53 protein-coding genes and 4 tRNA genes (1 of these 57 only partly in view) are annotated in these 57,671 nt (G+C 48.1%); 34 read left to right on the top strand and 23 right to left on the bottom strand.

Features of this window, described 5'->3' with window-relative positions:
* Together BUB18_RS27350 and BUB18_RS27355 are read left to right on the top strand one after the other, a co-directional pair.
* Positions 1–360, top strand: the end of a protein-coding gene (locus BUB18_RS27350) for an efflux RND transporter permease subunit (protein ID WP_073087310.1). It extends 2,835 nt beyond the left edge of the window; the window shows 360 of its 3,195 coding nt (coding positions 2,836–3,195); its start codon lies beyond the left edge, outside the window; it ends in the stop codon at positions 358–360.
* Between the two features lie 12 nt (positions 361–372).
* Positions 373–1,809: a TolC family protein gene (locus BUB18_RS27355; protein WP_073087311.1), complete on the top strand. Its 1,437-nt coding sequence runs from the start codon at positions 373–375 to the stop codon at positions 1,807–1,809.
* Positions 1,810–1,893: 84 nt separating this feature from the next.
* Here BUB18_RS27355 and BUB18_RS27360 read toward each other — a convergent pair whose 3' ends face one another.
* A complete protein-coding gene (locus tag BUB18_RS27360) occupies positions 1,894–2,106 on the bottom strand; it encodes a cysteine-rich CWC family protein (RefSeq protein WP_073087312.1) in 213 nt (70 codons plus the stop codon).
* Between the two features lie 73 nt (positions 2,107–2,179).
* Between BUB18_RS27360 and pepT the strand changes: the two genes are divergently transcribed.
* Genes pepT through BUB18_RS27375 form a run of 3 tightly spaced genes read left to right on the top strand, consistent with a single transcriptional unit; the run spans position 2,180 to position 4,601 of the window.
* Positions 2,180–3,427, top strand: coding sequence for a peptidase T (pepT, locus tag BUB18_RS27365; protein WP_073087313.1), 1,248 nt, complete (start codon positions 2,180–2,182; stop codon positions 3,425–3,427).
* Positions 3,428–3,475: 48 nt separating this feature from the next.
* The gene (locus BUB18_RS27370) at positions 3,476–4,195 is read left to right on the top strand and encodes a MotA/TolQ/ExbB proton channel family protein (RefSeq protein WP_073087315.1); all 720 of its coding nucleotides are present in this window, start codon (positions 3,476–3,478) and stop codon (positions 4,193–4,195) included.
* 10 nt (positions 4,196–4,205) lie between these two features.
* Positions 4,206–4,601, top strand: coding sequence for an ExbD/TolR family protein (locus BUB18_RS27375; protein ID WP_073087317.1), 396 nt, complete (start codon positions 4,206–4,208; stop codon positions 4,599–4,601).
* An 18-nt stretch (positions 4,602–4,619) separates the two neighbouring features.
* Here the strand turns inward: BUB18_RS27375 and prmC are convergent, their stop codons facing one another.
* The gene (prmC, locus tag BUB18_RS27380; RefSeq protein WP_178372224.1) at positions 4,620–5,477 is read right to left on the bottom strand and encodes a peptide chain release factor N(5)-glutamine methyltransferase; all 858 of its coding nucleotides are present in this window, start codon (positions 5,475–5,477) and stop codon (positions 4,620–4,622) included.
* A 46-nt stretch (positions 5,478–5,523) separates the two neighbouring features.
* Between prmC and ribD the strand changes: the two genes are divergently transcribed.
* Together ribD and BUB18_RS27390 are read left to right on the top strand one after the other, a co-directional pair.
* Positions 5,524–6,579: a bifunctional diaminohydroxyphosphoribosylaminopyrimidine deaminase/5-amino-6-(5-phosphoribosylamino)uracil reductase RibD gene (gene ribD / locus BUB18_RS27385; protein WP_073087319.1), complete on the top strand. Its 1,056-nt coding sequence runs from the start codon at positions 5,524–5,526 to the stop codon at positions 6,577–6,579.
* A 40-nt stretch (positions 6,580–6,619) separates the two neighbouring features.
* Entirely contained in the window at positions 6,620–7,219 is a 600-nt protein-coding gene (locus tag BUB18_RS27390; protein ID WP_073087321.1) for an IMPACT family protein, read from the top strand.
* Between the two features lies 1 nt (position 7,220).
* On the opposite strand, the gene BUB18_RS27395 is transcribed toward BUB18_RS27390, so the two are convergent.
* The 3 genes from BUB18_RS27395 to BUB18_RS27405 all read right to left on the bottom strand — a co-directional run bounded on the left by BUB18_RS27395 (position 7,221) and on the right by BUB18_RS27405 (position 11,350).
* The gene (locus BUB18_RS27395; protein WP_073087323.1) at positions 7,221–9,593 is read right to left on the bottom strand and encodes an ABC transporter permease; all 2,373 of its coding nucleotides are present in this window, start codon (positions 9,591–9,593) and stop codon (positions 7,221–7,223) included.
* Positions 9,594–9,736: 143 nt separating this feature from the next.
* Entirely contained in the window at positions 9,737–10,627 is an 891-nt protein-coding gene (locus BUB18_RS27400) for a 3-hydroxybutyryl-CoA dehydrogenase (RefSeq protein WP_073087325.1), read from the bottom strand.
* A gap of 69 nt (positions 10,628–10,696) precedes the next feature.
* Entirely contained in the window at positions 10,697–11,350 is a 654-nt protein-coding gene (locus tag BUB18_RS27405; protein WP_073087327.1) for a carboxypeptidase-like regulatory domain-containing protein, read from the bottom strand.
* Positions 11,351–11,487: 137 nt separating this feature from the next.
* Here BUB18_RS27405 and BUB18_RS27410 point away from each other — a divergent pair, with 137 nt between their 5' ends.
* The 3 genes from BUB18_RS27410 (at position 11,488) to pyrF (ending at position 14,279) form a co-directional block, all read left to right on the top strand.
* Positions 11,488–12,582, top strand: coding sequence for an Mrp/NBP35 family ATP-binding protein (locus BUB18_RS27410; RefSeq protein WP_073087329.1), 1,095 nt, complete (start codon positions 11,488–11,490; stop codon positions 12,580–12,582).
* 146 nt (positions 12,583–12,728) lie between these two features.
* The gene (locus tag BUB18_RS27415; RefSeq protein ID WP_073087331.1) at positions 12,729–13,358 is read left to right on the top strand and encodes an FMN-binding negative transcriptional regulator; all 630 of its coding nucleotides are present in this window, start codon (positions 12,729–12,731) and stop codon (positions 13,356–13,358) included.
* 96 nt (positions 13,359–13,454) lie between these two features.
* A complete protein-coding gene (pyrF, locus tag BUB18_RS27420; RefSeq protein WP_073087333.1) occupies positions 13,455–14,279 on the top strand; it encodes an orotidine-5'-phosphate decarboxylase in 825 nt (274 codons plus the stop codon).
* A gap of 158 nt (positions 14,280–14,437) precedes the next feature.
* On the opposite strand, the gene BUB18_RS27425 is transcribed toward pyrF, so the two are convergent.
* The gene (locus tag BUB18_RS27425) at positions 14,438–14,878 is read right to left on the bottom strand and encodes a YciI family protein (protein ID WP_073087335.1); all 441 of its coding nucleotides are present in this window, start codon (positions 14,876–14,878) and stop codon (positions 14,438–14,440) included.
* A gap of 124 nt (positions 14,879–15,002) precedes the next feature.
* Here BUB18_RS27425 and BUB18_RS27430 point away from each other — a divergent pair, with 124 nt between their 5' ends.
* Positions 15,003–16,181 carry an acyl-CoA dehydrogenase family protein gene (locus BUB18_RS27430; protein WP_073087337.1) on the top strand — a complete coding sequence of 393 codons (1,179 nt, stop codon included), beginning with the start codon at positions 15,003–15,005 and terminating at the stop codon, positions 16,179–16,181.
* Positions 16,182–16,186: 5 nt separating this feature from the next.
* On the top strand, positions 16,187–17,230 hold the full coding sequence (locus tag BUB18_RS27435; RefSeq protein ID WP_083550912.1) for an FAD:protein FMN transferase: 1,044 nt from the start codon (positions 16,187–16,189) through the stop codon (positions 17,228–17,230).
* Between the two features lie 75 nt (positions 17,231–17,305).
* Here BUB18_RS27435 and BUB18_RS27440 read toward each other — a convergent pair whose 3' ends face one another.
* The 4 genes from BUB18_RS27440 to BUB18_RS27455 all read right to left on the bottom strand — a co-directional run bounded on the left by BUB18_RS27440 (position 17,306) and on the right by BUB18_RS27455 (position 20,783).
* Positions 17,306–17,926: a porin family protein gene (locus tag BUB18_RS27440; RefSeq protein WP_073087339.1), complete on the bottom strand. Its 621-nt coding sequence runs from the start codon at positions 17,924–17,926 to the stop codon at positions 17,306–17,308.
* A 34-nt stretch (positions 17,927–17,960) separates the two neighbouring features.
* A complete protein-coding gene (locus BUB18_RS27445; RefSeq protein ID WP_073087341.1) occupies positions 17,961–18,596 on the bottom strand; it encodes a DUF4136 domain-containing protein in 636 nt (211 codons plus the stop codon).
* A 198-nt stretch (positions 18,597–18,794) separates the two neighbouring features.
* Positions 18,795–19,421, bottom strand: a complete 627-nt coding sequence (locus BUB18_RS27450; protein WP_073087343.1) for an HAD family hydrolase — start codon at positions 19,419–19,421, stop codon at positions 18,795–18,797.
* A 69-nt stretch (positions 19,422–19,490) separates the two neighbouring features.
* Positions 19,491–20,783: a DUF2130 domain-containing protein gene (locus BUB18_RS27455; protein ID WP_073087345.1), complete on the bottom strand. Its 1,293-nt coding sequence runs from the start codon at positions 20,781–20,783 to the stop codon at positions 19,491–19,493.
* 137 nt (positions 20,784–20,920) lie between these two features.
* Here BUB18_RS27455 and BUB18_RS27460 point away from each other — a divergent pair, with 137 nt between their 5' ends.
* Positions 20,921–21,442: a hypothetical protein gene (locus BUB18_RS27460; RefSeq protein WP_073087347.1), complete on the top strand. Its 522-nt coding sequence runs from the start codon at positions 20,921–20,923 to the stop codon at positions 21,440–21,442.
* Between the two features lie 54 nt (positions 21,443–21,496).
* The gene (locus tag BUB18_RS27465; protein WP_073087349.1) at positions 21,497–22,834 is read left to right on the top strand and encodes an amidohydrolase family protein; all 1,338 of its coding nucleotides are present in this window, start codon (positions 21,497–21,499) and stop codon (positions 22,832–22,834) included.
* On the opposite strand, the gene BUB18_RS27470 is transcribed toward BUB18_RS27465, so the two are convergent.
* Positions 22,831–24,105 carry a retropepsin-like aspartic protease gene (locus BUB18_RS27470; RefSeq protein ID WP_073087351.1) on the bottom strand — a complete coding sequence of 425 codons (1,275 nt, stop codon included), beginning with the start codon at positions 24,103–24,105 and terminating at the stop codon, positions 22,831–22,833. The two genes, BUB18_RS27465 and BUB18_RS27470, sit on opposite strands and share 4 nt — an antisense overlap.
* Positions 24,106–24,261: 156 nt before the next feature.
* On the opposite strand from BUB18_RS27470, the gene BUB18_RS27475 reads away from it, so the two are divergent.
* Entirely contained in the window at positions 24,262–24,450 is a 189-nt protein-coding gene (locus BUB18_RS27475; RefSeq protein WP_073087353.1) for a hypothetical protein, read from the top strand.
* Positions 24,451–24,645: 195 nt separating this feature from the next.
* Here BUB18_RS27475 and BUB18_RS27480 read toward each other — a convergent pair.
* Positions 24,646–24,729: transfer RNA gene (locus tag BUB18_RS27480), tRNA-Leu, on the bottom strand.
* Between the two features lie 93 nt (positions 24,730–24,822).
* On the bottom strand, positions 24,823–25,971 hold the full coding sequence (locus tag BUB18_RS27485; RefSeq protein WP_073087355.1) for a sensor histidine kinase: 1,149 nt from the start codon (positions 25,969–25,971) through the stop codon (positions 24,823–24,825).
* A gap of 120 nt (positions 25,972–26,091) precedes the next feature.
* Between BUB18_RS27485 and BUB18_RS27490 the strand changes: the two genes are divergently transcribed.
* The 7 genes from BUB18_RS27490 to BUB18_RS27520 all read left to right on the top strand — a co-directional run bounded on the left by BUB18_RS27490 (position 26,092) and on the right by BUB18_RS27520 (position 30,024).
* On the top strand, positions 26,092–27,138 hold the full coding sequence (locus BUB18_RS27490) for a glycosyltransferase family 2 protein (protein WP_073087357.1): 1,047 nt from the start codon (positions 26,092–26,094) through the stop codon (positions 27,136–27,138).
* A gap of 57 nt (positions 27,139–27,195) precedes the next feature.
* Complete coding sequence (locus BUB18_RS27495; protein ID WP_073087359.1) at positions 27,196–27,396, top strand: hypothetical protein; 201 nt, start codon at positions 27,196–27,198, stop codon at positions 27,394–27,396.
* A gap of 167 nt (positions 27,397–27,563) precedes the next feature.
* Entirely contained in the window at positions 27,564–28,793 is a 1,230-nt protein-coding gene (locus tag BUB18_RS27500) for a PepSY-associated TM helix domain-containing protein (protein ID WP_073087361.1), read from the top strand.
* 216 nt (positions 28,794–29,009) lie between these two features.
* Positions 29,010–29,085, top strand: a tRNA-Gly gene (locus tag BUB18_RS27505).
* 48 nt (positions 29,086–29,133) lie between these two features.
* Positions 29,134–29,209, top strand: a tRNA-Gly gene (locus BUB18_RS27510).
* A 49-nt stretch (positions 29,210–29,258) separates the two neighbouring features.
* Positions 29,259–29,331: transfer RNA gene (locus BUB18_RS27515), tRNA-Gly, on the top strand.
* Positions 29,332–29,730: 399 nt separating this feature from the next.
* Positions 29,731–30,024 (top strand): GNAT family N-acetyltransferase, encoded by a 294-nt coding sequence (locus tag BUB18_RS27520; RefSeq protein WP_073087363.1) that lies wholly within the window; start codon positions 29,731–29,733, stop codon positions 30,022–30,024.
* A gap of 140 nt (positions 30,025–30,164) precedes the next feature.
* Here the strand turns inward: BUB18_RS27520 and BUB18_RS27525 are convergent, their stop codons facing one another.
* Entirely contained in the window at positions 30,165–30,662 is a 498-nt protein-coding gene (locus tag BUB18_RS27525; protein ID WP_083550914.1) for an OmpH/Skp family outer membrane protein, read from the bottom strand.
* Positions 30,663–30,875: 213 nt separating this feature from the next.
* Between BUB18_RS27525 and BUB18_RS27530 the strand changes: the two genes are divergently transcribed.
* The 7 genes from BUB18_RS27530 (at position 30,876) to BUB18_RS27560 (ending at position 41,619) form a co-directional block, all read left to right on the top strand.
* A complete protein-coding gene (locus BUB18_RS27530) occupies positions 30,876–31,511 on the top strand; it encodes an RNA polymerase sigma-70 factor (protein WP_245805747.1) in 636 nt (211 codons plus the stop codon).
* Positions 31,508–32,488 (top strand): FecR family protein, encoded by a 981-nt coding sequence (locus BUB18_RS27535; protein WP_083550916.1) that lies wholly within the window; start codon positions 31,508–31,510, stop codon positions 32,486–32,488. The genes BUB18_RS27530 and BUB18_RS27535 overlap by 4 nt, the downstream gene beginning before the upstream one ends.
* 2 nt (positions 32,489–32,490) lie before the next feature.
* Entirely contained in the window at positions 32,491–34,293 is a 1,803-nt protein-coding gene (locus tag BUB18_RS27540; protein ID WP_083550918.1) for a hypothetical protein, read from the top strand.
* Positions 34,294–34,368: 75 nt separating this feature from the next.
* The gene (locus BUB18_RS27545; RefSeq protein WP_073087367.1) at positions 34,369–35,397 is read left to right on the top strand and encodes a hypothetical protein; all 1,029 of its coding nucleotides are present in this window, start codon (positions 34,369–34,371) and stop codon (positions 35,395–35,397) included.
* A gap of 275 nt (positions 35,398–35,672) precedes the next feature.
* Positions 35,673–36,080: a hypothetical protein gene (locus tag BUB18_RS27550; RefSeq protein ID WP_143160121.1), complete on the top strand. Its 408-nt coding sequence runs from the start codon at positions 35,673–35,675 to the stop codon at positions 36,078–36,080.
* Positions 36,081–36,333: 253 nt separating this feature from the next.
* Positions 36,334–38,880, top strand: a complete 2,547-nt coding sequence (locus tag BUB18_RS27555) for a phosphocholine-specific phospholipase C (protein WP_073087370.1) — start codon at positions 36,334–36,336, stop codon at positions 38,878–38,880.
* A gap of 219 nt (positions 38,881–39,099) precedes the next feature.
* Positions 39,100–41,619, top strand: coding sequence for a CBM96 family carbohydrate-binding protein (locus BUB18_RS27560; protein ID WP_143160122.1), 2,520 nt, complete (start codon positions 39,100–39,102; stop codon positions 41,617–41,619).
* Positions 41,620–41,717: 98 nt separating this feature from the next.
* Here BUB18_RS27560 and BUB18_RS27565 read toward each other — a convergent pair whose 3' ends face one another.
* Positions 41,718–42,473, bottom strand: a complete 756-nt coding sequence (locus BUB18_RS27565; RefSeq protein ID WP_073087435.1) for a murein L,D-transpeptidase catalytic domain family protein — start codon at positions 42,471–42,473, stop codon at positions 41,718–41,720.
* A gap of 355 nt (positions 42,474–42,828) precedes the next feature.
* Between BUB18_RS27565 and BUB18_RS27570 the strand changes: the two genes are divergently transcribed.
* Together BUB18_RS27570 and BUB18_RS27575 are read left to right on the top strand one after the other, a co-directional pair.
* Positions 42,829–44,532 carry a DUF885 family protein gene (locus BUB18_RS27570; protein WP_143160123.1) on the top strand — a complete coding sequence of 568 codons (1,704 nt, stop codon included), beginning with the start codon at positions 42,829–42,831 and terminating at the stop codon, positions 44,530–44,532.
* Positions 44,533–44,710: 178 nt separating this feature from the next.
* Positions 44,711–45,487 (top strand): DNA-formamidopyrimidine glycosylase family protein, encoded by a 777-nt coding sequence (locus BUB18_RS27575; protein WP_073087374.1) that lies wholly within the window; start codon positions 44,711–44,713, stop codon positions 45,485–45,487.
* On the opposite strand, the gene BUB18_RS27580 is transcribed toward BUB18_RS27575, so the two are convergent.
* The 6 genes from BUB18_RS27580 to BUB18_RS27605 form a co-directional block, all read right to left on the bottom strand.
* Positions 45,459–46,292 (bottom strand): SDR family NAD(P)-dependent oxidoreductase, encoded by an 834-nt coding sequence (locus BUB18_RS27580; RefSeq protein ID WP_073087376.1) that lies wholly within the window; start codon positions 46,290–46,292, stop codon positions 45,459–45,461. The two genes, BUB18_RS27575 and BUB18_RS27580, sit on opposite strands and share 29 nt — an antisense overlap.
* Before the next feature lie 10 nt (positions 46,293–46,302).
* On the bottom strand, positions 46,303–47,187 hold the full coding sequence (locus BUB18_RS27585) for a phytanoyl-CoA dioxygenase family protein (RefSeq protein WP_073087378.1): 885 nt from the start codon (positions 47,185–47,187) through the stop codon (positions 46,303–46,305).
* Between the two features lie 269 nt (positions 47,188–47,456).
* Entirely contained in the window at positions 47,457–48,029 is a 573-nt protein-coding gene (locus tag BUB18_RS27590) for a nucleotidyltransferase family protein (protein WP_073087380.1), read from the bottom strand.
* 1 nt (position 48,030) lies between these two features.
* Complete coding sequence (locus BUB18_RS27595; RefSeq protein ID WP_245805748.1) at positions 48,031–49,176, bottom strand: XdhC family protein; 1,146 nt, start codon at positions 49,174–49,176, stop codon at positions 48,031–48,033.
* A 118-nt stretch (positions 49,177–49,294) separates the two neighbouring features.
* On the bottom strand, positions 49,295–50,512 hold the full coding sequence (locus BUB18_RS27600; RefSeq protein ID WP_073087381.1) for a tetratricopeptide repeat protein: 1,218 nt from the start codon (positions 50,510–50,512) through the stop codon (positions 49,295–49,297).
* A 164-nt stretch (positions 50,513–50,676) separates the two neighbouring features.
* Positions 50,677–51,651, bottom strand: a complete 975-nt coding sequence (locus BUB18_RS27605) for a sugar phosphate isomerase/epimerase family protein (RefSeq protein WP_073087383.1) — start codon at positions 51,649–51,651, stop codon at positions 50,677–50,679.
* A gap of 214 nt (positions 51,652–51,865) precedes the next feature.
* On the opposite strand from BUB18_RS27605, the gene lepB reads away from it, so the two are divergent.
* On the top strand, positions 51,866–53,032 hold the full coding sequence (gene lepB, locus BUB18_RS27610; RefSeq protein WP_073087385.1) for a signal peptidase I: 1,167 nt from the start codon (positions 51,866–51,868) through the stop codon (positions 53,030–53,032).
* A 78-nt stretch (positions 53,033–53,110) separates the two neighbouring features.
* Here the strand turns inward: lepB and BUB18_RS27615 are convergent, their stop codons facing one another.
* On the bottom strand, positions 53,111–54,529 hold the full coding sequence (locus BUB18_RS27615; RefSeq protein ID WP_073087387.1) for an amidohydrolase family protein: 1,419 nt from the start codon (positions 54,527–54,529) through the stop codon (positions 53,111–53,113).
* A 2-nt stretch (positions 54,530–54,531) separates the two neighbouring features.
* Positions 54,532–55,731 (bottom strand): MFS transporter, encoded by a 1,200-nt coding sequence (locus tag BUB18_RS27620; RefSeq protein ID WP_073087389.1) that lies wholly within the window; start codon positions 55,729–55,731, stop codon positions 54,532–54,534.
* A 159-nt stretch (positions 55,732–55,890) separates the two neighbouring features.
* Between BUB18_RS27620 and BUB18_RS27625 the strand changes: the two genes are divergently transcribed.
* Positions 55,891–56,856 carry a YheT family hydrolase gene (locus tag BUB18_RS27625; protein WP_073087391.1) on the top strand — a complete coding sequence of 322 codons (966 nt, stop codon included), beginning with the start codon at positions 55,891–55,893 and terminating at the stop codon, positions 56,854–56,856.
* Between the two features lie 158 nt (positions 56,857–57,014).
* The gene (locus tag BUB18_RS27630) at positions 57,015–57,602 is read left to right on the top strand and encodes an RNA polymerase sigma factor (RefSeq protein WP_073087393.1); all 588 of its coding nucleotides are present in this window, start codon (positions 57,015–57,017) and stop codon (positions 57,600–57,602) included.
* Positions 57,603–57,671 lie beyond the last annotated feature (69 nt).

Genomic DNA, 57,671 nt, shown 5'->3' on the forward strand with positions numbered 1-57,671 from the left:
ATTGTGGAGTTTGCCGTGCAAAAGCATCAACAGGGTGCCACTATCATGGAGGCAGCCATCGAGGGTGCCAAAGTACGTTTCCGTCCTATCCTGATGACCTCCTTCGCCTTTATTGCGGGGCTTATCCCGTTGTTGTTCGCTACAGGTCCGGGAGCGTTGGGTAACCGCACGATCGGTGCATCTTCCGCAGGTGGTATGTTGCTGGGTACCGTGTTCGGCGTGATCGTAGTGCCGGGATTGTACTACATATTCGGATCGATGGCCGAAGGGCGCCACCTGATTCGCGATGAGGACGAAGTGCCATTAACCGATGACCTGGTGATGAAGAAAAAGAAGAAGAAAAAGTTTAAAATTTTCTAACCGACGACAATTATGACGATAAGAACCAACTATAAATTATGGGGGATACCATTGCTGTTACTGGCCTACAGCGCCTGTAAAATTCCGGCGGTGGCCGCCCGTACTGAAAATAAGGAGCTGCCGGCCGGTTTCAGCAACCATACGGCAGATTCTACGAACGCTGCAACGGTGGCCTGGAAGGATTTTTTCACGGATCCATACCTGAAGAACCTGATAGATACTGCCCTGCAGCATAATCAGGAGTTAAATATTACTTTACAGGAGATAGAAATTGCCCGTAATGAAATACGCGCCCGTAAAGGAGAATACCTGCCGTTTGTACAGTTGAAGGCAGGGGCAGGACTGGATAAGGTAGGGCGGTATACCAACATCGGCGCGATGGAGGAAGCTACGGAAATCAAGCCGGGTAAGGAAATGCCGGACCCACTGCCTGACTACCTGTTGGCGGCACAGGCTACCTGGGAGGCTGATATATGGCATAAGCTGCACAACGCAAAAAAAGCAGCTGTAGCCCGGTATGTGTCCACCGTTGAAGGGCGGAATTTTGTGCTCACCAACCTGATCGCCGAAATCGCAAATTCCTACTACGAGCTGCTGGCATTGGATAAGCAGCTGGAGATAGTGCAGAAAAACGTGGAGATACAAAGCAATGTTTTACGGGTGGTGCGATTGCAGAAGGAAGCTACCAGGGTAACGGAGCTGGCTGTACGCAGATTTCAGGCGCAACTGGCGAAGACAAAGAGCCTTCAGTATAACATCCAGCAGCAGATTGCAGAAACGGAATATAACATCAACTTCCTGTTGGGGCGGTATCCGCAGCCGATAGAAAGAAGCAGTATGCCGGCAGAAAATGCCGTGCCTGCGGTGGTACAAACAGGTATTCCTTCCCAGCTGCTGGCCAACAGACCGGATATCAGAAAGGCTGAACAGGAGCTGGCAGCGGCCAAACTGGACGTAAAAGTGGCTAAGGCGAGATTTTACCCTTCCGTGGGAATCAGCGCTGCTATTGGCTATAATGCTTTCAATCCTTCGTACCTGCTGACCACACCAGCTTCCCTGATATACTCGCTGGCGGGCGAATTGTCAGCACCGCTGGTGAACCGCAATGCCATCAGGGCGGACTACCTGAATGCCAATTCCCGGCAACTGCAGGCAGTGTATAACTATGAGCGTACCGTATTGCATGCCTTTGTGGAAGTGGCCAGGCAGGTGAAAAAGATCGATAACCTGCAAAAAAGCTATGATTTACAGGCGGAGCAGGTGCAGCAGCTATCCAGCTCGGTGGATATTTCCGATAAGCTGTTCAAGGCCGCTGAAGCGGATTATATGGAAGTGTTGATGACCCAGCATGATGCGTTGGAAGCGAAGTTTGAACTGGTAGAAACACAAAAGCAGCGGTTATGTGCCGTGGTGAATATCTATGAAGCCCTCGGTGGCGGATGGCAATAATTAGGGGTAATTAAGGCCAAAACACCGGTGATGAAAGGGGTATCCATGTAAAGTAGTAAAATATTTTAGGTGAGATGCGCCCTCTCATTCCCCGGTAAGCAGTTGCCTGCGCTCCGCTTTTAACTCCTCCAGGCATTGGTTACAGAGGCAGTCGGTATAACGTTCTCCAATATACCGGCGGTCGTCTCCATCGAGCCTGACCTGTGTACACCAGCACTGGTGAATATTTTCCGGCTCACATACCAGTGGCTTCCCGCAACGGGGGCAAATGTGGTTGTTTTGTGCTGCACCGCTCATACCCAAATATAGCGAATCCCAAAATTACACTGGCGGCAGAAGGGTATGACCGATTTTTCCTTACGTTTGCAATATGTTTACAAACTATAACTACACCGTAGATGAACGCTTTAAGCGTTACGTACAGATAGATACGCAGTCAGATCCGTTGAGCAGCAGCTTTCCGACCACTGAGAAACAGAAGGATCTGAGCCGCCTGCTGGTAGAAGAATTGAAGGCGATGGGCATTGCTGACGCCGAACTGGATGAACATGGTTATGTATTCGCTACCATTCCCTCCAATACAGATAAAAAAGTGCCGGTGATCTGCTTCTGCAGCCACGTGGATACCTCACCAGACAGCAGCGGTACTAACGTGAAACCACTGGTACACCTTAATTACGACGGAAAAGATATTCAGCTGCCAGATGATCCTGCTGTGATCATCCGTGCCAGCGAACACCCCTACCTGGCCAGCAAGAAAGGCGATGACATCATTACGGCCAGCGGCCTTACTCTCCTCGGTGCTGACGATAAGGCCGGCGTAGCGGAAATTATGGACGCCGCACACTTCCTCATGAACCACCCGGAAGTAAAACATGGCGCTATCCGCATCCTCTTCACGCCCGATGAAGAGGTGGGTCGCGGTGTGGAAAAACTGGATATGAAGAAACTGGCGGCTGATTTTGGCTACACCATGGATGGTGGAGAGTTGGGCTCTCTGGAAGATGAGAACTTCTCCGCGGACGGTGCCAAGATCGTAGTAGACGGTATCAGTGCCCACCCCGGAGCTGCTAAAGATAAACTGGTAAGCGCCATTAAAATTGTCAGTGAAATCGTTGATGCGTTGCCGAAAGACAGCCTTTCCCCTGAAACTACGGACGACAGGGATGGGTTTATTCACCCGGTTCGTATAAGCGGCACCGTAGAGCAGGCCGAAATCGACTTCATTATCAGGGACTTCGAAACCAACGCGCTCGAACTGCACGAAGCCTACCTGCGCCGCATCATGGAAAAGGTAGTTGCAAAATATCCCGGCGCAAAAGGCGTTTTAAGGGTGAAAGAACAGTACCGTAACATGAAGGAAGTGCTGGATAAGCACCCTGAAGTTACCGCCTATGCTGCGGAAGCTATTCGCCGTGCAGGGGTACAACCCATGAAAATGAGCATCCGCGGAGGTACTGACGGCTCCCGCTTATCCTTTATGGGACTGCCTTGCCCCAATATTTTCACCGGGGAAATGGCGTTGCATAGCAAACATGAGTATGTAAGTATCCAGGATATGCAAAAAGCAGTGCAGACAATTGTATATCTGGCACAGCTTTGGGAGGAGAAGGCATAATTTTGTAATTATTTACTATTTTAACCGTTATTAGTTTAAAATCGAAACATGTTGTTAGGACTTATCACGTTATTACAGGATTCTTTATTGCTTCCCAAAGCAGATACAGTAGCGCAGGGCGTTAATGCAGCTGCACAGGCAGCAGATAAACATATTAGCCTGCTGGAATTGCTGAAGAATGGTGGTGTGCTGATGATTCCCCTGGGCCTGCTGTCGCTGATCGCGGTTTTCGTGTTTGTGGAAAGATGGCTGACCATCTCCAAAGCTGGTAAGATCGAAGACAACTTCATGCCAATGATCCGTGATCAGATCATGAATGGCAACGTCCAGGCTGCCCGCTCCCTGGCAAAAAATACCAACAGTCCTATCGCACGCATGATTGATAAAGGAATCCAGCGTATCGGTAAGCCTATCGAAAACATTGAGAAATCCATGGAAAATGTCGGTAAACTCGAAGTATACCGCATGGAAAAGAACCTGGTGATACTGTCTATCATCGCCGGTATCGCTCCCATGTTCGGTTTTCTCGGTACTATCGCCGGTATGATCCAGACGTTCTTTAATATCTCCATTACTTCAGATATTACCCTGGGCACCATCGCCGGAGGTATCTATGTAAAAATGATCACTTCCGCTACGGGCCTGATCATCGGGATCATATCCTTCATAGGTTATAGCTTCCTCAATGCCCAGATAGATAAAGTTGTAAACAAAATGGAGACCGCTTCCGCAGAGTTTATCGATATTCTGCAGGAACCTACCCGCTAAAATAACGGAAATGAATCTACGTAGTCGCAACCGGAAACACGTGGAAATGGACAAGTCAGCACTGAACGATATCCTGTTCATCCTGCTGCTGTTCTTCCTGATTGTTTCCACACTGGCAAATCCGAACGTCATTAAACTGGCCCTGCCTAAAGCTACCAGCAATACAAAAGCGAAGCAAACGGTAGTAGTGAGCATCAACAGCAACCATGAGTTTTTCGTAGGTACTAACAAGGTGCCTTTCGAATCATTGCAGCAAACGCTGGTGCCCGCGCTCTCGCACGAATCAGTAGATCCTACGGTGGTAATCAATGCCGAAAAAACCGTTCCGATCGAAGATGTGGTAAGTGTGATGGAAATTGCCCGTTCAGTAGGAGCAAAAGTAGTACTGGCAACTGCCAAAAAATAAATCAGTATGGGGTTGCGGTTATACCGCGATCCCTGCTTTTATCATACGATCTTTCCCGAAGAAGTCCTGTTTTAGCGTTATCCCTTCATAGCCGAGCCCCTGCAGTAATGTCACTACCTCTTTCCCAAAGGCCTCGTTTATCTCAAAATATAAAAATCCGCCCCTGTTAAGCTTTTCCAGCGCTGTAACGGCAATATGCCTGTAGAACAGCAAGGCATCATTATCCGGTACAAACAAGGCCAGCGAAGGCTCAAAGCCCCATACCTGCTGTTGCATTTCTGCCTGCTCCCTTTGGGTGATATAAGGGGGATTGCTGATGATGACGTCATAGTTCTCTAAAGCCTGCATCTGCTGTGGGTTTAAGGCATCCAGCGCAAAAAAGTTAACGTCCAGCTTCAGCTTTTCACTGTTGCTGCGGGCCACTTCCAGGGCCTCCTCGCTTACATCCGCACCACTTACGCTGGCTGCCGGCAGGGCCGATTTCACGGAAATCGGGATACATCCGCTGCCAGTACCAATATCCAGGATACGCAGGTCCGTTTTTCCGGCGGCATCCTGCACCACCCATTCTACCAGCTCTTCCGTTTCCGGGCGGGGAATGAGCACGGCCGGCGTTACATTAAATTCCAGTCCGTAAAACCAGGCGGACCCTGTGATGTATTGAATCGGTTCCAGTCGCTGCAGCGCAGCTATGGCATGTTTCAGTGCATCGTTCTGCTCCGGGGTCAACTTCCGTTCCTTATGGACTATCCTGTCCAGCTTACCCAGTCCTGTAATATGTTCCAGCACCATATGGGCGATGCTGGCGGCCTCCCGTGCATCGTAAATGTCGCCCAGGGCGCCGGTAATAAATGTGAAAGCCGATTGTATAGTCAATGCTAAAAACAATATTTTTGCAAACATACTTATAACGCTGGGGATTATGGATCACACTTTCAATGAATTTTTTATGCGGCGATGCCTGGAGCTGGCGGCCATGGGAGCAGGTCATGCTGCACCAAACCCAATGGTTGGGGCTGTGCTCGTGCATCAGCAGCGCATCATAGGAGAGGGGTACCATCAGCAATATGGGGAAGCGCACGCGGAGGTCAACTGTATCAACAGCGTGGCCCCGGAGGATCAAAGCCTCATCGCCAAGGCCACCATGTACGTTAGCCTGGAGCCCTGCGCCCATCACGGCAAAACGCCGCCCTGCGCTGATCTGATCGTAGCAAACCATATCCCCCATGTCGTGATAGGTTGTCAGGATACCTTTTCGGAGGTCTCCGGCAAAGGAATTGAAAAACTACGCAAAGCCGGCATAGAAGTAACCACAGGCGTGCTGGAAGAGGAATGCCGCTACCTCAACCGCCGTTTCTTCAACTTCCATGAAAAGAAGAAGCCCTACGTGATTCTTAAATGGGCCCAAACCCGCAATGCCCTTATGGCCGCGGACGACGGCAAGCCGGTCCGCATTTCCAATACGTATACAGACCGCCTCGTACATCGCTGGCGCAGCGAGGAGATGAGTATCCTCGTTGGTACCGGTACTGCCATACACGATAATCCCAAGCTAAACACCCGCCTCTGGCCCGGAAAAGACCCGGTGCGACTGGTGATCGACAAAGCACTGAAAGTGCCGCATGAATACCATGTTTGGGACGGCAGCGTGCCTACCATCTTTATTTCCGGCCGCACCGGAGATACGGAAGGCCGCTCCGAAATTATGCAGCTCGACTTCTACGACGACCTGCTGCCGCAACTCCTGGAACAGCTCTATCATAAAAATATTACCAGCGTGCTGGTAGAAGGTGGGCCGCATGTGCTGGAACAGTTCATAGAAATGGACCTCTGGGACGAATGCCGCATTATCACCGGTACCGGCACCCTGAAAGGCGGTAAAGCTGCCCCCGTGCTCACCAATGCCCTGCTGGCCGGTTCCAGCACATTGGGTACCGACCGGGTCGACATCTATCATCGCCATGCCAGCGGGATGTAATACGTGTGAATTGATTTATTGGTTTTTCTAAATTTTATTGATGGAGGTTTATTTTACTATAGATAAAAGTGCAGTAGCAGAATTTAAAGACAGAGGAAGCAAGTTTCTCGCCTTCGCTTTCCCGGTTAAAACTACAGATGATGTAAAAAATTGCCTGAACGAAGTTAAAAAAGAACACCCCAAAGCTACCCACCATTGTTATGCTTACCGCCTCGGCACAGATGGGCTGCAATACCGCGCCAACGACGATGGGGAGCCTTCCGGCAGTGCCGGTAAACCCATCCTCGGACAGATCGATTCCAAACAGCTGACCGATGTACTCGTTATAGTAGTCCGCTATTTCGGTGGTACCCTGCTGGGGGTACCGGGCCTGATCAACGCCTATAAAATGAGCACCGCCATGGTGTTACAGCTGGTGCCGGTGATTCAGAAAAATGTGGAGAAACGCTACCACCTCAGCTTCGATTATACAATCATGAACGAAGTAATGACGGTGGTAAAGCAACACAACGTTACAGTATTGTCGCAGGAAATGCAACTCTTCTGTACCATGGATATCGGCGTACCCAAAAGCACAGAAGAGCTTTGCTTATTAAGATTACAGGACATTCGCGGCCTGGAGATCAAACCGGTAAAGTAGTTTATTCGGAGCGCAGACTTTTCACCGGGTCCATTAGGGCTGCTTTGATCGCCTGGTAGCTGATGGTAAACAGAGTTACCAGTAAAGCGCCTAACGCGGCAATAACGAAAACGGATACACTGATATCTACCCGATAATCAAACTGCTGTAACCAGCGCTGTACAAAGTAAAACGCCAGCGGCGATGCCAGCAACGCACTCGCCATCACCAGCATTACAAAGTCTTTCGACAACATCGCCCATATCTGCGTCACCGAAGCGCCCAGCGCTTTGCGTATACCTATTTCCTTGGTGCGTTGTTCGGCAGTAAAGGCCGCCAGGCCCAGCAAGCCCAAACAGGAAATGAATATAGCCAATACCGTGAAGATGGTCGACAGGCGGCCAATCAGTACTTCCTGCCGGAATTTGGTATTGTATTCATCGTCTGTAAACTTGTATGCAAAGGCGCTTTCAGGGCTGAATGCCATAAATGCTTTTTCTATCGCGGCCACGGCAGTATGCGGGTCCACGTTACCGGCTAAACGAAATATTCCATAGCTTTTTTCAGAAGCGAGCGGCACAAACATGCTCGGCTCAGGATTGGCATATGGGGACTCCATGAGTGCATCCCTCACTACGCCTACAATGACCAATTTCCGGTCGGCCCAGGTGATGGTCTGATTCACAGGGTCCTTCAGGCGCAGGCGTTTTACAGCGGCCTCGTTGAGGATAACCGACAGGCTATCTGCGGCCGCTTCTCTGAAGTCGCGCCCTGCTACCACCTTCATGCCTGCCGTCTGGAAGTAGTGATTGTAAACGAAGAAATTTGCCATTTCCACCGTCTCGCCAGGCAGCTTACCAGGAAATGCTTCCAGGTCGTTATGGCTAAAAATCGCCGTAATAGGAGATGAGGCGGCCGTTACGTTGGTTACCACCCCGGATTGCATGAGTTGATTGCGGAAAGCATCGAAATGTGCTCCCACTTCCCCGGGCAGTGCTGCCTGTAATAATAAGCCTTTATCGTAGCCTACTGACCTGTTGCGGGCATAGTCCACCTGGTTGTGAATAACGATGGTAGCAATGATCAGGGCAATAGAACAGGTAAACTGTGCAATTACCAGCGCCCTCCTGGAGTTGCTGCTGGATTTGCCAATACGTATACCTTTCAGGATCTTCACCGGCCGGAAAGATGAGAGTATAAAGGCTGGTCTGGCGCCCGCTATCAGGCTCACTATTACTATGGCGCTCAGCAGGATCACGTACAACATGGGAGTGTTGTATGGTATCTTGACGGTAATGCCCGCCATGCGATTGAACAGCGGCAGGGCCAGTGCTGCCAGTATACAGGCAATCACGGCGGCAATAAGCGTGGTGAGAAATGATTCCACCAGGAATTGAAAAATGAGAAACTTACGTTCAGCACCTACCGCTTTACGAATACCTACTTCCTTGGCGCGTTTGGAGGATCTTGCGGTGGAGAGGTTAATAAAATTGATGCAGGCAATGAGCAGTACGAGTATGCCAACAATGGTGGCTGTGCGGACATTGTCGATCAACCCGCCTGAATCTTTCCCATTTACATATTTTCTGTAGAGATGCCAGCGTTCCAGTGGTTGTAGTATCACTTCGGAATTCATGGCATTCGTGGAGGTAGTTTCTGATTTTTCGATGTTCTTTATTTTGGCTGCAAACTGTACCGGGTCTACGCCGGCTCTGACCTTAGCAAACAGCTGGAAGCTGTTATCGCCGAAGCCGCTTTTCCGGGCTTCTTTCACAAAATCGTATGCCTGTTCCATCCGGCGCATGGTCATCAGGTATTTAAACCGGAACGAGGAATTTTCAGGCAGGTCTTTTAGTATGCCCGTTACTGTTAGGTTGTCCGTGTTATCAATCCGAACGATTTTGCCCATGGGATCAGCATTTCCAAAAAGGGCGCGTGCTGCAGATGCGGTGAGTATAATACTGTAGGGGTCCTTAAAAGCGGAGTTGACATCTCCCTGGATAAAAGGATATTGGAAGATGTGCAGGAAATCGTCGGCAACATGTGCGCCTTCGAGTACCAGTTTTTGTTCACCTGCCTTCAGGTTGTGAGGGCCCATCCAGTCGGTTTCTGCGATGTATTCAATCTCCGGCATTTCGGATTTCAGTGTGGCGCCCAGCTTCAGCGATACAGACGTGAAGTTCAGTATTTCGCCGTTGCTGTTAAAGTTTCTTCTTACCTGGAATATCCGTTCCTTGTCTGGCACCTGAATGTCATAGGAGGCTTCGTGGTAGGCCCATAGCCCTATAATCAGTGCTACAGCCAGGCCCGTTGCCAGTCCCAGGATGTTAATTGCGCTAAACCCTTTGTTATTGCGCATATTCCGGTATGCTACTTTAATATAGTTGTTGATCATATGCCATGAGTTGGATGTAAGCGGGGGTACTAATGGGATGCCAGAGTTGAGGGGCGCTGATAATCAACATAATAAAATAAAAAAGCGAACGGTAACTGTCCGTTTTTGGTACAGCCGCCGTTCGCTTTCGAATATAGTAAAAATTAGCGGGAGAACCGGTCGCTCACCACCAGGTCTTTACTGCCCGGGGTATATTTGTAGAAGCCTTCTCCGCTTTTGGCGCCCAGGTAGCCGGCCGTTACCATGTTTACCAGCAGCGGGCAGGGAGCGTATTTCGGATTACCAAAGCCATCATGTAATACGTTCAGGATGGAGAGGCATACATCGAGGCCGATGAAGTCGGCCAGCTGTAAAGGTCCCATCGGGTGCGCCATACCGAGTTTCATCACCGTATCAATTTCATTTACACCTGCTACGCCTTCAAAGAGGGAGTAGATGGCTTCATTGATCATCGGCATGAGGATGCGGTTAGCGATAAAGCCAGGGTAGTCGTTTACGACACATGGCACCTTACCTAATTTTTCGGAGAGCGTTACGATGGCGGCGGATACCTCTTTTTCTGTGGCGTAGCCATTGATGATTTCCACGAGTTTCATTACCGGAACAGGGTTCATGAAGTGCATGCCTATTACTTTGCCGGGGCGTTTGGTGGCCGCAGCAATTTTGGTAATGGAGATGGAGGAGGTATTGGTGGCCAGGATGGCGCCGGCAGGAGCAAACTGATCTAGTTCCTGGAAGATCTTCAGTTTCAGGTTTACGTTTTCAGTGGCTGCTTCTACTACCAGTTCGGCTTGTTGTACGCCTTGTTCGATGGAGGTGAAGGTGGTGATGTTAGCGAGGGTGTCGGCTTTCTGTGCTTCCGTAACCGTGCCTTTGGTTACCTGGCGGTCCAGGTTTTTGCCGATGGTCTGCAATGCTTTTTGCAGGGCGGCATCTGCCACATCAATAAGATTAACTTTAAAACCGTTTTGAGCAAATACGTGCGCAATACCATTTCCCATAGTACCAGCGCCTATGACTGCGATTTTTTGCATGGCGTATGAAACGTTTATTCGTTTATTGGATGAATTGCAATATCAACAAATAAACGAATAAAGCGGCTATTAATCTTCTTTCCTTTTGAAATCCCCACGCTTCCAGGCCTGTATGAACTGGGCCCACGACAGCGGGTTAAAAATGTTTTGCGGAGGTGGCTGGCCGGCGTAGTACAGTGATTGTGCCTGGCGGCGCATGTACATATTGGTGGCTTCGCGGCCGTCTACAGGCGTGATGCGTGCCAGTGCGCGCAGGTGGTGCGCCTCGGTATTTTTTCGTGCCCGCTCGTATGCGTCATCCGGGATGTCCATTGTGGCGAAGGCACGTTCAAATTCTTCTTTGGTAAGGTAAGGCCGGATAATGGTAGCCGGCAGGTACATGGTATCTTCTACCATCAGCTGGATCAGGGAATAGGCATTGCCGGGCAGGTTGGCCGGTACCTTATAATCCTGTTTCTTAAAGCCTATCGCAGAAAAGCTCAGGGTGTCGCCCTTAAATACCACGATGGAAAACACCCCCTGTTTGTTGGAGATGGTACCGCGGTATTGGCCGCGCACCATAATGCTCACAGCAGGAATAGCCTTCAGGCTGTCCGCTGTCATCGTAATACCCGAAATCTGTATGATGCTGTCTTTAAATTCCGTGATCTGTGCTCTCAGGAGTACAGGAGATAATAGGAAAATAAATAAAAGTGACAGTATGTAGGATCTTTTCTGCTCCATTATCGCTCTAAGATATAGAAATTATTTTAAGTGTTACAATCATACTTCCTGCGAGTTACGGAGAAGTAAATCAGAGTTGTAAATTAAGCCCCAATTGGGTTAACTTTGCCCCCTGGAATCTAATTTAACAACAATTTATGATGACTAAAGAGCAGATTTTACAAGCCCTGAGCAACGTAGAAGAACCGGATCTGGGAAAAGACCTGGTAACGTTGAATATGGTGAAAGATATAGAGATAGACGGGAATAAGGTGAAATTTACTGTTGTGCTGACGACTCCGGCCTGTCCGCTGAAGGACCTGATCCGCAGTGCATGTGTGAACGCGATTCACATGCTGGTAAATAAAGAAGCAGAAGTGGAAGTGGTGATGACTGCCAATGTGAGCAGCAAACGTAATGGAAACGGTGCACTTCCTGGTGTAAAAAATATCATTGTAGTAGCATCCGGTAAAGGCGGGGTAGGTAAATCTACCGTTGCTGCTAACCTGGCGCTGGCGCTGGGTCTGGATGGTGCAAAAGTAGGTTTGATGGATGCCGATATTTACGGTCCTTCTGTACCTATCATGTTCGGTGCCCGTGGCGAACGCCCTATGATGGTGAGCGTGGATGGTAAAGGCATGATTGAGCCTATGGAAAAATTTGGCATCAAATTCATGTCCATCGGCCTCCTGATCGAAGAAAGAGAAGCAGTAGTTTGGCGTGGACCTATGGCCAGCAGTGCTTTACGCCAGTTTGTAACGGATGTACACTGGGGTGAGCTCGACTACCTGGTAATCGATATGCCTCCTGGTACTGGCGATATTCACCTGACGCTCGTACAAACCGTGCCTATCACCGGTGCGGTTATTGTTACCACGCCGCAGGATGTAGCCCTCGCTGATGCTAAGAAAGGGATGGCTATGTTCATGGGTAAACAAATCAATGTTCCTATTCTCGGCCTCGTAGAAAACATGGCTTATTTCACGCCTGCTGAACTACCGGAGAATAAATACTACATCTTCGGTAAAGATGGCGGCCGTCGCCTCGCTGAAGAAATGGATGTACCTTTCCTAGGTCAGATTCCGCTGGTGCAGAGCATTCGCGAAGGTGGTGACTATGGCACGCCTATCATGGCTTCCGAGGATAAAGTTTCCCGCAAGGCTTTCCTGGATATTGCAGGCGCTACAGCCCGCAGCATCGCCATGCGTAATGCGAACATTGCACCTACGAAGATTGTGGATATTGTAGTCTAGTTATAATATTTGTATTGATATATATATCGGGAGGCCTTTGGCCTCCCGATTGCGTTAGCGCCCTTCTGCGCCACCGGTGCAGCAGGGCGCCAACAGGAATAATTGTTAAGCATTTTTGTTGTATTTTACCTGCCAATCCCAACTTTATGCTCACCGCCAATTTAAATAAGGAAACCGACTGGAATAAAATTGAAGCGTTCATGCGCGAATTCAGCTTTGCGCTGGTCGTGGATACGGATGAAAATAATGTTCCCCAGGCCACACACCTGCCGCTGGTGCTCAAACAAAAGCCTGACGGGCAATATGTGCTGCAAGGTCATCTGGCAAAAGCAAACCCGCAATGGCATTACTTTGGCAAGCAGGATACCTTAGTAATATTTTCTGCGCCCCATGCGTATATCTCCTCTTCCTGGTATGAAAAGGAAAGAATTCCTACCTGGAACTATATGGCCGTTCACGTGCACGGCAAAACCAGGATTTTGACAGATGAAGAACTGCACCAAAACCTGGATGAACTGGTAACACATTATGAAGCGGCATCTAAATGCCCGGTGACCATAGCAGATATAGATGAAAAATCTTACGCTAATAATTTTAAAGCCATTGTTGGTTTTGAAATTGAAGTACGAGATATTAATGCAAATTATAAACTGAGTGCCAATAAAAAGGATAAGGACTACTTCAACGTTATTGCAAATCTCCAGGAAAAAGGTGACGAAAACAGCGTGCGTATTGCTGCTGAAATGCAGTGCAGGCGGCCTCAAACGGAGCAATAAAAATTTATTGACCACGGCTGGCAGTTATCAGGATAAAATGAAATATCTTTAATTGGGCCACTTTTGCTTACCTTTGCGCCCCAAATTATACCGACTATGAATCGACAGGAATTGGTGAATCTGATCAAGGAAAGGCAATCTTATCTGTGTGTAGGTCTTGACACAGATTTGCAAAAGATTCCAAAACACCTGCTCTCTCATGCAGATCCGGTGTTCGCTTTTAACAAGGCAATCATTGATGCAACGAAAGATCTTTGCGTTGCCTACAAAATTAACACAGCTTTCTACGAAAGCATGGGTATCCGCGGCTGGGAAAGCCTGCAGCGTACGATTGAGTATATCCCTTCCGGCATCTTCACCATTGCAGATGCAAAGCGGGGAGATATAGGCAATACTTCTACCCAGTATGCGAAAACTTTTTTCGATACTTATAATTTCGACTCTGTTACCGTAGCTCCTTACATGGGGCGCGACAGTGTGGAGCCATTCCTGCAGTTCCCTGAAAAATGGGCTATTATGCTGGGACTCACTTCCAACGAAGGCAGCAGGGATTTCCAGTTGCAGCAGTTTGGCGATGAATTCCTGTTTGAAAAAGTACTGAAAGCAGGGATGCAATGGGGTACTCCTGACAACCTGATGTTTGTGGTGGGTGCTACGCAGTCCTCACAACTGGGTTACATCCGCAAACTGGTGCCGGACCATTTCTTCCTGGTACCGGGAGTGGGTGCACAAGGCGGTAGCCTCGAAGAAATTTCCCGCCAGGCCATGAATAAAGATTGCGGACTGCTGGTAAATGCCAGCCGCGCTATTATTTATGCCGGCAATGGAGAAGATTTTGCAGAAGAAGCAAGAAAAGTAGCGAAGCAATACCAGCTGGAAATGGCTTCTTACCTGAGCCAGATCGCAGTAGGTACATTGTAAATTTTTTTTTCAGAGAGATAAAAGAGCAGTGTTGCAAACTGTAAAGTGGGTGCAACATTGCTTTTTTTATTTGAACACAATTTCTTCGCTGGCCTCCTCCCGTTTTGGTGTTGCACGAGTGTGGTGCCGCGAAATTATTATACCTGCGGCGTTTCGCGCTATTTGAACACACAGTTCTTCGCCGTCCACCAGGGCTTAATGTCGAAGGAGAGTCGCCCCGCCACCACCGCCGGATCCGTATTCACCAGCGATACGGCTTCCAGACTGTCCTTGCAGTCCATGATAAAAATGCCCCGCAGTTCCCCATTGTCTCCAAAAGGGCCCGCCACTACAATTTTACCTTCATTGGCGAGTTTGGTAATGTTTTCCAGATGTTTACGTTGAATGTCTGCCGCAGTAGCATCGCTCTGCGTTCTATTCGGACCGGTTTTTAGGAATACCATCCAATAGCGTTTCATTTCATACGCTGGTGCAGGTTTAGCTTTGCCTGGCAGGGCAGTTAAAGCAATGGATCGTAAAGGGGTTGTTGGTCGAAACGATAACATTACAATGACTAAAAATCCCAACAACAGCAGCGCAGGAATCACTTTGCTTGCCATAGCTCTCGAATTTGTACCGAAAGTACTAACTTCTTATAAATTAGCGTGTTAATATTCAAAAAAATACTGTTCTCATCAATTCGTTATATCTCGTATCTTGCTGTAAACCAAAACCAAGGCAGTTATGAAACAAGACCTCTTTCAATCGCCCGATTACTTTAACCTGGACGCCCTGCTCACCGAGGAACATCTCCTGATCCGCGATGCAGTAAGGCAATGGGTAAAAAAGGAAATCTCCCCGATTATTGAGGATAGCTGCCAGCAGGCTAAATTCCCGTCACACATCCTGCCGGGACTGGGCAGTATAGGCTGTTTCGGCCCTACCATTCCTGCGGAATACGGGGGTGCAGGACTGGATTATATTTCCTACGGACTGATGATGCAGGAGCTGGAACGTGGCGATAGCGGTATCCGCTCTACTGCCAGCGTGCAGGGCTCGCTCGTAATGTATCCGATCCATGCCTTTGGCAGTGAAGCACAGAAGCAGTGGTATCTCCCTAAATTAGCCACAGGAGAACTGATGGGCTGCTTCGGACTCACGGAGCCTGACCATGGCTCCAACCCCAGCGGCATGACCACCAACTTCCGAGACGACGGCGATCACGTGATCCTCAATGGCGCCAAGCTCTGGATTTCCAATGCCCCTTTTGCGGACATTGCGGTGGTTTGGGCTAAAAATGAAGAAGGCGTGATACATGGATTGATTGTAGAACGCGGCATGCCTGGGTTTTCTACCCCTGAAATAAAAGATAAATGGAGCCTGCGTGCCAGTGCCACCGGGGAACTGGTGTTCGACAATGTACGCGTTCCAAAAGATAATATACTGCCAGGCGTGAAGGGCCTGAAAGGGCCACTGAGCTGCCTTTCCTCCGCCCGATACGGTATTGCCTGGGGCGCTATCGGGGCTGCTATGGATTGTTATGACACTGCCCTTCGCTACGCAAAGGAAAGAGTGCAATTTGGTAAACCGATCGCAGGCTTTCAGCTGATTCAGAAAAAGCTCGCAGAGATGGTAACGGAAATCACAAAAGCGCAGCTGATGAACTGGCGACTGGGCGTATTGAAAAACGAAGGCAAAGCCACGCCTGCACAAATCAGTATGGCCAAACGAAATTCCTGCGAAGTGGCGACCAACATTGTACGTGATGCACGCCAGATACTGGGCGGCATGGGCATTACAGGCGAATATTCCGTCATGCGCCATATGATGAACCTGGAAAGCGTGATTACCTACGAAGGAACACATGAAATACATCTGCTGATCACAGGTATGGATATCACCGGCCTGGACGCATTTAAATAGTGAACATGCTGAAATTTATTACCGGAGCAGCCGCATGGCTGCTTTGCTGTGCCAATTCTTTTGCCGTACAACGTGTATCCGGCCCCGTTACAGATACAACTGAGTTGAAATTAATTACCTGCCAGGGAAAAGCCCAGGGCACGTACTTTGTGGTTAAATACCTGTCGGCCGATACCGCATCCCTGCAACCTGCGATCGACTCCCTATTCCGGGTAATCGATCAATCCCTGTCCTTGTACAAGCCGGGATCACTCATTAACCAATTTAATGCTACCGGCCACGTCGCCATGGATGAACATATGAAAGCGGTGGTGGAAAAGGCCATCAGTACCTATAACACTACCGGCGGGCTGTTTGATATTACCGTGCAGCCGTTAGTGTACCTCTGGGGATTTGGGGTGCAAAAACCCTCCTTTAAGGGTGTTCCGCCAGCCGATAGTATTCACGCCGCATTGCAGCTAACGGGAAGTTCCTATCTCTCTATAAAAGAAAATCAACTGCAGGCCACCAAAAAAGGGGTGAAAATAGATTGTAATGGTATCGGGCAAGGCTATACGGTGGATGTTATTGGCAAGTTGCTGACACAACGTGGTATTCGGCATTACCTCGTAGATGTAGGCGGAGAGCTGTGTGCCAAAGGATACAATCAGCAGCATAAACGGTGGGGGGTAGGCATCGAACGCCCCGCACCCGGCGACACTACTTACGAGCCCGTGAGCGGAATGGTGCGACTGGCAGAAGAAGGCATTGCTACCAGTGGTAACTACCGTCGTTTTTTTGACCAGGGAAAAACAAGATATGCACATACGATTGATCCACGCACCGGGCAGGCGCTGCATAATCACATTATCAGCGTAACCGTCCTGGCGCCGGATTGCTTTACTGCGGATGCTTTTGATAATCCGCTGATTTTAATGGGGGTGGAAGAAGGTATTGCCTGGCTGGAAAAACACCCGGAACTGAAGCTGGAAGCACTATATGTGTACAGGGCCAATGATGGTACTATACGTGAAGCCTATACGAAAGGATTTGGTGAGCGTTTGAAATAAAAAAATCCCGCAGCGCTAAACCAGCTGCGGGACGCCATTCTCACAATTGCCCTTCATTGAATATGGATAAAATGCTTAGTTGAGGTGAAACTTGAATCCCACGCTATACTGCACGGAATTGAAGTTGGTAATATCTCCCATTTTGTATGGGCTGTAGTTATATCTTACGTTAGCATTGAACAGTACAGGTGATGCCTGTCCGAAAGGAATGTTGACCCCTACTTCCGGACTTACCATAAACTGCCAGCTGTTATCTGATTCTACAAACTGCCCCCAGTATTTTTTGTAATCCATATTGGCCACACCCACGCCTACGGCTGCGTAAGGGATCACTGGTTTATCGGGTTTGGTAAAAGCCCAGCCGGCGGTAGCCTGGATAGGAATCACCTGCAGGGTACGTGTTTGCACAGCAGATACATCTCCTAACTTATCCGGATAAACGGCGCGTGGGAGTTTTTCGTTGAAGTCCTGGAAACCAGTACGGAGTCCTACTGACAGCTGATCGTTCAGCATATATTGCAACCCTGCGGTCCAGCCTCTGAAGCTGGTTTTGCCGGAGTAATCCTTCAGGGAACCGAGTGGGGAGGCCACGGAATAATTTACGTCTATTGATAAAGGTGGGCGCACCTGTGCTGATACTGCCTGTGCGGCGAATACGCCGGCGAAAATCATTATCCAGTTTAATATCTTTTTCATCTTCCGATCAATTTAAAGTTCACGATACTATTGATTATTTGTTGGTCAGGTAGGTCGACTGATCAAAGGATGCCTGCACCATGCTGGCTACATTGTCAGTGTTCCATACGCCGGAGCCTCTCCACAGTGCGTTCCATACAGATACGTACTTGTTATCCGCTGTCGGATTTTTGAGGTCGAATACATCAATAGCAGTTTGTTTTTCATTCACCTGGTATACTACGTAGTAGCTTGGCCAGTACCATCCGCCACCGGGGTATCCCCAATAGCCGGGGCCCCATGCACCGCCCCACCAGCCTGGGTTCCAGGCTACGTTTGTAAAGGAGTTGTCGATGCGTGTAAGCGCTACCGCGAGGTCGGGTTTGGCCGCTTTATCCACGAGGGTATAACCACGCGATTGCATCGCAGCAGATACGGATGAGATGAGTTGTTTATCGTAATCGGTGAGTGCTTTTTTAGCAGTATCTGCGCGGTTACTTAATACGGCAACGGAGTCCACGATACTGAAAGTGGCGTAAGATTTAAAATTGGCCTGGCTGTCGTGGTTGGTAATGTAAATCCTGGATTCCTCAGCTGTCATATCTTTTAGTGGATCCTTGCCACAACCGCTGAAAGATATCAATGCTGCGAGGGCAGCAATACTGCTGAGTAAATAAATTGTTCTTTTCATATTCCTGGCGTATTAATTTCTAATTATGGTTTCCTCTTGAACTAAACGAAACGGGTCAACGGAAATTTCACGTTTTATCTATTGTTCAACGCATTAGATGGTGCAAAGTTACAGCAGGTTTATCCTGTAACTGTTAATAGAATCATAAAATAGGGAGTGGGTTAACAGTGGTAGCTCTTTACATATTACGCAGAAAATTTAATTCAGGATTTTCTTATGCATCAATTCATTTTTGAGTTGGAGGGCGCTGGTAAAATGTATGCTATCGATGCCCACATTTCTGGCAGCATTTACATTTCGTAAATTATCATCGATAAACAATGATTTTTCAGGACTTTCCTGGTAGCGTTCGAGGAGGAGTTTGAAAATGGAGGGAGATGGTTTACGTTGTTTTTCTCTTCCGGAAACAACGATGCCATCAAACCACTGCAAAAACTGGTATTGCACGAGTGCGAGTGGAAATGTTTCGTTGGACCAGTTGGTGAGTGCGTAGAGTTTGTATTTCCCGCTTTCTTTTAATTCTTTTAACAGGGCTACACTGTCGGCCATCTCTCCGCCCAGCATTTCCTTCCAGCGGCCATAATACGCCCTTATTTCGGCCTCAAACTGCGGATGCTGCCGGATGAGCAGTTCGGTGGCGTCCACCAGGCTCCTGCCGGCATCCTGTTCCTCATTCCAGTCGAACGTACAAATTTGTTGCAGGAAGTAATCTACTTCTGCTTCTGAGTTGAATATTTTTCTATATAGATAGCGTGGGTTCCAGTCTATAAGTACGGCGCCCAGGTCAAAAATGATGGCTTGGTACGCTTGCTCCGGATTTTGCATAGGTCACTTAAAATGAATAATAATCATCTAAATTAATAATTATTTACACATTTGAATAAAATTAATGGATTAATCCAGCAGATCGTCTGCGGCGTCTTCCAGTAATTTCATGTCTACGCTATCGCTACCGGCAATACCTTCAATGGAGCCGTGTATATGCGCGGCGTTGAGGAGTACTTTTTCCAGTTGTTTTTCGCGGGCTTTCCATATTTTCTCCATGGCATCTCTTTCCTTTTGTATGGATAGTTTGAGAGACATAAAGCCTTCTCTGATGGCTTTCCATTGCTCGGCAAACTCTCCGCTGGTGAGGTACGCATAGAGCATGTGCATTTTATCCCCTTTGTTTTCCTGGGTGCTTACGGCGCTGAATACTTTGATGATACCGTCTCTGAGTACATGGGCGAGGGCCTTCACTTCTGCGAAGGTGCAGATCCATACGCCGTCTTTTTCTCCGAATTTATCCATGCCGCGTGGCATGGTTTGGGTAACGAGTATGGCTACATCGATGCCCTGGGAGCGCATGTCGGCTTTGAGTTTTTCGATCCAGCCTTCGGTGAATTCCTTAGTGCGCTTACTTTCGTAGATGATGCGGCCGCATTCCTGTCCGAACCGGTTTCTTACCAGCTGGATGCAGTCGGCCCCGCGTACCCCTTTGCCTACCGGTGCCACTTCATCAAACGGGAAGCTATGGCGGAGCATTTCTTCCAGCACGAGTTCCTGTACTTCCCCTTGCAGCTGCATGGAACCCTGTTCGGCGCGGCGCTTCATTTCCTCCGCCAGTTTACGCTGGTCTTCCAGTTGCTTTTCCAGTTCGCGGAGTCGCAGCTGGTGTTCTGTATCACGGAGGGCGTTGCGCTCGGCTTCTTCCTTACGGATAGCTTCCTGCATCTGCGTCCTGGCTTCCATCAGTTTCCTTTCGGTGGCCAGTTCTAATTCTGCTTCGCGGTTTTTAAGTTCCTGCTCTTTACGGAGGAAATCCAGTTCTTTCTGCCGTGCTTCGCTCAGTCTGGCTTCCTGTTCCAGGTTGGCCTGCTGCAGCATTTTCACCTGGTTGTCGAAATCAGCCATAATGCTTTTACGCAGGTCCTGGGCGAGGGTTTCCTGCAGTTGTTGTTTTTCCTGCAGTACCCGTTTTTTTATTTCTTCTTCCTGTTGCTGGCGCAGCGATTCCATCTGCTGGCGCTCGGCAGCAATTTTATTTTTTTCTGAAAGGAGTGTGTTTTTTTCAGACTGAAGTTCATCCAGCTTTTTGCGCCATTCAGTAGCCATTTTACCGCGCATTTCCTTTTCTATATCCGCTGCGAAGGCGTCTTCCATTACAAACTGGTGTTTGCAATTCGGACAAGTGATTGATGTACCCATAATTGTCTTACAAAATTACGTAAAGATAAGGTTTACCTCCTTTGCAGTGCCGGATGCGGATAAATTGTGCTAAACCTTTATTCGTATATTTGTATTCAATTGTGACCCCAGACTGATTAACTCCAAAACCCCTGAAAATGAAAAACGCTTATCCTGAGAAGCCAATGCTTCCTTTTCGCCGTACTGCGGTGAGTATGGACATCGTAATCGACATCATCCGGCGCATGGGCTACCCTGCTGAAGTGAAGCGCGCCTGCTACATGATTTTCCGTAAAGAAAGCGGCAATGGCCGCAGTGGGATTAATGAAAATTATTCCGGTTTCCAGGCCGACTCCGGCCGCTGGCCCGCCGTGTACGATCCGCTGATTGCGGGCGTGGTACTCAAAAATGAAAATGGTACCAACAAGCCCCGGCTGTTCCTCGCTTTTCAGCATGCCTCCGGCTGCTTAACTATGCTGCTGGACCGTATCCAGCAACGCGGCATCTACATTGGTGGTCATACCAGCAAAATTGTAAACATGGATGTGAAAAATGTAACGGATTTTGCACGGGCTTATAAGAAAGAGTGGGCCGCCGGCAGCGCACTTGCCGAACCCAGCCCGGACGACTTCAAAGGCTTTGCCAGTATGTACCGGCAGGCGACCGGATTTTTTGCATAGGCGTTTCCGGATCATCACATAATTTGGTAACTTAAGTCATCAAAGCTGTTTGTTATGATCCGGAAATTACTGATCCTTTGCATACCCACGCTGTTCCTGCTATCTGCCCTGCCGGCGCCTGCCGCGGAGGACCTGCTGCTGAAAGATGCCAATTTCATAGATGGAAAAAGTGGCACTGCCATTCCGCATACGGATATCCTTATCCGTAACGGTAAAATCGTGAAAACAGGCAAGGGGCTTTCCGCTGCAGGAGCCCGCGTGGTGAACCTCAGCGGTAAAACTGTTATGCCGGCGCTGATATGCGCGCATATGCACATCGGTATGCTCAAAGGCACTACTACCTCAGGTGAAAACTATACCCGCGAAAATATTATTCGTCAGCTGCAACGTTACCAGGACTATGGGGTACTGAATGTACTCTCCCTGGGCACGGACAGGCCTTCATTGTATGAAAATCATTTGTATGATTCCCTGAAAAGTGGCTTGCTGCCAGGGGCGCGACTATTCTCCGCCGCCTATGGTTTTGGTGTGCCTGGCGGAGCGCCGCCGGTGGAAATGGGTATGAATAAAACCTATCGGCCTATGAGTGATGAGAAGGTGGCCAGTGAAATGGATAGCCTGGTAAAATTGCAGCCGGTGGCCATTAAGCTCTGGCTGGATGATTTTGGCGGTTCGTTTAAGAAGATGGACAGCAGCACTTATCAGGCCATCATCCGGGAGGCACATAAACACGGCTGGAAAGTGGCAGCACATGTGTACTATTTGGCGGACGCACGTAAGCTGGTGAGGAGTGGGGTGGATATATTGGCGCACAGTATACGCGACAGCGTGATAGACGATGCGCTGGTGCAGGAAATGAAGCGCCGCGATGTTATTTACATTCCAACCTTATCCCTGGATGAATATGCATACTCCTACGCAGGAACTCCTGCCTGGTTAACCGATCCGTTTTTCCTCCGTGCCGTGGAACCCGGTGTAGTGGCCATGGTGAGCGATGCTGGTTATCAGAACAAAATAAAGAACTCTCCTGCGTACAACCGTAACCGTAACGCGGTGGAAAACGCCGCGAAAAATGTAAAGAAGCTGCATGATGCAGGAGTGGTGATTGCAATGGGTACCGACTCCGGTGCGCAGCCCATACGGGTACAGGGATATTCGGAGCACCTGGAATTGCAACTGCTGGTGCGGGTAGGACTCATGCCTGCGGAAGCCTTGCGGGCGGCAACACTGGGCTCAGCAAAGGTGCTGGGCACCACTAATCAATACGGCACCCTGGAAGCGGGTAAAACAGCAGATCTGGTGGTACTGTCGGCCAACCCGCTTACAGATATTACCAATACGCACCAGATAGAAGCTGTATATAAAGCCGGAACGGCGGTGTATACCCGTTAATCCAGTTTAATAAACATCTGATCGAAATTGATCGTCATTTTCCCGAATTGTTTGATTACATCCTGCCCGATGTTGCCATGGCCGGCCTCGTTGCTGATGTTGTCCTTTAGGAGGGAGATATCGTTTATCGTAACGTTTTTACCGTTAATGGTGAAGGAATGGCTGATTTTAAAGCCGGGTAGTACGGTATGTCCGCCAGCGCCGCCAAGACTCACTTTCGTGAGTTTGTATGCTTTGTCGATACGTGTTTTGTTTTGCCGGTAGAAAGCTGCATAGAGGATGGTATGATCAGCCCCGGTGTCGAAAGTAAAGTTCATATCGTCGATATAAATCAGTGGTGTGAGTCCGTCTATTGCCAGGTTGGAATTGCCTGTCATGGCAGTTTCTTTTAAAGGGATGATCAGGTAGTCATCTATGGTCAGCTGTACTTCTTTTAAAGCTTCTATCACCGGGTAGCCCAGTATTCCATGGATCTGGTAGCTGATTTGTGGAAAAGAGAGTTCCTTATCTTTTAGCACCAGGAAAACAGCATTTTCAATATCTATATTACCCAGTCTGAACTTTTTGCATACTGCCAGGTTTGCCTTTACCGTATTGCCGGTAATAGTAGATACTTCGATGGCCGCAGGGATGATGATCATCTCCATTCGTTTGGCCGTGGATTCCGTGATGGTGGATATATTAGCCCCCGTGTCAAAGATAAATGGCAGGGTATCTTTGCTGGTGGTGATTTGCAGGTTTTTTAGTCCGGCTTTGTCCTTATGCATTTTCAGCTCATTATACCCGTTGATGGTAATTGTTTGTTTGGGTTGATCTTTTAGTGCATTCCAGATTTTCAGGCTGTTTTGCATGTCCTTCATTTCTTCCTGCGTGAGCTGATTTTTGAAATCGGCCAGTACGGTGTTGAGTGTCGTATAGGCTGTAGCGTAGTCGTACTGCTTTATGGCATTGTCTTCCTTAATCCGGAAAAGCTTCAGCCGCAGACTGTCTGGCAGCGCATATTTCCCGGCAATCAGGACATCGATTTTTTTATCGGAAGCAGCTGGTTTGTTGAATGCATTTTGTAAAACTGCATCTGCAAAACAGCGGTATGGGATGGAGAGTTGGGCGGAATCGGTGTTATATATCTCCCGGGCTTTAAAAAAGTTTTTCTCTTTTATGAGCCCATAAATTTTTTGGAATTGGGGAGATGGAGGTTGCGCGTATGTCTGTAAGGCCGCGCCAGGCAACAGGATGACCAAGGCAATGGATGTTATCAGTCTGTGTTTCATTTTAGGTTTTCGTTTTTGAATAAATTCCGGATATGAATTTAAGGAATAGGATGATAGGGAAGTGTTAAGGTGGTAAATAGTGATGCAATTGTTAATCGGAATGGAGGATTACTTGTTATGAAATAATTTTGAATCCACATAAAATTACTTCTTGCTTTGATTACGATTCTGTTCATTGTAGAGCTAACAACAACTGGATATTCAGCGTACGCCAAAGACTTCGATATTTATCCGGTAGGTACAACCGCTAAAAGTATGGAACAGTTAAGGACAAACCTGTTGCATGCCACTAACCTGTATTTGCAGGATCACGGAGAAGGTGCGGTGAAAAAGCCTAACATTTAGATTGTGCCGGGTGATTGTGATTGATGAATGCTATATTAAAAGGTGTTTAGAAGAGTGCAATTGGTTGGTTATCATGGGGGAATGCTACATTGGTAATATGCCTATCTGTAATTTTTTTGCATTTTGCAAAATGCAAAAAAGAAGCATTTTGTATACAACAAAAAAGGGTTGAAACCTTGCGATTTCAACCCTTTGTGCGAAGGAGGAGATTCGAACTCCCAAGCCCTTTCAGGCACTACCACCTCAAAGTAGCGCGTCTACCAATTTCGCCACCTTCGCGTTTTTTTGTGTGGCATCTGTGTGAGATGGGATGCAAAAGTAAGCGCTTTTTTGAAATGAGCAAATTTATTTATTCATTTTTTCAAAAAAGTTTTATTTCCGCAGTATGATTCGAAAGGTGGTACCCTTATTTAGCTCCGAATTTTTTACGCTGAGCCTACCTTTGTGATAGTCTTCAATGATACGTTTGGCAAGGGATAGGCCCAATCCCCAGCCTCTTTTTTTAGTAGAAAAGCCGGGGCGGAAAATTTTATCGAGGTTCATTTTTGAAATGCCTTTTCCGGTGTCGGCAATGTCGACAGTAACCACGGCAGGATGATTTTCTATCGTGATATCGATGTTTCCTTTTCCTTCCATTGAGTCGAGTGCATTCTTCAGCAGGTTCTCTATTACCCAGTCAAACAGCGGCGCAGAGATCATTACCGGCAGTTCGGTTTCTGCAGTGTGTACGCCAATCTGCACCTTTTGCGGGGCACGTCTGCGGATATACGCGGCCATGTCTTCTATCTGCCGGATGATATCTTTTTGCTCCAGCTTAGGTACGCTGCCGATCTTGGAGAAGCGGTCGGTAATGAGTTTGAGGCGGTCTACATCTTTGGTGAGTTCATTCACGAAGGGTACGTTAGCCTCGTTTTCCCGTAGTATTTCCAACCAGGCTTCTATGGACGATAACGGGGTGCCCAGCTGATGGGCCGTTTCTTTGGCAAGCCCCACCCATACCAGGTTTTGAGTGGCGCGGTTGGTGGACGACAGGCCAAAAAGTACGGCGCCGATAAACAGGGCCACCACCAGCAATTGTATGTAGGGATAGTATTTGATCTGTTTCAGAATAAGGGAGTCGCCATAGTAAACGTAGTTGTACACCTTATTTTTCGCATCGATTTCAATAATAAAGGGCGGGTGCTGCCGCTTGAATGATAATAGCTGTTCCTGCAGGAGGGTAGGATTTTGGGAGATTTTGGTGGTATCCAGGTTACGACTGTCCACTATATTTCCGGCAGCATCAGTTTGGATAAGCGGAATGGTGGTATTAGTAGTAACAATTTCAGTGGCCAGGTTCAGGTTGGCGTCCGAGCCGGATTTGAGCAGTTCTCGATAAGCTTCTACCCAGGTGGCTACTTTTTTTCTTTCCTCGTCCTGAATTTTGGCCGACAGGTTACTTACAAACCATATGGTAGCGGCAATAATGGCTACGGCAATGGTTACCAGAATAAATTTCCAGCCGATGAACTGTTTAAACATACTCCTAATTTAAGATATAATCCGCTTCACTGATTCTTAAAACGTTAGCAAATATTAAAATCCTTTGTTGCATATTTGCATCTCTTTTAATCAATTTTTCACGCATAAACGTATTAACAGTTGTCTGTATTGCCATCAGTAGCCGTTGTAATTCTAAACTGGAACGGGAAGAAATTCCTGGAGCAGTTCTTACCGTCTGTATGCAAGTCTACCTACGGTAATCTGCAGCTGATTATGGCCGATAATGCGTCTACGGACGACAGCGTGGCATACGTGGAACAGCATTATCCCCAGGTGCGTGTGATCCGCAACCCCGGTAACAACGGTTTTGCCGGCGGGTATAATGAAGCCCTGCAACACGTGGAGGCTGACATTTATGTGCTGCTAAACCAGGATGTGGAAGTGGAAGCCGGCTGGATTGAGCCAGTGGTGGCGATGATGCAGCAGGATCCGAAGATCGCTGCCTGTCAGCCTAAACTTCGCTCCTGGCACAACCGGGACGAATTTGAATACGCAGGTGCTGCCGGCGGCTGGATGGATATCCTCGGATATACATTTTGCCGGGGCAGGATATTATACACTACCGAGAAAGACCTGGGACAATACGATGATCCGCAGGATATTTTCTGGGCTACCGGGGCGGCATTATTTATCAGGTCCCATTGCTTTCATGAGGCAGGTGGCTTTGATGCTGACTTCTTTGCCCACATGGAAGAGGTGGATCTCTGCTGGCGACTGAAGCGACTGGGCTACCGGATCTGTTATTGTCCACAATCGGTAGTTTATCATGTGGGGGGCGGTAGCCTGCCACAGGGGAATCCCCGCAAGCTGTACCTTAACTTCCGGAATAACCTCATGATGCTGTGGAAAAACCTTCATAGCGAAGACCGCTGGATCGTATTATCCCAGCGTTTTTTCCTGGACATCCTGGCGGCAATGAAGAGTTTGGCAGCTGGCAAGCCGAAGGATATGAAAGCCATTTTCAAGGCTTACATCGATTATCGCCGGTGGCGACGGAATTATAAGCATGATTCCAGGCTGCCTGATGTGAAGTTGATGACCCTGAGTGGCGTGTTTCACGGGATTATGATATGGAGATATTACTTCCTCCAGCATAAGAAATTCTCGGAGCTGAAACATGAAAAAGCCCGGAAAACTGTTTTTTAAATTTTACTTTGATTATTTGTCTGGTTAATGTAAGTTTGCATCGGAAATAAACTGAATATGGAACACAATACAGTAGAAAATAAGAACGATATCACCGTAGATAAGGTATCTACCAGCCGATTCATCTTTTACGTGCAATTGTTTTGTTTGATGGCATTTATGCTGGGTGGTTGCTACAATCTCTACAAACACAAGTATAAAGGCAAGCCTGAAGTAGCTGTTCCAGAAAGTACACTGTACAATCCAAAGTATAAATAAGCGATCAGCTTCAACATAATTATCTCCTGAGCCTTCCGGATTCCCCGGAAGGTTTTTTATTTTCCGTATGGCGTAAATGGAATTCCCGATCCGATTAAGCGAAGATTTCAAAAAGTCTGAATTTTGTATTGTTGGCTGTTACGTAGCGGCCTGCATGGTTAAATCTTATGTTCAGAAGGAAGGGAAAAAAACAGGACAAGCGCGGAAAATCGCGTTTCCGCAAGATGGTTGACTGGCTGCATTTGTGGCTGGGCCTGGCTTCAGGCATTATCATCGTCATTATCTGCATTACGGGGTGCCTTTATGTATTCCAGAAGGAAATCAATGAAATGGTGTATCGCAGGCAGATATTTGTGACGCCTGCTCAAACGGCCACCCTGCCGGTTTCCCAGCTCAGGGCTACCGCTCAGGCCCATCTCGGGGCCGATAAGCCTGTCAATTATATTATTACCTACGCCGCAGCCGACAAAGCCTGGGAGTTCATGGCTTACAAATACAATCCTGCCGGCAATACCTATTTTGATATCTGCGAATATTCCGAAACTGCGTACGTAAACCCTTATACCGGGGCGGTTACAGGTGTGGTGGACTACAAGCATAACTTTTTCAATATCGTTAAGTTCATGCACTGGAACCTGCTGCTCAACGATAGGATCGGACAGCCGATCATAGGATGGTCTACTTTCATCTTCGTAATACTGCTGATTACCGGGTTAATCATGTGGTGGCCTAAAAAATGGACGAAAGCTACGCGGGAGCAAAGCTTTAAGATCAAGTGGAAAGCCAGCTGGAAACGAGTGAACTACGATTTGCACAATGTTTTGGGATTTTATGCCATGGTAATCGCCCTGGTACTGGCTCTTACCGGTATGGTATGGTCGTTTACCTGGTTCCAGGCCACGGTGTATGTAGTGGCTGCACGCACCACCCAGGCACCGGACAGGGATGATAAAGCGTCGGCGGTGGTTACCCAGGGTGTAAATCAGCTGCAGGTGCTGGATGAGTCGATTAATGAGGCCCGCCGCATATTACCTGATATGAAACGTCTTACCATCAGAACGGCCGCAACGCCTACAGGTGTAAATACTATTACAGGCTATCACCGCGCAGAAACCTATTACGCACCTGATGCCCTGCAATTTGATCAGTACACCGGCAAACTGCTGCAAAGGCGCAATGACAAACATAAGAACGCAGGCGAGCGTTTGATAGAAATGAACTACGATATTCACGTGGGCGCCATCGCCGGTATCTGGGGAAAAATAATCGCTTTTATTGTGAGTCTGATCTGTGGATCACTGCCAGTGACGGGCTTTTACGTATGGTGGAATAAGAAAAGGAAAACGAAGAAGAAGATCATTTTGACTAATCATGCAGCTGAAATTACATCTTTGTAAATAAAAATAAATAAAAAAATTTATAGGCTGAAACGCTTTGCTGTAAGTGGTTTCAGCCTTTTTTACAGCAATGGTTTTGCAAAAAAATATTAAAAAAGTTGAAAAGAAATTTTGTGATTTAACTTCGTTTCCTATCTTTGCAATCCCAACGAAAAAAGGACACTACCTGAAACAGTAACAACAGGTTACGATTGTTGGAAAGATCTTAACAGTAATGCGGAAGTAGCTCATTTGGTAGAGCACGACCTTGCCAAGGTCGGGGTGGCCGGTTCGAGCCCGGTCTTCCGCTCCAGTCAGTATTTGTCTAAAGGGCAGATACATAAAAATTGAAACATTCCCTGCGGAAGTAGCTCATTTGGTAGAGCACGACCTTGCCAAGGTCGGGGTGGCCGGTTCGAGCCCGGTCTTCCGCTCCAGTGCTGTATCTGTCTAAAGGGCAGGTATGTAAAAATTGAAACATTCCCTGCGGAAGTAGCTCATTTGGTAGAGCACGACCTTGCCAAGGTCGGGGTGGCCGGTTCGAGCCCGGTCTTCCGCTCAAAGCCTGATCAGGATTACTGGTCAGGCTTTTTTTATGCGCGCCCTTTTTGCAAAGGTGCATAAGTACCAGGATCTAATGTTTGTTCTAAGATGTTTATCCGACTGAGGAGAGGCCTTCGGCCTCTCCTCAGTCGTTTTCCGGTCCACCTTCGGTGGACCGGAAAACGACCTTAACTAACAAAAAAACATCTATAGTGCTTATACAATCTTAGCCTCTTTTTGAGAAAACCACCGTTTTTGCTGGAAATTCCGTATCTTTGCACCTGGAAATAAGCCAGGGTATGTCCATACCAGCTAACCAATCTTCAACTATCTTATTTATCTACCTCCTTTTTTTGGACAATACTTTCCCTTATTTACCTGAACAGGTAACAAGTATGATTTAACTAAATTTATCATGAAGGATTTTAAGATTATCGACAACAAGGAAGCCAGACAATTTGAGGCGCACATCAGCGGTCAACTGGCGAAAGTGATTTATGAAAGAAACGGTAGCCGTATTTTCCTTACCGGCGCGGAAGTGCCACCAACACTGGAAAAACAGGGCGTAACGGCAATGCTGTTAGGAAAGGTAATGGAAGAAATCCAGGCGCAGAACGTTAGAATGGTGCCTACCAGTAAAAAGGTAGCAGAATATGTACGTAGTAACCCTCGTTGGAAGTCATTACTGGCTCACGGTTTACACATCTAGTAAATAGCGGAAGGCTATCAACTATTGGCAGTTAGGGAGATGTTTTGAAGTTTAATAGAATGGCGTAAGGAGAGCAAAACATCATCTCTAATAGCTAATAGCCAATAGCCTGGCTTCATTGGCAGAAAATCCCCACCACACTACTTAATTCCCAACTTCGCTTTGGCAAGCGGCAACAGATCATCTGCTTCGTTGGCCACTACAACCGCGTCTCTGGAGTTATCAAGCACCAGCGCATACCCCTTTTCCTTCAGGAGCGCTTTTAAAACATCTTTCGCTTTGGCAACAATAGGCGTCAACAGCTCCTGTTCACGTATCGCCACCTTCTCTTCCATCTTATATTTATATTCCTGGATATTTGCTTGTTGCTGCTTTAAGGCAGTTACCCTGATTTCTTTCTGTGGATCAGTCATTGTTTTAGCCAAGCTGTCAAACTCCACCAGGCTCTTCGTGTACTCAGCTACCATCACTTGTCCGTCAGCATTGAGCTGATCAGCATACTTCTGTAAGGAATCACCGGCTTTCTTTGACTCAGGCATCGCAGCTACCAGCTGCTGAAAATTGATATAGGCAGTTTTTTGTGCGGACGCTCCAATAGTAATCAGGCAGAGCGTCATTAAGGAATAGAGATACTTCATTTCGGTCGATTAATTAATAATTTCCACCAAAATAATCCGCCTTTTGTGAAAGTTTTACTAATGCTTCCATAAGGTATTGTTAAATTGAAGAGTTAGCTGGTAAAATTTGTTTTAGGGAGATGTTAATGCCTTGATTATCAATTGTAAAAATAATTTTTTATATAGACGTAGGGGTAGGGATTCCATAAGGTGTCATTATTTAAAACATCCAACTTGACAGAAGGAATTATATTTGACCTTAGTTTCCAAACCCTCAACATGGAGTTGAAAGATACCGGCGCTGCCACTGCACTGGAAAAGGATGGTTCATTAACCTTTGAGCAGATATTTAAATCCCATTATAAAGGGCTGCACGCCTATGCCTATACTATTCTGAAAGATGATATCATGGCAGAGGAAATGGTGCAGAACGTATTCTGCAAGCTCTGGGAGAAGTCCGGTGAAATAAAGATCAAAGAATCGGTATCAGGTTACCTCTACCGGGCCGTGTACCATGAAAGCATCAACTACCTGCGGCACGAAAAAGTAAAAGCCAACCATGTAGCTCATGCCCGCTACCAGCACTCCTCGCCACCCAACACCAACCCGGCATCAGGCAAAGTACAGCTGCGGGAACTACAGGAAAAATTGCAGGCGGCCCTCCTGGAACTGCCGGAAAAATGCCGGACCATATTTCAGATGAGCCGCTTCGATGAGCTGAAATACCAGGAAATAGCCGATAAACTCAATATTTCTGTCAAAACGGTGGAGAACCAGATGGGCAAAGCCTTGCGTATACTCCGGCACAACCTGGTGGATTTCCTGCCCCTGTTATTATTATTACTTAACACCGTAATGAGCAACCTGTGAATAATTTCAACGAACATATAAACGATGATATCCTGGTAAAATTCATGCTGGGCCAGGCTTCCGCTGAGGAACAGCTGGCCGTGGGTCAATGGATGGCTGCCAGCTCCGATAACGAAAAGTATTTCCAGCACTTCAAATTAATCTGGGAACAGAGCCACACGCTCGCCAGCCCGGTGGCCACCGATGAAAATGAAGCCTGGACCCGATTTCAACAACGAGTTAATCGCCCGGAAACGCCCGTCGTGGAATTAACCGCCACCCGCAAGCCCTGGCTGCGAATAGCCGCTGCCGTTGCTGTAATTGTAGTGGCCGGCACCATTGCCTTTTTGATGATGAACAAACCAGCTGCACATCAGCTGGAGCTCGTAGCTGCCAACAGCCCGGTAACAGATACCCTGCCGGATGGTAGCATCATCACCCTCAACAAAAACTCGCGTATCCAATATGCCAGTAACTTTGAAACCAACAGAAATATCACCCTGGAAGGAGAAGCCTTTTTCAATGTGGCTACCGATCCATCCCACCCGTTTGTACTCAAAACAGGTGAGGTACAGGTGCGCGTGCTCGGTACCTCCTTTAATGTGAAAAGCGATCAGCAACAAGTAGAGGTAATCGTAGAAACAGGCGCAGTAGAAGTAAATAAAAAAGCGGAAACCGTGCAGCTGAAGCAAAACGAAAAAGCAGTATTGACCAAAAATTCATCCGCTATCGTAAAAGCTTCCAATAAAGACGAACTGTATAATTACTATCGTACCCAAACCTTCGTATGCAATGATACACCGCTCTGGCAGCTGGCTGAAATTTTCAGCAATGCCTATGGGGTGAAAATAGAGATAACCAATACGGCTATACGCAATGAGGAAATCACCAGCGTGTTTGTATATAGCAACCTTGAGGAAAACCTGGATTTGTTGCAGGAAACCTACCACGGAAAAATAACAGTAGAAAAAAAAGGTGACACCTATATCCTGAAATAATTATGCCATCAAAATTTTACACCTATATACTTTCACTGTTTTTGTTGTTGCCGGCACCAACGCTCTTTGCGCAGCAGTTAAACAAAGTGATGGATTTACATCTCACTAAAAAACCTTTGGCAGAAGTACTCAAAACGATCGGTAAAAAAGGAAATTTTACCTTCTCGTATATGAGCAATGCCGTTCCGGAAGACAGTATTGTTTCCATCGATGTCGAAAGGAAAACAGTGCGGCAACTGCTGGACATCCTGCTGGGGGAAGGTAATTATCAATATAAAGAATATGGCAACTACCTGATCCTGCAATACAAACCACCCGGTGCTTTCTTTTATGTGACCGGGGTGGTCACGGATAAACAAACAGGTCAGCGGGTGTCGAACGCCAGTGTATATGAGCGACACCAACTGATCTCCACGATAACAAACAACGATGGTTTTTACAGGCTGCGGTTAAGGGATAAATATCCCGCCGCAGCCATCAGCGTTAGTAAGGACCTGTATAATGATACCTCCTTAATGCTGCTGGCAGCGCAGGACCAGGAGATCAATGTAACGATTTCACCTTCTACCCGCACCCTTCCAACAATTGAAGTAACAGGCTATTCCACGGTGGAGAAAACCTGGTTTGGCCGGCTCCTCCTGTCATCCCGCGAAAAGGCACAGAGTATGAACATCCGCCAGTTTTTTGCAGATAAACCTTACCAGGTGTCGCTGGCTCCTTCGTTCGGCACCCACGGCCGTATGAGTGGTCAGGTTGTCAATAAGTTTTCCCTGAATGTACTTGGTGGCTACACCGCCGGGGTCGACGGAGTAGAGATTGCAGGCGGATTTAACATCGTAAAAAAAGATGTGGATAACGTGCAGGTGGCGGGCGTACTCAACATCACCGGTGGAAAAGTACATGGGGTGCAGGTGGCAGGCCTGCATAATAATGTGCTGGATTCCGTTACCGGTGTGCAGGTTGCCGGTGTTTCCAACATGGCCAACGGCCCTATGCATGGGGTCCAACTTACCGGTGCAGTCGGACATGTACACCAGAGCGTGAACGGCGTGCAGGTGGCCGGCATTTCAGCCAGCGCCGGCGGAAAGGTAGAAGGACTACAGCTTTCCGGTGCCTTCAACAGGGCAGGTGATTCGCTGCACGGGGCGCAGATAGCAGGTATTTTCAATACCGGGAAAGAAATACAGGGTGCACAAATTGCCGGCGCAGTCAACATAACAAAAGGAACCGTAAAAGGCGCGCAGATTGCAGCACTGTTTAACAAAGCACATCAGGTGGAAGGGGTGCAGATAGGACTGATAAATATTGCAGACAGCACCACCGGTTATTCCATAGGCCTGATCAATATTGTAAAACACGGTTACCATAAACTGTCGATGTTCAGCACTGACATGCTGCCGGCGAATGTGGCATGGAAGAGCGGCAGCCGGCAACTGTACAGCATACTCACCGCAGGGATGAATTTCGAAGATAAAGCTTCCTTCCTGGTAGGCTATGGTGTGGGGCGTGAGATGGTACTTCGTCCGAAGCTGAGTGTTATCACTGAGTTCATGATATCCACCTTTCATATGGGAGAGGAAAATGAAAACTCACAGTTGTATCGGCTCACGGGAAGCCTGATGTATAAGCCTTTTAAAGGGTTTGCCATTTTCGGAGGCCCTGTATTTACCATGCATTTCAGGGATGAAAATATAGAAGGGAAGCCATACATAGGACCGCGTCCGGGCGCTGACTATCCGGGATTCAACATTGGAAACACGGGCCGCGGATGGCTGGGCTGGCAGTTGGGGATTACCATCTTCTAAAATAATTACTACAGATAATAGGGGTATGTTTTCATATGCGTGTCGTTATTAGGAATTCACTTAATAATAAACGATATGAAAACATTTTTTTTGACGTTGGGGATGATATGTGTGATGGTTGTAACCTATGCCCAGACTAGCTATTATGCACCTGCACATGTAGGTATTGTATATCCGTTGAGTACGAATGGTACCAACGCTGCCAAATATACGAACAGGTTTTCTTTGCATGCGATTGCCGGTTTATCATATGGAGAAACAGGTGTTATTGTTTCAGGTTTTTCCAGTGTTATCAAAGATGAAGCACACGGTGTACAGATCGCAGGATTTTCCAACCACATCGGACATACGAACAAGGCCGTTACACTGGCAGGTTTCACGAATATTATCCATCAACGGGCTGATGGAATTACGATAGCCGGCTTCGGTAATTTTGTGAAGCAGCAAATGAACGGTATCCAGCTGGCTGGTTTTGTAAATACAGCTGGAAACGTAAACGGGCTGCAGATAGCAGGTTTTGCCAATAAGGCGGCCGATACAAAATTACAGATAGCCGGTTTTATCAATATCGCCAAAAAGGTGAAAGGTGTGCAGCTGGCGGGTTTTATCAATATTGCAGATAGCAGTGATTACCCCATCGGTATCGTAAATATTATTCGCAATGGGGAAAAACAGGTATCATTGTCGATCGATGAATCGGCTACCACCATTGCTGCTTTCAAATCCGGCGGCCGCTCTCTGTATGGCATTTTGGGTGTGGGCTATAATTTTAAGAGCGAACAAAATCTTTATGCACTGCAGGCCGGTATCGGCTGGCACCTGCCGCTGCTAAACCGCCTCAGGCTGAATGTAGAAGGCACGGAAACGATTCTGTGCGATTTTAAAAAAGGTGTTTACAGCAAATGGACTTCAGGCGGATATCTTGCCTACCGTTTTGGTTCAAGGTTTGAAGTGTTCGCCGGCCCTAATATCAATTTTGTACACATCAAAGATGGAGCCGGTGCGGATCTGATCAGCAACTACATCTGGTCCAAAAGCCGTAGTAACAACACGTTCGACGGCATCTTTGCAGGGGTGCAGGGCGGCGTGCAAGTGAGAATATAGATGAACGGGGGGGGCGGAAGGACATAATTTCTTAGCGGAGATGATCATTTTCTTTGTTATCTTTAATAAGTAGGTTTACAACCTTATGTCCTTCCTGATTGTTGTGCTGATAACAGTCGATTTACCCTGATACCTTTGTTATGCTGTTAGTGAGGAGTGCTCAGAATCCGTGGCTTATCCGTTTGTATTGGCTCACCCCGGTTTATGGCATCGTATTTGGTATGGAAACAGCAGAACAGATTATCATTCATTCATCTACATTCAATCTATATTATATGAAAAAATGGTTATACCCTTTGCTGATGCTGGTAGTTGTACTATTTACTGCATCGAGTTGTACCAAAACCTACAACGAAGTGATACCCAGCACCACTATTCTGGCTGATGTTGCGGCTAATCAATGGAAGACGGATGATGGAGGTAAAACTTATTATTTCCTCGTAACAACGCCGGAATTAACACAAAATACCGCACAATCTGATGGGGTAGTTGTGGCGATGGACAGAGGAAACGGCGTATTTGAGGCACTGCCCGAAGTATACCAGAATACCAGCTTCACCTTCCTGTACGAACCCGGAACTGTATCCATAGAAGCAGCAGGTGTAAATGGTGCCCCCGTTACCTTACCGTCAGGTACCATCAGGATCAAAATCACCATCATACCGGCAAACGCTACGAATTAACAGCTATACAATATAAAATTAGGAGCCTGTTGCATCTGCAGCAGGCTTTTTTATTCGGGTTGGAGGAAGGCCAGTGGCCTCCCTCCAACCCGACTTCCGCTTTGCCGAAGGCAAAGCGGAAATCGGGTTAAAAAACAACCGCTTATGTAATTAACCCAGACTTAATTGCCCACTCTCCAATAATTTCCTATTTTCAAGCCCATTGCGGGATGCCTTGTTAGAGGCTGCTGCAGTGAACATGAAAAATCAGAAAATGGATACAAGAAGAGATTTTATCAGGAAAGCGGCCCTGCTTTCCGGTGCTGCCGGTGTATGGAGCGCCGTACCCGGTTCTATTCAGCGTGCAATGGCCATTAATCCCCAGCCTGGCACTACCTACCTGGATGCAGCGCATGTAGTGATCCTCATGCAGGAAAACCGCTCCTTTGACCACTGCTATGGTTCCCTGAAAGGGGTGCGCGGTTTCAATGATCCACGTGCCATCACCCTCGCAAACAAAAATAAAGTCTGGCTGCAAACCAATCATGCCGGCGAAACATTTGCGCCTTTCCGTTTAAACATCAAAGATACCAAGGCCACGTGGATGAGTAGTCTGCCACATTCGTGGTCCAACCAGGTAGACGCCCGCAACAACGGCCGCTACGATAAATGGCTGCTGGTAAAAGCCAGCGGTAACAAGGAATGGGCGCCTATGCCGCTCACCATGGGCTATTACGACAGAACAGATATTCCTTTTTATTACGCCCTGGCAGATGCCTTTACCGTTTGTGATCAGAACTTTTGCTCTTCCCTGACGGGTACCACACCTAACCGCTTGTATTTGTGGACAGGCACACTGCGCAGCGAGCAGCATGCCGATTCCCAGGCCAACGTATGGAATGAGGATGTGGATTACGGCGCGGAAGCACACTGGACCTCCTTCCCGGAGCGCATGCAGGATGCTGGCGTGAACTGGCGTATTTACCAGAACGAGATCAGCGCCGCACAGCTGGAAGGCGAAAAAGACGGGATGCTGGCCAACTTCACGGATAACCCGATCGAATGGTTTGCGGCTTATAATGTGCGCTACTCTACCGGCTATATGAAATACCTGGAGCGTAGCCAGCAACAACTCCCAGGATTTATTGCGGAGAAAAAAAAGCAGCTGGCAGGCCTTACTGCCGGCACGCCTGAACATACCAAACTGAGCAAAGCCGTTGCCAGGGCAGAGCAGGAGCTGGAGCGCGTGCAAAAAGATGCCGTGAAATATACACCTGAAAATTTCGCTAAACTCAGCAAAAGAGAACAGGAACTGCATAACCGTGCATTTACTACCAATAGCAAAGATCCTGACTACCATGAACTGGAAACCCTCGAATATAAAGATGGTGACCAGGTAAGAAAAGTAACGGTGCCTAAAGGTGATATCCTGCATCAGTTCCGCGAGGATGTAAACACCGGTAAGCTCCCCACCGTATCCTATCTGGTGGCTCCGGGCGAATTCTCTGACCATCCGGGTGCACCGTGGTATGGTGCCTGGTACGTATCGGAGGTGCTGGATATTCTCACTAAAAAGGAAGAGGTATGGAAGAAAACCATTTTCATTTTATGCTATGATGAAAATGATGGTTACTTCGATCACGTGCCGCCATTTACAGCTCCGTTTAAACCCGGTACCGGTAAGGTTTCTGAAGGTATAGACACCGCAATTGAATATGTTACGCTGGAAGAAGAAAAGAAAAAATCGCATGTAGGTAAAAACTCCCTGCGCGAAAGCCCGATAGGGCTCGGATACCGGGTGCCGCTGGTGATCGCCTCACCATGGAGCAGGGGAGGTTTTGTGAATTCAGAAGTATGCGACCATACTTCCATATTGCAGTTCCTGGAAAACTTCCTGCAACATAAAACGGGCAAGGCTATACGGGAAACGAATATTACCGCTTACCGCCGTGCAGTGTGTGGCGACCTGTCCAGCGTTTTCAGACCTTACAATGGTGAAAAAGTTGAGCTCCCGTTTGAAGAAAGAAACGAGGTAGTTGAAAGTATTTACAATGCGAAATTCAAGAAACTGCCGGACAACTTTAAGGCCTTAACGCCGGAAGAAATAGCAGTAGTGAATAATAACCCTGAAAAATCCAGCTGGATGCCGCAGCAGGAAAAAGGTACCAAACCTTCTTCCGCATTGCCGTATCAGCTTTATACGCATGGTAAACTGAGCGCTGATAAGCGTGCTTTTGAAATCAGCTTCAACGCTGCCAAAGAGGTGTTTGGTGCGAAAGCTGCCGGTGCGCCATTTAACGTATATGCCCCGGGAAATTATATCCAGCAGGATACCAACCAGCTGGGCCCACTACGGGCATGGTCCTACGCTGTAAAAGCCGGCGATACCATCCGGGATACGTGGCCGCTGCAGGAATTTGAAAACAGTGATTATCATTTGACTGTATACGGTGCTAATGGCTACTTCCGGGAGTTTAAAGGCAATGCCAATGATCCCGCTGTATCCATTGCCTGCGATTACCAGCGTAGTAAAACCAGTCGGAGTAAACTAACCGGAAACCTGGCTATTGATATCGAAAACCAGGGCAGCACGCCACTGACAATCATCGCCCATGATATGTCGTACGGCAAAGGGGAAACTAAAATTACGGTGGCTGCAAAAGGGAAGTCGGTGCTGATGATTGACCTGGCAAAAAGCCATCAGTGGTATGATGTACGTATAACCGTAGCTGGTAGTGCGCAGTATGAACAGCGCTTTGCAGGGCGTGTGGAAACAGGGAAGGAAGGTATTACTGATCCGTTGATGGGGAGAGTGTTATAAATGGCTTTATCAGAAGGGCCTTCGGCCCTTCTGATAAAGGGTGGGCCGGCCCGGCCCGGCCCACCCTTTTTTGTCACAGGTGTATGCTGAAGCATTCCAGCGAATTCCCTCAAAAAAAATCATTGCTTCAAAAAATATTATATATTTATAGGATAGCCCCTTTTATCTATTGTAACGATCATCGCAAAAGTTTTTGATTATTAACCAAAAAACTGAACAATGAGCAAATTGTTTACACTTTTGCGTGCGGTCACACTATGTTTGCCCGTTCTTTTCTCTGCCCGTATATCCTGGGCCCAATCAGGAACTAAAGTAATCACGGCGTCTGAAGACACCTATGTAAACAGCAACACCGCTGATGATGCGCGAAATGCCAACTATGGCAGTTCCACGCAGTTGCGTTTCCGTTATTCCCAGTCCAGCAACAGTTCAGTCTACAACCTGATAACCTACCTGAAATTCAATCTTTCAGGGCTGGGCCTTCCGGCAGGTACGGTGATTGATTCCGCCTTTTTGCAGGGCTCCGTGTATTATTCGCAGTCGGGCAGCGGGCACATGTGGCACGTGCTCCCGGTAGCTTCCAACAGCTGGACGGAAACCACCGTTACCTGGAACAACAAGCCAGGCATAGGGCCGGATACACTGAGCGTAGTGCCTAAGCCGGCTACTGCTATGACGGATTCCACCCCTTACCGCGCCACCTGGAAAGGCTTACAAAGCAGGGTGCAGTCGGCCCTTTCGGGAGATTCTTTGGTTTCTTTTGCGGTATATACGCGGCTGAATTCCGGCGCCAATACCTCCATGTATTCGCGGGAATGGACCAACCCCATGCAGCGCCCGCAACTGACCATCTATTACCATACCGACGGCCCCACCACACCACCGCAGCGGCAGGTGGAAACCAGGAAGCATAACCTGAACATCATTTACTTCCTGCCTACCGATGTGGATACGGTAGCCAACTACCGCCAACGCCTAAACGGCATAATGTTGCAGGCACAGGATTTTTACCGCAAGTGGATGAACTATTACGGCTATACGAATGAAACGTTTGGTATGCGCAAAGACTCCGACGGCCTGGTGAAAATCAGCATCCTCCGGGGATTGTACGATAAAACACAGTACCCTTACGACGGCGGTGGTTCCAAAATTATTCCGGAAGTAAACGCTTATTTCGCTGCCAACCCAGGGGAAAAAAACAGTACGCATACACTGGTAATCCTTCCTCAGTCGGGCTATAATCCGTTTTACGGGTTAGGTAATGGCTGGTGCTTTGCCCTCGACAACCCTGACATCGACACCAATTATTTCGCTACCGGCGGTACCTCTGCTTATATAGGTGGCCTGGTGCATGAGCTGGGGCATGGATTAAACCTGCCGCACGACAAGGAACGCGTTTCAGAAAAGGCCGACCCGGCAAAGGGCACTGCCCTGATGGGCAGTGGCAACAGTACCTACGGCCGCGCTGCTACCTTCCTCACGGCGGGAGAATGCGCCGTACTGCATACCTGCGAAGTGTTCAGAACCGAGGATACCATCAGCGATCTCTATGGCGGCGGAACCGCCTCGTTTATAAATTTCCACTCGAATTACAGTAACGGAAATATCAACCTGTCAGGGAAATTTACGGCCACTAAAACAGTGAGTAATATTGTCATTTACAATGACCAGGACGACGATGGCGCCAATTACGATCAGCTGGCCTGGGTGGCAAATAAAGTGGGTAGCGACAGCTTTAATGTAGCCATGCCGGTAGCAGAATTCTGGAAGAAATACAGCACGTACACGCTGCGCATCAAATTTGTGTTTACCAACGGATCATCGAAGGAACTGGTGTTCCCTTACCGGTTTGAAAACAATATCCCGGTGATCGACATCAACTTCGGCCCGTCCACCAGGCCGGCGGGTATTACGCCGGTAGCGGATACGTATATCCGTAACGGTGGTAGTGCTACTACTAATTTCGGGAATGACTCATCGCTGGCAATTAAGCCGGATCCTAACAGCGGTTATAAAAGGGAGACTTTCCTGAAATTCCGCCTGAGTGACTATGCGGGCAATTTAGCCAATGTAGATACGGTGAGATTACATTTAAAAGTAAGGAGCGTAAACACGAATGGAGGGAAAACCAGCCTGGTAGTAAAGTGGGCAGCAAAAGGTAACTGGGATAATTCAGATGCCAACAGCCTGACCTGGAATAAGTGGGTAGCCGATTCGGCCCACCTGGATTCGCTCAATGCCGGATTCTATTATGGCGGTAACTGGATGACCTGGAACCTCACCAAAGATAGTTTGCTGAGCCGTATTCATCAGGGCGATTCTGTACTGGTGTTTCATATTTATGGTAACCTTACCAATGCAGATGCCAGTACTTCTGATATCACGTTTTACGCCAATGAATCGGCGTTGCCGGGTGACAGGCCATCGTTATCACTGATCGAAGGCTTGCAGTCGCTCAGCAATAACGCAGTGATGAGGGCACCGCTGTATACAAACGAAACCAGATCTGTTGCGGCACTGGAAGTATTTCCAAATCCTGCGGCCAGTACGGTATATGTAAAATCGGCCATGGATGGCAATGTTGTAATTACTAACAGCAACGGGCATACGATAAAGAAAGTGAGAGTGGTAAAGGGGAGTAATAACAGTGTAACGGTTGCAGGCCTTCCGGCCGGGACTTACTACATGCGTCCGGAAGCAGGTAATTATGGTGCCGTGAAATTTATTGTTACGTTGTAGAGACGGGCTGCGCCCGTCTCCTCGAGTTTTAGAGATGGGCTGAGCCCATCTCTTTTCATTTGGGAGACGGGCGCAGCCCGTCTCTACTACATGTTTATCTAAGATGCTAACGTATCTTTTTCCAGCAGTTTCGTACGCATGGAATATGCTTTATCCGGACTATAGAGGAACAGGCAGCTGCCATTGCGAATCCGTTCGATCACTTTTTTGTGGATAAACTCCGGAATAGCCGGGCAGCCAAGGCTGCGGCCAATGTAGCCCTGGGTTTTAACCAGCGCTTCATTTACGTAGGCGGCGCTGTGCATTACAATGCCACGGGCCAGTGCATTATCATTAATGCCTCTCTCTTCACCCAGCAGTCGGAGGGAGTAACCATGCTGACCGATATAGGTATCGCCGGTTACATAAAAGCCCAGGCTGCTTTTGAAGCTGTTTGGCTGATTGGAAAATGCGTTGGCATTGAGGGTACCTGAACCTCTTCCATGAGATACCAGCGTGTTGAACAGCACAATTTTATTCTGCAGATCAATCACAAACAAACGCTTCTTACTGGAGGGCAGTGAGAAGTCGATAATAGAAATCACCTTGTCATTTTTGAGTTTACCTTCACTATCCAGCTTCTCATAACCCTGCATGGCGTTTTCAAACGCTTCCTCACTCAGCCCGAGTGAATCAAGGCCTAATTCTTCGTATAGGCTGGGCTGTTGAATGGAATCTGCTACAGGAGTAGTGGTAGTGGCTTTGTAAGCGCTGGCACTGGTTTTATCAATACTGCTAAAGGTGGTAATAAGGAATGCAAAAACACATACTGTAAATGCAAACACTAACGGTTTAATCACTTGCTTCTTTTTCAATTTCACGCCGTAATGTTTTAATTGTTTTACATATTTTGTTTTATGGATTTTAAAAAACACGAATTACGAATTTACCGAATTTCTGCCGCATAAATGCAGTAAAAACCTTGTTTGAGTCCGCTTGGAAACTGGTTTTAACATTGGATTTACATAGGTCAATAAATTGTATATATTTATTCTTTAAAGACAAAGTTGGTTTATTGGTGGACAATATCCGTAAATCCTTAGCAGTTAAGGACTTTAACTTTGGACTTCGTTTCGTTTAAATCAAATCAACCAATTGTATATCCACCATAATTGTGAGTGACGGCGCTGCGCAGGTGGCGCTGGCATCTATTTTTTAATCTTTATACATATGAAGAGAATATTGCTGACTACCCTCGGGATTGTTTGTACCTGTTATCTTTTTGCGGCGCCGGGGCAGCCGGTGGCGGAACTGATCCAGCGCGTAGAGGCGGATGTGAACGGCCTGAACAAGGTGTATATTTTCCAGGACAGCCCGGAATACTATACGCGTATGCGGAAGTACTACAACAGTATATTGGATGAAATGCAGCAGATCAGGTTCCGGGAGCTGTCAACCACGGAACAGGTGGATTACCTCCTGCTGCAACGGAATATGCGGCAGGAAATAAAGGAGATTGATCTGAACGCACAGGCCTACACGCAGGTATTGCCGCTGGTACCCTTTGCAGATGATATTATGCAGATGCAGATCCGGCGCCGCCGGGGCGACACGCCGGATGCCCAGCAGGTAGCCTTTACCCTGAACAAGGTGCAACAAGCCATCGGTACGGCAAGGGGGAATGCTGCCAAAAATACACAACTCACAGCGGCCGACTTCCGCAAGGCCTCCGCTATTGTTACCAGTCTTCAGAAGGGTTTGCAGAATGTGTATGATTTTTATTACAACTACGATCCGCAGTTTACCTGGTGGGTGAAAGAGCCTTACCAGAAAGTAGACAGTGCACTGAGCAAATATGCCGCATTCCTGAATTTTGAGCTGGCGGATAAAGCTGATAAATCCCTGGATGCAAGCGGAATTAAAGGTGCTCCGATTGGTAAAGAAGCACTCACAGATCTGTTGCAGTTTGAAATGATTCCTTATTCCCCGGAAGAGCTGGTGGCCATTGCTAACCGGGAGTTTGAATGGTGTGATAAGGAAATGCTGAAAGCCTCTGCGGCGTTGGGCTATGGCCAGGACTGGAAAAAGGCGCTGGCAAAGATCAAAGAAAATTATGTGGCGCCGGGTAAGCAACCGGAGTTGATTCACCGCCTCGCGGATGAGGCGATTAAGTTTGTGGAAGACCGCAAGCTGGTTACGATACCTGAGCTGGCTAAGGAAAGCTGGCGGATGTTTATGCTGAGCAGGGAGCAGCAGCGGTTTGCGCCCTTCTTCCTGGGAGGTGCTTCTATCCTGATTGCCTACCCTACTATGGATATGGAGGAAAGTGCAAAGGAGATGAGCCTGCGCAGCAATAATTATGGCTTTGCACACGCTACGGTGTTTCATGAACTGATTCCCGGTCATAACCTGCAAGGCTATATGAACCAGCGTTACAAATCCTACCGCGGTATGTTCAATACACCCTTTTCCGTGGAAGGGTGGGCACTTTACTGGGAAATGCTCCTGTGGGATAAAGGTTTTCATGCCACCCCCGAAGAAAAGATAGGTGCGTTATTCTGGCGGATGCACAGATGCGCGCGCATTATCTTCTCCCTAAATTACCACCTGGGCAAATGGACCCCGCAGCAGTGTATTGATTTCCTGGTGGATCGTGTAGGGCATGAGCCGTTCAGTGCGGAGTCGGAAGTGCGCCGCTCGTTTACCGGAGGTTATGGGCCGTTATATCAAATTGCTTATATGATGGGTGGATTACAGTTGCGTGCCTTGCATGCAGAAGTAGTGGCGAGCGGAAAAATGACAGAGCTGGCATTTCATGATACGTTTCTGCATGAAGGTGCTATCCCTGTAGAAATGTTCAGAGCCATTATTACTAAACAGGCGCTGAGTCCGTCTTTCCAGTCGCAATGGCGATTTGCGGGCGCGTTAAAGTGAGGATAAAAGCTTAATTTTATTTTGATCTTTTTTCTCGCAAAGCAGCATAAGCAGTTAAGCAGCTAAGGCTTACGTTTTGTTGTTTTCGTGTTGGATCGGGGCCGATGGCCCTGACCAATCACAATTTGCCGGATGCCGAAGGCATCCGGCAAATTGCACAAACCTAAAACTTTCAACCATGCCTGAATTACCTGATCTGGAAGTATTCCAGCAAAACTTATCTGCCGCCCTGCAAAACAAAAAATTGCAGGAAATAGAGGTGCCGGTTACCAAACATCTGAAAGTGAAGGTTGCTGTTTTAAAGAAAGCGCTGGAAGGGCAGAAGCTGGAAAAGATAGCCAGGCACGGGAAAGAACTGTTTTTCTATTTCGGGAAGAATCATGTGCTGGCGATGCACATGATGTTGCATGGAAAATTATATCTCCTTAAAAAAAATGAGGAACAAAAGTTTACCATTGCCACTTTGCGATTTACAGGCGGTATTTCGCTGGCATTAACCGATTTCCAGCGTGCGGCACACCTAACACTGGATCCGCCTGAAAAAGAGGCGCCTGATGCCCTTTCAAAGGAGTTTAACGATAAGTACTTGCAGGAGCAACTGGCAAAAAAGAAAACTACCATCAAGAAATACCTGACGGATCAGAAAAATGTACTGGGCATCGGCAATGCTTATGCCGATGAAATCCTGTATACGGCAAAGATTTCACCATTTTCTGTCGGCAAGGCCATTCCGCCAAAGATGTTGAAGGACCTGGTAACTGCCACCCGTAAGGTCCTGAAGGATGCGATCAAGAAAATAAATAAAACGCATCCGGGGATAACCAACGGCGAGGTGCGTGACTTCATGCAGGTACATGTACCTAAAAAAGAAAAAAGTCCCGGTGGTTATCCCATTCAGCATGTGGACAAAGGCGGCCGTACCTATTTTACTGAAGAGCAGGAGCTTTACTCGTAACTACATTTGCCTGGGCCGGTGCATTGGCTGCCGGTTCATAAATATCTCCTGCAATTTTTTCCACTAATGCTTTCGGGAAGAATTTAGGTAACCAGGCGTTCAGTTTGTTCGTAAAGCCGGGAATGATCTCTGCTTTACCGCTGAACAGGCCTTTCAATGCTATCTTAGCTACTGATTCCGGCGTCATGTTAAAGCGGTCAGCAATCCTGCGGGTACGTGCATTCATGCCGGCACGGTTTACGAAATCCGTATCCGTACTGCCAGGACTCAACGCACTTACCGACACATTGCTGTTACGTAACTCGTAACGCAGTCCGCGTGTAAATGACAGCGCAAAAGCTTTTGTAGCCGCATAAATATTCAGATAGGGCACCGTTTGATAAGCGGTGGTACTCACCACATTCAGCAGATATCCTTTTTTAAATTGCCGCAGCACCGGAATAAAGGCATGCGAAAGCCCCACCTGCGCCCGAATATTTACATCGATGACGTTGAACTGTGAGGCCAGCGGAATTTTTTCAAAGGCACCATTCAGGCCATAGCCGGCATTATTCACTACCACCGTCAGGCGATTGTGAAAATGCGACGACCAGCGGAATACTTCTTCGATGGCAGCTGCCGCGGAAAGGTCCTGGTTCAGCGTGTGTACGTTTACGTGATATAGCCCGGCGATTTCCGTTGCAGTGGCTTCGAGGGCGTCCCCGTCCAGGTCTACCAGCAACAGATGATAATTTTTTTCAGCCAGGGCTGCCGCTATGGCCTTTCCGATGCCTTTGGCAGCTCCTGTTACTAATGCATATGACATATTCAGTGATTTAATGTTTGGGTTCCAGTATTCCTTCCGGCTTGGCTTTTGTAGCTGCCCATGCTGGTTTGGCACCGTACAGATGTTGCTTCAGGTGCGCGAGCTTATGATAAAACGGGGTGGGACTACCGGCATGTTTCGGCTGGTATTCACCGGTGATGATGGGGATATACATTACACGGCGGCGGCTTGCTTCGCCCACATGCGGCGACTGCTGTACACGATGCCATAGTCTGCCGTCATGTACAGTCAGGTCACCTGCATTTATATCAAATCCTGTTTCGTTTTTATCAGGGTTGTTATCGATGAAATATTTTTTTCTGAAGAGGAGTCGCCATATGCCCTGGCGATGTGTGCCGGCAAGTACCCGCAGGCCACCGTTGGAAGCTGGGCAGTTGTCCAGGTGCAGGCCAACATTGAGCATAGGCATGATGCGTGAGCCGAGGAAGAGGTCCCGCGGACTATCTGTATGCCAGCCCAGCTGTTTGAACTGACTGGCAGCGGAGTTCACATAGTGATTTACCACCAGCCCGTCTTTTTCATCTTCACCAATGCGGCCACTATAAGGGCCCAGCAGTTTGGTGAGCGATTGCAGGCGCGGGTCCTGCAGGAATTCGCGGAGGACGTTGCTGTAGTGCGATGCGAAGGCGATGCGCTGAATAAGTGGCGTGCCATCCGCATCTGTGCCGAATTTCAGCGGGATGCCATTTACTTTTTGAATATCATTTCGAAGCAGCCAGTTTTGTACTTCCTGCACTTCGCGTACTAATAATGCTACAGTATCGGCATCTATAAAGTTGCGAAACTGTATTACACCATACTGGTTAAACCAGGAAAGATGCTCATCTGTTACCGTCTGGTCCAGACGGAATACGGGTTGGTTATTCGTTTTCATGACGAAAATGTTTTGTTGGCGGTGAACAATGATGCTGTAAAGCTGAAGCGGATATTGGTGGGATTACCGCAGAAGAGTGTTTGGGGGAGGGATTAACAGCAACAACAATATCCTTTGGCAACGGACAAAGTCACATATTTCGCAGTATTGCGAAAAGCAGCCATGGATGTAGTTGAAGTGTAGGTAATCATGGTATTGAATTTTATTAGTCTACCAAACTTGTAGACAAATATAGGTTAAAGTTTTATTCCGCAAAAAAAATTTCTGGTTTACTGCGCCAGCAGTTCATGGTAGTCCTTAATGGTATCAATATCAATGATTCCTTCCGGAAAATCGATGGTGGCAACCTGGTCTTTATGGGTGGTGAGGAGTTTTTTAGCGCCGGTGCTGCCTTGCAGCGCTTGTAATGCTGCAAAGTAGGGTTCGCTGAAGAGGGCGGGGGTACCGATGTTATATTCGTAGCGGCAGGCCACAATGGGAGAGCGGAGTGCCTGCATGCGGTGTAGGAGTCGCGCATCAATAAAAGGCTGGTCGCATACCAGCAAAAACAATTTACTAACGTTAGTGTATATACGTAAAAATTCGGTTACGCCAAATGCGACGGTATTACCCATGCCGGCTTCCCAGTGATGGTTCACCGTTACTTTGCAGTGCAGGCTGGCCAGTGCAGGTTTAACCTGTTCTGCAAAGGCGCCGAGTGTAACCAGTACAGGTCCTATGTTACTTTCAATAGCGGTAGATGTTATTTTTCCCAGCAGGGTGCTGCCGCGGAAGGGCAGTAGTTGTTTCGGCTGGCCTAGTCGTTGTGAAGCGCCTGCGGCGAGGATGATAATGCCTGTCATATCAGATATGTTGACTCGTGATCACCTGTGCTCTTCTGCTGTGGATAGCGCCGTCTTTATCCCGCAGGGAGGCACCTTTGTAGTTGCCGCGGCTCATCACCAGCTTTACCTCTGCTGCAATGCTGAGGGCGATCTCCTCCGGTGTGGCTGCGCCGATGTCGAGCCCGGAAGGGCCGTATATACGTGCCCGTTGTATAGCTGTAATGTTATCCGCTTCCTCCAGCATGCGTTGTAGTTTTTTCGCGGGCCCCAGCACCCCGATGTAGGGAACAGGAAATTGCACGAGCTGCTGTAGCATTGCGAGGTCGTAATTGTAGTTGTGCGTCATCAGTACGGCGGCCGTATAGGCGTCTGCGTTAATGCCCTGCAATGCTTCGGCGGCTTTGGCAACGTGGAGGGTGGCACCTGGAAAGCGCGCAGCTGTGGCGTAATTGGGGCGGCCATCCAGCAGGTGTACCTGCCAGCCCATGATGCGGGCAATGTGTAGCAGCGGCTGTGCATCGTTGCCGGCGCCGGCGATCAGCAGTTGTACTGCAGGTGTGATATAAGAGAGTAAGGCTGTTTGTGAATTTTCCGGGGAGATGTAAGTGCGGATCAGTGTGGCCTGCTCGTCCATAGCCAGTTGTGCATCACGGAGCAGGGCAGCGCAGAGCGGCGAATTATCCGTATAGCCGTCCACGTAGTTGTCCCGGCGGAGCAGCACCGTTCCCGGCTGTCTTTCTTTTCGCTTCTCTAAATTAAACAGGGTGATTAAAATACATTCCTGCCTGTTACCGGTAATAAGTTGAATGAGATGGATAGGGTTGTTGGCATCCGCTGCCACAATGGGTTCCAGCAGGATGTGAATAATGCCGTTACAGCCGAGGCCTACGCCCAGTTGTGCATCATCCTCATCAGTGGTATCATAGGTAACCAGCATGGGCTGTTGTTGCATGATCACCAGCTGCGCCTTGCGCAGGGCGTCGCCTTCGAGGCAGCCACCGCTGATAGCGCCGGTCAGTTCTCCATTTTCCGTTACCAGCATTCTGGCGCCCGGCTGCCGATACGCGGAGCCGTCCACATGCACAACGGTGGCCAGCGCGGTACGCAGGCCGTTGCGGTTGGCTTCTTCATATGCACGAACAATATCTTCCAGCTCTTTAATCATACACTAATATACAGTTTGATTTACAGTTACATCCTGTATTGAAATTTATATAAAAAAACGGTTATTCCCACTTTTTTATGAGGAGTGGAAATAACCGTCTGTATGGATGAATACGTGATTAGTAGCCTTCTTCGCGGAGGTGTTGCAGCCATTGCTGCGCAAACTCATTGGAAGGTTCCAGTTGCAGCAGCTTTTCGAAAGAGGCTTTTGATTCCTGGAACTGATCCATATGATAGAATAATATGGCCCTGTTCAGGTGCACATATGGATTGGTGGGAGCAGCCGTCAGGGCTTCATCGTAGCAGGCCATGGCCGCAGGATAGTCCTGCAGGAGCATGAGTATGGAACCTTTATTCATGAGCAAATTAGGCTCACCAGGCGCTATTTCGAGGCCTTTGTTGGCGTAGGTAAGTGCCGCCGCCAGCTGTTGTTGTATAGCCTGTTGGGTAGCTTCATCACCGCCATTCTCTTCCATCTGTTGGATGGCATTGGTAGCAGTTTCCATGAGTGTTACTACCTGCTGGGAGTACCAGTGGGCGCTTTTTTCCACTTCCTGTGTAAATGGAATGGCTTCCAGGTCAATTTCTTCTGCTGCTTCCGGTTCTGTGGGCATCCACTCTTTGGCAGGAGCGTACCACCATTCGCAGAATGCACCGAGCTCACCACCCTTCGGAATATCTTCAATATAAGGAAGTCCTTCATGCGGGATGGCATCCTGATTTACGATGATGTTGAATATCGTTTCCAGATCTTTTGTTTGAATTGGAATACCGTCCTGCTCTGCCTGCATCACCATATATGGCAGCAGCAGGTACCATAGGCCGAGCAGGTCTTTATCCTGCTGTGCGGCAGCAAACTCGGTAATAGTCAGTGCCAGGTGGAAAAAGCCCATCGGCTCCGGTGCCAGCGCATCTTTACCGGTGATGGTGCCCGCCGCCACCATGGCTGACCACAGCAGGGAGCCGGCATCGCAGTAAAGAATATATTTTCCGGTAGCATGGTCGTAGTTAGCATAGCCGGCTACCGGGTTGGCAGTGGCGTCCCACTCTTTAGCCGGGTTGGCATATATAAAGCTGAACTTCTGGCTGGCAGCAAGGCCGTCGAAAAAGGCGGTATGCTCCAGGTAAGCAGGATGAGCAGTGATCGGGAAGGTGTATACGTAGCGATGTTTAATCAGTATATCCATCACCCGGAAATGGGTGAAACCGGTATCGAAGCTGTCTTGCAGCTGGTACAGGTTGAAGATAAGGCTTCTGTAATCGGCCAGTTCGTCCTGACTATTATCCAGGCAGAGGATGGAGGTTTCCACCAAGGTTTCTATTTCGTGCATCGCCATATGTAACAACGTAAATTTGCTGCAAAGCTAGGGTATTTTCTCGCAAAGCTTTAAAAGGAGCAAAGTTTCGCCGCTTTATTTTCCCGTGCCGAAGGCACGGGAAAATAAAGCGGGTAAAAGGGGACCTTCGGTCCCCTTTTACCCGCTTTTATTAAAATTTACAGTTACTTCAACAACGTATGCTTCACATAAGCATAACTATTCGTTATACTCTGGAAATGATCCGTTTTAATCACATCCTGTTCCACATACAGGTGTTTAACCCCCGCTGCCGGCGCTTTCGCCAGGATGCGTTTAAAATCCACCGCACCGGTGCCTACGTCCGCAAAAGAGGCCATGGATAACAACTCCATGGCTTTCTTATCTTTTGTGGCAGGCGATACCAATACTTCGGGTTTAGCCTTGTCAATATCCTTTACGTGCAGTGCGAAGAACCTGCCAGGCGCCTGTGCAAAAAGCTTCACAGGATCATAGCCGGATTTAATGGCCCAGAACAGGTCCAGTTCGAAGAATACTTTTCCGGGATCAGTATTGTTGAGCATCACATCATATCCACTGCCAGCCTGGTCAGCCAGTGGTTTAAACTCCCAAAAGTGGTTGTGAAAGGCCACCTGCAGGCCTGACTTTTTACAATATTCAGCAGCCTTATTCAGCTGCCCGGAAATAAACTTGTAGTGATCAGCGGTGGGCGTTGCATCCCATTGAGGCATGGGTAATGCCGGAATCACGAAATATTTTTGACCCAGCTCAGCGGCATATTCCACCTGTGCCTTCAGCTCCTCATCCTTGCCGTTGCCTTCGGTGAGAAAATTATTAAGTCCATAGTGACCGCTCGGACTGGTCATGTTTAAAGAGGAGAGCAGTGATTTCAGTTCTTTTACCGGCATACCCCAGAATTTACCTTCGTAGGTACCGGGTGTACCGTAATAAGTTTCCACTTCCTGGTAGCCGATTTTAGCAATCCGGGTGAGCGTATCCGTAGGGTTTTTGTCCAGCTGCTCCCGCATGGTATACAGCTGAATGCCCACTTTTTTCGGTAAGCCATTGCCTTTGGCAAAGGCGGAAATGCCACCGGGCAATAGCAGTCCGGCAGTGGCCAGGCCAGCCTGTTGGAGGAATAAACGTCTTGAGTGATTCATACTAAGAACAATATTATAACGTGGATATTTTTACGTGGTACAAGGTAGTAAAAAAGAAATAACTTTTGCGTACTAGCGATGGTCTGTGGCCATCGCTAGTACGCAAACCGGCCGTCGCCAAAGGCAACGGCCGGTTTGCGCCAGGAATCAAAAGCTGCGAAGCCAACGCAGTCCCCCTTAGTACATTCATTGGCACCTAAAATCAGATTTACGGATGAAGTTTCTTGCCCGCCAACCCCAGAAGGAAACAAGCGAAAAGAAAAAGAAATCTATACTCAGAGAATGGACGGAGGCCGTGATTTTCGCCGTGGTAACCGCCACCCTCATCAGAACCTTTTTGTTTGAAGCCTTCATGATCCCTTCTCCTTCCATGGAGCAAACGCTGCTGATCAACGATTATATCTTTGTGAGTAAACTGAGCTATGGCCCGCGTATCCCCAATACGCCACTGGCGCTGCCGTTTACCCAGGCCAGGATGCCTTTTTTTCCTAACGTGAAGCCCTACAGCACAGCGGTGATTTGGCCCTATAAGCGACTCCCGGGCTTCGGCAAAGTGCAGCGCGGGGATGTAATAGTGTTTAACCTGCCGGTAGGGGATACTGTGCTGACCAGCAAACAGGGAGAAGACGTGGACTATTACCGGGAACTGCACCCGGAGAAATTTCCGCCCCCGGATATACGGCCTATTGATAAACGTGCCACCTGGATTAAGCGCTGTATAGGACTGCCCGGCGATACGCTGGAAATTAACGCTGGTATTGTATACATTAATCGAATTCCATTGGACGAACCGGCACATTCCCAACGGCCTTATTTTCTTTTCGATAATGAATGTAAAGGGTTGCCGGATTCACTGCTGAATGAATGGGACATCGACCGGAAGTTTTTTCAGATGCGCGGCGACAGCACTAAATTCCGCTATTATTTTACGCCGACAGTAGTTCGGAAATTAAGGCAGCTGGGCTATAATATCGAGCCGGTGATCCACAGTCCCGACCGGGATTCCCGCATATTCCCGAAAGATTTTGAGCATCAGTATAATGAAGATTTTTTTGGACCTATTATTATACCCAAAAAAGGCCTCACCATTCCACTGGACAGCAGTAACATTATCCTGTATGCGAGGGCGATTGCCACTTATGAGCATAACAAACTGGATACTTCCACTAACGTAATTATGATCAATGGAGCACCAGCATCTTCCTATACCTTTAAAATGAATTACTACTGGATGATGGGCGATAACAGGCACTTTTCTGAAGATTCCCGGTTCTGGGGATTTTTACCGGAAGATCATGTGATGGGGAAAGCGACGATGATTTGGTTGAGTTATGATAAGACTAGTATCAGGTGGAGGAGATTTTTTAATCTGATAAAGTAGCACTTTCAATCTCACCGAAGGTGAGATTGAAAGTGCTACAGATAGCCCGACCTGCGGTCGTGGCTATCTGTAGCGAGTTTACTTATTGGCAATGCGCACCTGTTGCAACAGGTTATCCAGCGCCTGCCTGTCCAGCATTTTCCCCTTCGTTACCACCGCAAATATTTTACGGGTATTATTGATATCTGTCAGCGGATTTGCGTTCAGCAGCAATACATCTGCTTTTTTGCCGGCTGCGAGGGCTCCATAACTATCTTTATGCAGGTATGCCGGAGAATTGATGACAGAAGCCTGTAATGCCTGCAAAGGCGTAATACCACCGTATTTTACCATTAGTGCCAGCTCTTCATGTATGCCAATTCCTGGATAGGTGTAGGAGTTGAGATAGCCGGCATCTGTACCTGCCATAATTTTCACCCCTGCCTGTTGCAGCAGTTTCAGCGATGCCGCCGTTTTGATAAATACTTCTTTTCTGAAGGCCACCGCCGTGGAATCGTCCTGCATAGCGCGGTTTACCCGCCATGCATAGGTGCCTTTAATGCCTTTGCCGATATATTGCAGGTAGTCGTCGTGGGAGTGGTCGTCTACATCCAGCCAGGCCATCAGGTGAGGCAGTGTAAGTGTGGGTGTGATAGCCGTGCCCCTGGCAGCCATCATCCGATAGGTTTTCATGGCGGCGGCACTGTCGAAGTTGGCAAGGATATACTTGTTAATATCCCGGCCTTTAATTGTTCCTGCGGCAATTTTTTGGGAGAGATCCGCCTCATCTTTCACTCCGGCTTTCCAGGCATAGCCCAGGTGCTCTACAGCACTGAGTCCTGCCGCGGTAACCTGGTCCATCGTAAGGGTGTAGGGAATATGTGCAGATACGGCCCATCCACGTTTACGCGCTTCCCGTAAGGCTTCCAAATATAGGTCGCTCTTCAGTGTATTATCCGTCACCTTTACGAAATCCACTTTGATTTTTTGCAGGGAGTCCAGCGCCTGTTGTAACTCTGCAGAAGTGCCTATTTCCAGGTCGTTGAGCCAGAGGGATTTATAACCTTCCAGTTTAGGGCCGCTGGTGAAGATGGTAGGGCCTTGCAGGGTACCGTTATTCACCTCCTTTCTCCATTGTATCACGAGGTCGCTGATATCTGCCGAACAATCGCGGATGGTGGTTACGCCATGTGCGAGGTATAGGAGCAAAAAATTTTTATTTTCATCTGCGAGGGTATCGCAGCCGCCGAAGTGCATGTGGTTGTCCCACAGCCCGGGCATGGCGTATTTACCTGCACCGTCAAAGGTCCGCGCAGCCGTGTAGCGTTTGATTTTTTTATCGTCGTTCACGGCAATGATGCTGTCGTGGCGGATCACGATGGACTGCCCGGCTTTAATTTTTCCGGTATGTACATCAATCACCTGCACGGAGCGGATGATGAGATCGGCGGATTCCTGCGCTTGTACGTGTATACAGGCAAGTGAGGCAATACCGGCGAAGAGGAGTTTTTTTAGCATAGTCACTGTTTGCTTTTTTTAATGTTTATGAGGAATGCAAAGAGTATAATGGAGGTGCCCAGCACGCATACGCCCGGCCAGCCGTAGGCGCTCCAGGCGCGGGCGCCCAGCAGCGATCCCAGAGAGCCGCCTGCAAAGGAGCTAGAAATATATACGGTGTTGAGTCGGCTTCTGGCTTCCGGATTGAGGGCAAATACTTTTGACTGGTTGGAGATATGCGTTACCTGCATGCCTACATCCAGCAGGATTACGCCGGCGATCAGGCCTATCAGCGAGGTGCCGGAGAATCCCATGATTACATACGCCACTATGGCGGCGATGATGCCGAGCAGGATCGTGAAATGCGGCCCTTTTTTATCGGACGATTTCCCTGCCAGCGGGGCCGCCAGCGCGCCGCAGGCGCCTATTACGCCAAACATGCCCACCATGTCACTTTTGAAGAAGAAGGGACTGCCTTCCAGGAGGAATACCAGGGTGGTCCAGAACACGCTGAATGCACCGAACATACAAAAGCCGGTGATGGCGGCCTGTCGTAGCGTAGGCATTTCTTTCGTGAGTGTAATCAGTGATTTCATGAGACTGGCGTAGCTACCTTCGAAGGTAGGTGGATTTTTAGGCAGTTTCACGCTTAGTATCGCCAGCAATCCGGCAGTGGCGAGGCCGCCAATAAGGAATACAGCCCTCCAGCCCAGGTGAGCGCCAATGAAGCCGCTGAGGGTCCTGGATAGCAGAATACCAATGAGCAGGCCGCTCATTACTTTTCCTACAATTTTTCCCCGTGAGGTGGCAGGCGCCATGGTGGCTGCCATGGGCAGCAGCAGCTGCGGTACGGAGGAGAATATGCCTACAAACAGGCTGGCGGCAACCAGCATATAAAAGTTGGCTGAAAAGGCGGCTGCAATCATGCATATGGCTGCACCAAAAGTTTTTACCAGTATGAGTTTACGTCGTTCTGTCTTATCTCCCAGCGGCACTATAAAAAGTAGTCCGAGCGTATAGCCCACCTGTGTGATGGTGGCTATGATGCTTACCTGGTTTATGGTGAGATGAAAGGTTTCTGCAATTTGCACCAGCAGTGGCTGGTTGTAGTAGATATTGGCTACTACCAGGCCGCAGGTGATGGCCATCAGCATCACCAGCCCGTTGCTGATGCCGGGATGTGTAATGTTAATGGGTCTTTTTTCTGTAATCGTCTGTTCCATCGCTCAAATTTTTTCCATCTGCAAAGGTAGTAAGGATGTAAGGGTAAGTGATAGTACAGGTTATAACAAGGTGGGTAGATATTATTGCTATAATAACATAAAGGTAGTATATCGACAGGTGTCGATATATGTAGGAAAGTACCTAATTTTACGGCCGTTATGCCGCTAGTGAAAAAATCTGATTATGAGGCGCCGGTGTTGCTGCGCAATCGTCACCTGATGACGATCTATCCTACTTTATTCAGGAGGGTAAAGCCAGCAGCATATGAGCGGAAGCGTATCACCACGGAGGATGGGGATTTCCTGGATCTGGACTGCTGTAGCAGGGGGAGCAACCGGGTGGTGTTGATCCTGCATGGCCTGGAGGGTGACGCGGGCAGGAAATATGTACTGGGCATGGTGCAAATCTTTAATGCTGCCGGCTTTGATACCGTTTCCATGAATTTTCGTGGTTGCAGTGGCGAACCAAATAAGCAACTGCGGTTTTACCATAGTGGAGAAACCGGGGACCTGGATACGGTGGTGCACCATTTGGCGGCACTGGAAAAGTATAGTTCCATTCACCTGGTAGGTTTTTCGCTGGGGGGTAATGTTACTTTAAAATATCTGGGAGAGAAGGGAGAGCAGCTGCACCCCATGGTGAAGTCGGGGGTAGCGGTTTCAGTGCCCTGCGACCTGGTCACCAGTTCCACCGAACTGGCCAAGCCACATAACAGTATTTATATGAACCGCTTTATCCGTTCATTGGGGCGCAAGCTGGCATTAAAGCAGCAGCAGTACCCCGGAGCGATTGACCTGAGCGGGTATGAGCTGATAAGAAATTTCCGGCAGTTTGACGATCGCTATACGGCGCCGCTGCATGGTTTTCCGAATGCGTTGGAGTATTGGACCAGGTGTAGTTCCCTGGGATTTTTGCACAGGATAAATGTGCCTACTTTGTTGATTAATGCAAAGGATGATCCGTTTCTCAGTAAGGAGTGTTATCCATATGAGATTGCGGATAAGCATCCGTATTTATATTTAGAGACACCGGAAAAAGGTGGACACGTTGGTTTTGTAGGATTTAGGGATTACTATTACTGGACCGAAAAAAGGGCCTTGGAATTTACACAATCTTGTTTGTAGTTTGCGGTTGAAACAGCACAACAATAGCGTGTAAAAAGTACGTTTAATTCATTAACAATTCGATTTAGCAAAGAATATTAGCACGGCATAAATTTGCAGGTAGTTTAATAGTTATTTTATAATTTACACACAGCCTTAGAAATCTATTTCTTATTACTATGGAGCGAATGCCTTCAGAAGAGGAAGTGTTATACAGGATGCGTGAGGGAGATGAATCGGCCTTTTCAAGTATTTATCGGCACTATCACCCTGGTTTATATGTTTACCTGTTACGTTTTTGCAAGGTACCATCCCTGGCGGAAGACCTTGTGCATGACGTATTTCTGAAGGTATGGGAAATACGGGACCGGATTAACCCTGAATTATCTTTTGGCGGCTACCTGTACAGAATCGCCAGGAATCATGTCCTGAAAACTATTCACAAACTGGCGGATGACCACGAGTTGAGGGCGCAACTGTATGCGCAGCTGCAGGAGCGGGAAACCACCAACGAGGTGGATGTGCTGTCGAAAGAATATGATCGTTTGTTCAGGGAGGCTTTTGCAGGCCTTACGGTGCAGCGGCAGAATGTATTCCGGCTTTGCCGGCAGGAAGGCAAAAGCTATGATGAGGCAGCGGCCATCCTGGGTATTTCCAGGAATGCCGTGAAAAAACATATGGTGTTGAGTATGCGATTCATACAGGATTATATATACAGGCATGGCGACATTCTGGTAGCATCTTGCCTTGTTGCGATGTTTTTTTAAAAAAAATTCTCCGGAGGGGTACCCTCCATTTCAATTTTCGGATATAGTACAATAGAGGCACTGCAAAAA

This window comes from Chitinophaga jiangningensis, from assembly GCF_900142605.1.
GTDB classification, from domain to species: domain Bacteria; phylum Bacteroidota; class Bacteroidia; order Chitinophagales; family Chitinophagaceae; genus Chitinophaga; species Chitinophaga jiangningensis.

What these genes read in the sequence shown, in the direction of transcription:
- BUB18_RS27355 (WP_073087311.1), top strand. Translation starts at nt 373, where the DNA reads ATGACGATAAGAACCAACTATAAATTATGGGGGATACCATTGCTGTTA.
- BUB18_RS27360 (WP_073087312.1), bottom strand. Translation starts at nt 2,106, where the DNA reads ATGAGCGGTGCAGCACAAAACAACCACATTTGCCCCCGTTGCGGGAAG.
- pepT (WP_073087313.1), top strand. Translation starts at nt 2,180, where the DNA reads ATGTTTACAAACTATAACTACACCGTAGATGAACGCTTTAAGCGTTAC.
- BUB18_RS27370 (WP_073087315.1), top strand. Translation starts at nt 3,476, where the DNA reads ATGTTGTTAGGACTTATCACGTTATTACAGGATTCTTTATTGCTTCCC.
- BUB18_RS27375 (WP_073087317.1), top strand. Translation starts at nt 4,206, where the DNA reads ATGAATCTACGTAGTCGCAACCGGAAACACGTGGAAATGGACAAGTCA.
- ribD (WP_073087319.1), top strand. Translation starts at nt 5,524, where the DNA reads ATGGATCACACTTTCAATGAATTTTTTATGCGGCGATGCCTGGAGCTG.
- BUB18_RS27390 (WP_073087321.1), top strand. Translation starts at nt 6,620, where the DNA reads ATGGAGGTTTATTTTACTATAGATAAAAGTGCAGTAGCAGAATTTAAA.
- BUB18_RS27395 (WP_073087323.1), bottom strand. Translation starts at nt 9,593, where the DNA reads ATGATCAACAACTATATTAAAGTAGCATACCGGAATATGCGCAATAAC.
- BUB18_RS27400 (WP_073087325.1), bottom strand. Translation starts at nt 10,627, where the DNA reads ATGCAAAAAATCGCAGTCATAGGCGCTGGTACTATGGGAAATGGTATT.
- BUB18_RS27405 (WP_073087327.1), bottom strand. Translation starts at nt 11,350, where the DNA reads ATGGAGCAGAAAAGATCCTACATACTGTCACTTTTATTTATTTTCCTA.
- BUB18_RS27410 (WP_073087329.1), top strand. Translation starts at nt 11,488, where the DNA reads ATGATGACTAAAGAGCAGATTTTACAAGCCCTGAGCAACGTAGAAGAA.
- BUB18_RS27415 (WP_073087331.1), top strand. Translation starts at nt 12,729, where the DNA reads ATGCTCACCGCCAATTTAAATAAGGAAACCGACTGGAATAAAATTGAA.
- pyrF (WP_073087333.1), top strand. Translation starts at nt 13,455, where the DNA reads ATGAATCGACAGGAATTGGTGAATCTGATCAAGGAAAGGCAATCTTAT.
- BUB18_RS27425 (WP_073087335.1), bottom strand. Translation starts at nt 14,878, where the DNA reads ATGGCAAGCAAAGTGATTCCTGCGCTGCTGTTGTTGGGATTTTTAGTC.
- BUB18_RS27430 (WP_073087337.1), top strand. Translation starts at nt 15,003, where the DNA reads ATGAAACAAGACCTCTTTCAATCGCCCGATTACTTTAACCTGGACGCC.
- BUB18_RS27435 (WP_083550912.1), top strand. Translation starts at nt 16,187, where the DNA reads ATGCTGAAATTTATTACCGGAGCAGCCGCATGGCTGCTTTGCTGTGCC.
- BUB18_RS27440 (WP_073087339.1), bottom strand. Translation starts at nt 17,926, where the DNA reads ATGAAAAAGATATTAAACTGGATAATGATTTTCGCCGGCGTATTCGCC.
- BUB18_RS27445 (WP_073087341.1), bottom strand. Translation starts at nt 18,596, where the DNA reads ATGAAAAGAACAATTTATTTACTCAGCAGTATTGCTGCCCTCGCAGCA.
- BUB18_RS27450 (WP_073087343.1), bottom strand. Translation starts at nt 19,421, where the DNA reads ATGCAAAATCCGGAGCAAGCGTACCAAGCCATCATTTTTGACCTGGGC.
- BUB18_RS27455 (WP_073087345.1), bottom strand. Translation starts at nt 20,783, where the DNA reads ATGGGTACATCAATCACTTGTCCGAATTGCAAACACCAGTTTGTAATG.
- BUB18_RS27460 (WP_073087347.1), top strand. Translation starts at nt 20,921, where the DNA reads ATGAAAAACGCTTATCCTGAGAAGCCAATGCTTCCTTTTCGCCGTACT.
- BUB18_RS27465 (WP_073087349.1), top strand. Translation starts at nt 21,497, where the DNA reads ATGATCCGGAAATTACTGATCCTTTGCATACCCACGCTGTTCCTGCTA.
- BUB18_RS27470 (WP_073087351.1), bottom strand. Translation starts at nt 24,105, where the DNA reads ATGAAACACAGACTGATAACATCCATTGCCTTGGTCATCCTGTTGCCT.
- BUB18_RS27485 (WP_073087355.1), bottom strand. Translation starts at nt 25,971, where the DNA reads ATGTTTAAACAGTTCATCGGCTGGAAATTTATTCTGGTAACCATTGCC.
- BUB18_RS27495 (WP_073087359.1), top strand. Translation starts at nt 27,196, where the DNA reads ATGGAACACAATACAGTAGAAAATAAGAACGATATCACCGTAGATAAG.
- BUB18_RS27500 (WP_073087361.1), top strand. Translation starts at nt 27,564, where the DNA reads ATGTTCAGAAGGAAGGGAAAAAAACAGGACAAGCGCGGAAAATCGCGT.
- BUB18_RS27520 (WP_073087363.1), top strand. Translation starts at nt 29,731, where the DNA reads ATGAAGGATTTTAAGATTATCGACAACAAGGAAGCCAGACAATTTGAG.
- BUB18_RS27525 (WP_083550914.1), bottom strand. Translation starts at nt 30,662, where the DNA reads ATGAAGTATCTCTATTCCTTAATGACGCTCTGCCTGATTACTATTGGA.
- BUB18_RS27540 (WP_083550918.1), top strand. Translation starts at nt 32,491, where the DNA reads ATGCCATCAAAATTTTACACCTATATACTTTCACTGTTTTTGTTGTTG.
- BUB18_RS27545 (WP_073087367.1), top strand. Translation starts at nt 34,369, where the DNA reads ATGAAAACATTTTTTTTGACGTTGGGGATGATATGTGTGATGGTTGTA.
- BUB18_RS27550 (WP_143160121.1), top strand. Translation starts at nt 35,673, where the DNA reads ATGAAAAAATGGTTATACCCTTTGCTGATGCTGGTAGTTGTACTATTT.
- BUB18_RS27555 (WP_073087370.1), top strand. Translation starts at nt 36,334, where the DNA reads ATGGATACAAGAAGAGATTTTATCAGGAAAGCGGCCCTGCTTTCCGGT.
- BUB18_RS27560 (WP_143160122.1), top strand. Translation starts at nt 39,100, where the DNA reads ATGAGCAAATTGTTTACACTTTTGCGTGCGGTCACACTATGTTTGCCC.
- BUB18_RS27570 (WP_143160123.1), top strand. Translation starts at nt 42,829, where the DNA reads ATGAAGAGAATATTGCTGACTACCCTCGGGATTGTTTGTACCTGTTAT.
- BUB18_RS27575 (WP_073087374.1), top strand. Translation starts at nt 44,711, where the DNA reads ATGCCTGAATTACCTGATCTGGAAGTATTCCAGCAAAACTTATCTGCC.
- BUB18_RS27580 (WP_073087376.1), bottom strand. Translation starts at nt 46,292, where the DNA reads ATGTCATATGCATTAGTAACAGGAGCTGCCAAAGGCATCGGAAAGGCC.
- BUB18_RS27585 (WP_073087378.1), bottom strand. Translation starts at nt 47,187, where the DNA reads ATGAAAACGAATAACCAACCCGTATTCCGTCTGGACCAGACGGTAACA.
- BUB18_RS27590 (WP_073087380.1), bottom strand. Translation starts at nt 48,029, where the DNA reads ATGACAGGCATTATCATCCTCGCCGCAGGCGCTTCACAACGACTAGGC.
- BUB18_RS27595 (WP_245805748.1), bottom strand. Translation starts at nt 49,176, where the DNA reads ATGATTAAAGAGCTGGAAGATATTGTTCGTGCATATGAAGAAGCCAAC.
- BUB18_RS27600 (WP_073087381.1), bottom strand. Translation starts at nt 50,512, where the DNA reads ATGGCGATGCACGAAATAGAAACCTTGGTGGAAACCTCCATCCTCTGC.
- BUB18_RS27605 (WP_073087383.1), bottom strand. Translation starts at nt 51,651, where the DNA reads ATGAATCACTCAAGACGTTTATTCCTCCAACAGGCTGGCCTGGCCACT.
- lepB (WP_073087385.1), top strand. Translation starts at nt 51,866, where the DNA reads ATGAAGTTTCTTGCCCGCCAACCCCAGAAGGAAACAAGCGAAAAGAAA.
- BUB18_RS27615 (WP_073087387.1), bottom strand. Translation starts at nt 54,529, where the DNA reads ATGCTAAAAAAACTCCTCTTCGCCGGTATTGCCTCACTTGCCTGTATA.
- BUB18_RS27620 (WP_073087389.1), bottom strand. Translation starts at nt 55,731, where the DNA reads ATGGAACAGACGATTACAGAAAAAAGACCCATTAACATTACACATCCC.
- BUB18_RS27625 (WP_073087391.1), top strand. Translation starts at nt 55,891, where the DNA reads ATGCCGCTAGTGAAAAAATCTGATTATGAGGCGCCGGTGTTGCTGCGC.
- BUB18_RS27630 (WP_073087393.1), top strand. Translation starts at nt 57,015, where the DNA reads ATGGAGCGAATGCCTTCAGAAGAGGAAGTGTTATACAGGATGCGTGAG.